The organism is Paenibacillus sp. SYP-B3998 (genome assembly GCF_010820665.1).
GTDB lineage: Bacteria > Bacillota > Bacilli > Paenibacillales > NBRC-103111 > Paenibacillus_E.
Genome location: NZ_JAAIKC010000012.1, coordinates 115,344 through 161,135 on the forward strand (window position 1 = coordinate 115,344; position 45,792 = coordinate 161,135).

The following is a 45,792-nucleotide window of genomic DNA, read 5'->3' on the forward strand; positions in this document are numbered from 1 at the left end:
TTAAATTTAATATTCGGATTAAGTTGCTCCGGTAATTTGGTCGGACACAGCATCTTATGTTTGAATTGTAGTAATGCCTTTATAAACTGAGCCATCCCCGATACCGATTCACCATGTCCTAATACGGATTTAACAGAACCCATCGTATAGAATTGGCTTTCTTGATCTCGAAACTTCTGAAACACCTTAGATATGGCTGACATTTCAATCGCATCGACCATCTCTGATCCGCTTGCTGCGGCTTCAAAATGTCTTATCGATCGCGGATCCACATTAGCCGTGTTCAAAGCCTGCTGTATGACAGCGGCTTGCTTGGCTGGATCAGGTACATTATAGCCATTCGTCTTCCCACTATGAGAAACAGCGCTTCCTTTGATTAAAGCCCAAATATGATCGTTGTCTTTTTCCGCGTCGGATAATCGTTTAAGAACTACTGCTCCCACGCCTTCAGACGGAATAAATCCGATTCCTCCTTTATCAAATACACTACTACTTGAAGAATCAGAAATTAATCCAGCTTGAGAGAGACTTATATAATTGCTAGGGTGCAGATATAAATTTACCGCTCCGACAATGGCCATTTTAATTTCCCGGTTCCTGATACTTTCACAGGCCTGATGAAGAGCTGCAAGCGAAGATGAGCACATCGTATCAACCGGAACACTAGGACCATGAAAATCCATAAAGTATGACAATCGATTGACTAAAGATGAAAATGATGTATTGAAAAACTTATTGGAGGTATTATTCCATAAATTAAATCCTGTTTTCGTAACTCCGCCAAAAACCCCAATATGTTTTCGTAAGCTTTCATCTATTTTCGATGGTACATATCCCGCGTCTTCAACCGCTTTCCAGCACTCTTCTAAAAATAGGCGTTCCTGCGGATCCATTCTTTCCGCTTCAGCAGGTGATATATTAAAAAATAACGGATCAAAATCAGCAAATCCTTCTAAAAAACCACCCCATTTGCTGAAGCTTTTTCTTTGGGCTACAGCTTCCTCTCTATCCGGATTAAAAAATCCTTCCAAAGACCAGCGTTCTTCAGGTAACTCTGTAATGCAACTTTTTCCACTTTTTAAGTTTTCCCAAAACTCGTCAACATTTTTTGCCTTTGGGAAACGACCGCTCACGCCTATGACAGCTATTGGCTCATTTTCATGATGGTCATATCCAACACTTCCCCAACTCCTCTTAATTGAATCAGGCTTGCTCCTTTTCAATGTAAGCTTTGGAAATAGGGTACTATTTTTTGTAACTGAACTTTTTGTAGCTGAGCTTCTATCACTTGAATTTTCTACTTCGACTTCAATTTCATTCCCGGTCCATTTCATACATTCATCCGGATATTCAGAAGCTAAATATTCTCCTAAGGTTGATAAGTTCCGGTATTCAAAAAATAAGGTATTTGATAAATTATTAAAATAATCAGCAATTTTCTGATTCAGCAAGGTTAGCTTGATTGAATCAATTCCGTAAGTGTCGAATGGTTCTTCCGTGTCTATTTGATTTATATTTAGCTTTATACTTTCTCCGAGTAGTACCGTCAGTTTGTGTATGACTTTTTCTTTTAGTATGTCTATATTTACTTCTTTCATGTTTAACTTCGGTTGGTGTGTATCTTCTTTCAATTGTGTTAAACGTATTTTTTTTCTGATTTTTGCCGTATCACCCTCCAAAATCATAACCTGATCGTTTTCTTGAACCAAAGCTTTATAGAACGCTTTTATACCTGTCTCTGTCTTCATCGGGATCATGCCTATCTTCTCAAACATGATTTTCTCAATCTCTTTGTCGACGTGCATTCCGCCTTTTTCCCATAACGGCCAGTTTATCGAGAGGGTTTTTCCCCAGCGTTCTCCCTTTTCTACTAATTTATTTCTATAGCTTGCATACACATCCATAAACGCGTTCGCTGCCGCATAATCTGCCTGACCTGGGTTCCCGGATTCTCCGGCTCCTGATGAGAATAGAAGGATAAAGTCCAGATGGATGTCTCTTGTGAACTCGTCTACATGTAATAATCCGGTTACTTTGGGTTTTAGCACTTCCACGAATTCTTCTTCTGTTTTATTGATAATATAGTTATCCCGTATTACCCCGGCGCTATGGAAGATTCCATTTAACGTGCCATAGGTTTCTGTTATTTCGGCTATCAATTCCTTGACTTGTTCTTTTGTTGTTATATCCGTTCGCTTGTATTCTACTATAGCTCCCATTTCTTTTAAGACGTTCAATTGGGCTTGTTTAGTCTCATTTAGCTCTGATCTTCCAGTCAGGATCAATTTTACATCTTTCACTTTTTCCGCTATCTCTTCGGCGAATAGGAAGCCTAAGCCCCCAGCCCCTCCTGTTATTAGATATACGCCGCCTTCTTTCCAAGGGAACTCTTCTTCATTGCTTCGATCGAGTAATGCTGTTTCCTCAAGGCTTTTGAGATATCTCACGCCTTCATCGTCGTATCTTATCTCTCTATCTTGCAGGCTTCGACTGTTCGCTTCCAGCTTTTCAACTATTGCTGCAATCTCTCTTTCAGCAGATAGTTGAATGATCTGATACAAAAGTTTTGAATTCTCTAATTGAGCTGTCTTTAACAGACCCCCTAACCCTCTAAATATTTCTTTATCCTCATCAGTAAAGACGACGATCTGAACGAGAACACTTCCTTTCGGCTTACTCTTAAGGATACTTTTTATCTCAGCAAACAACTGTTTGGCGTACTTTTCATATCGGATGCCCAAATTCTTCTCTTCGCTTCGTAATATTCGACATCTCGCCCCTGTTATCCGAGTCTCAAGGCTTTCAGCGGTTATTCTTTTATCCGCTTCGCACAGTATGATTTCTCGTTGTACACGATTAGGCATTGTTTCTACTTGTATTGTGCCCGATTGTTTCCATACGGGGTGCAGCATGATAGAGCCAATGTCTGTTTTGTCCTCGCTTTCTGCTTCCAGCGCTCTGAAGGCAAATTTTTTCATCCGTACATGGATCTTACCGTTTTCATCGCATATGTCGATATTAAGCGTCTGCATTTTATCATCGGAAGTAACACCTTCAGTCTTTCTTACAAATGCCCACATATTCTCACTGCATTTGTCTATAACTTCCAATTGTTCTAGGGTGGAGGGCAGACTTGGGTTATTCATTGATAAGCCTATAGCTGCCTGTATGGCGGAATCTAGTAGGCTTGGATGCAGGAGATAGTCTTCCGCCTTTGCTCTTACTGATTCCGGCATAGTAAGCTTTGCCAACACCTTACCTTCTCCGACGTATATACAATCGATCCCCTGATGTCCACTTCCGTAATCGATCCCTAAGGCTCTAAATTTCTCGTAACATTCGTTTCCGGTTATGATTTTATCGTTACATTCGGTTTGTAATTTCCGGATATCTATACGTTCTAAATGCGGTGACTCACTTGTCGAAACGAAGACCGCTCGACCCTGACAGTGCACAATTGCCTCTTCTTCCCTATTCGATCCTTCGCTATATATCTCATAGCTAATCTCACTGTTTTCTTCCGGATATACACTGATGTGTACATCCTGGCTTTTACCGTTTACGTCGATGGGTCTTGACCACACGATATTCTTTAGTTTTATTACACTTTCTTCTGCCCTGGGTACTGATTCATGAATCGCTGCTCTGATCATCTCCAGGTATGCCGCTCCAGGCAATATTTTTTCTCCCATTACGACATGATCCCTTAAGAAAAACTCATTCCCGGTCAGTGTACTGCTAAATCTCTGTCCTTCCAAATTAGATGTGTTCCTATGGAGCAACGGGTGTAAATAGCCATTTGCCTTTAGACCCGCTACACTGTTTTCCTCTGCTTCAGCTTCTATTTCTGGAAGCCAGTATCGTTCCCGTGCGAAAGGATATGTCGGCAAGCTTATTCTTTTGGGCTTACTATAGGTATATAGCCTTTCCCAATCAACGTCTAAGCCTGTTACCCATAAGTCTAATAGCGTCGAATACTTCTTCCGCTCTATCCATTTACCGATAACTTCCTGCAATTCTTCATTCGATTTTAATAGTGAAACAATATTGTGCTGTTTCTTCCCCTGGCTTTTGTATAGGTCGACTATGTCAATTTTCCCTTTTAGAAATCCATCCAGTTTCTCTTTTAAATCATCAATTGATATAACTATTACTCCCAGTCGCTCCTCCATTGTTTCCCGACCAACTTGCAGTGTATAGGCTATGTCTACTAAATCTTTATCTTCAAATCGCTGATTTTTTATCGCTTCCAACAGCCGCTTCACCTGATCTTTCAGGCTGTCTTCCTTTTTCGCTGATAATACAATTAGCGCCGGGTTTTGTACTGTTATTGTCATTTGATTTTGCTCTTGAATCTTCGGTATATACTCCTCTATTATTATGTGTCCACTCGATCCTCCTGCGCCAAATGATGAAATACCCGCTATTCTCGGATATTCCTTCATCTCACCTTCTATCTCGACCACCGGAGGTATCCATTCCTCCAGCTCTTGCTGTACTCTAAAGGGTGTAGTTTTGAAATCAATATTAGAATTTAGCACCTCTGAATGGAGGCTCGGTACTAATTGCTTGTGTTTGATCTGTAATAATACCTTTGAAACTCCCGCTATCGCGGCTGCTGCTTCCAAATGTCCAATGTTGCTTTTGGCTGACCCTATTGCGCAGAATCCTCGTTCATTCGTGTATTCATTAAAAGCCTTTGTTATTCCCGCTATTTCTATCGGATCTCCTAAAGAGGTTCCTGTTCCGTGAGCTTCTATATAACTAATACTTCTCGGGTTCACTTTTGCTTCAATTAATGCCTTGTTAATAACATTGGCCTGTGCACTTAAATTTGGAACGGAATACCCATTAGTCTTTCCTCCGTGGTTGATGGCCGTTGATTTAATAATTCCATATATTTGATCTCCATCAGCCTCAGCTTGCGATAACGGCTTTAAAAGTATAGTTCCGACTCCTTCGCCAGGCACATAGCCATCTCCACCACTGCCAAAACTTTCACATCTACCTTTACTTGACAAGAAGTTATACCGGCTCAAAAATAAATACTTATTTGGATGTAATGAAAGATTTACTCCCCCTACTACCGCAAGTTTACATCCCCCTTGCTTGATACTTTCGCATGCCACGTGTAGTGCCGTTAAAGAAGAAGAACACATGCTATCAATAGACATACTTGGTCCATTAAAATTGCAAAAATAAGATACCCTATTCGCGATTGATGATGATATTCCGGATAAAGCTAAGGGTTTACCTTTCATTTGACTCTGTATACCATATAGATGGTATTCTGCAAAAGTAACTCCTACAAAAACACCTACATTTCCTTCTAAACCAACATTTTTGTATTTGCTTAATGCCTCTCTTGTATATCCTGCATCCTCTATTGTCTCATAGACGCACTCCAAGAATAACCTTTCCTGTGGGTCCATGAATTCGGCATCCTCAGGCGAAATATTAAAAAATAACGGATCAAATTTATCCACATCAGCGATAAATCCTCCCCATTTGCTATTCATCTTTCCAGGCTTGAACTTATCTTCATCGTAATAGAGAGTGTAATCCCATCGATCTTTTGGTATTTCATCTACACAGTCTTTTCCTGCTTTCAGGTTTTCCCAGAATTCATTTATGTCCTTTGCCTGCGGATAACGTCCGGAGAGGCCTATTACTGCAATGTCAATATTTTTGCTGTCATGAATAGGGAGGGCATCCAATTCTAACTTTGAAATACTTAGAGGGTTTGGTTTATTTGCAAAAGTTTGTATCACATCAGTCTTAAGTTCTGTAGACTTCTTATTCCCTTCAATCTCATCGTTTTCTTTGCCATCTAGTTCGAATAATTCCATTAGTTTGTTTTTATATGTTTTTAAGAAATATTCAGCTAGAGATTGAAGAGTCTGATATTCAAAAAATAGTGTCATCGATATTGATCCGAATGATTTCTCTAATTGTCCCGATAGCTGTTTTATCATTACCGAATCTATTCCATATGTCTCCAGTGAAACATCGGATTCTATCCGGTCTACCGGTATATTACTTACTGACGAGAGCACTTTTTTGAAATAATTTACTGTTTTCTCTTTCAGTATATTCTGAGTAAGCTGCGCCTTGTCTTCTTGTATTGCACTTAGTTCTTTCAGTTCTCCTTCTTTTTCTTCCAGTACTCTCGATGTTACATTTGTTCCTATTATACTGTCAGTGTTAGTTTCTATCTTCGGAATCCAGTATCTCTCTCGTGCAAAGGGATATGTGGGCAAGCTTATCCTTTTGGGCTTCGCTTCTTTATACAACCTTTCCCAATTAAAGTCCAAACCTTTCACCCAGAAATCCAATAGTTTCCCGTATTTTCTCTTGTTTATCCATGAGTCTAATGCCTTTTGTAAGTCTTCATCCGCTTTGAAGATTGCCAGTGTATCCTTTTCCCTCTTCACACGGCCTACGTACATGTCTTCTATGTCTTCCTTATCCGCCAGAAATCCTCTCAGTTTTTCTTCCAGTTCTCTAATTGAGGTCACCGTCATTCCCAAACGAGCCCCCATAGCTTCTCGACCTATCTGTAAGGTGTATGCTATATCCGAAAGATCTTTATCTTCAAATCTTCCTTTCTCTATCTCTCTCAATAACTGCTTCACTCGTTCTTTTAGCTTCTCTTCTTCCTTCCCTGATAATATGATTACCGCGGGATTCTCAACTGTTATGGTTATCGCAGAATGTTCTTCATTCTCCGGGATGTATTCTTCTATCACAAGATGGGCGTTCGATCCTCCGGCGCCGAATGAGGATATCCCCGCTATTCTTGGATATTCCTTCTTTTCTCCATCCTTCTCGATTACCGGGCGTTTCCATTCTTCTAACTCTTGTTGTACTTTGAATGGGGTCTTCTCAAAATCTATGTTGGGATTTAATATTTTTGAATGCAAACTCGGTACCAGCTTTCCATACTTCATCTGCAACAACATCTTCGTTACACCCACGATCCCCGCAGCACTCTCTAAATGTCCGATATTGCTCTTGACTGAGCCTATCGCGCAAAACTGCTTTTCTTCCGTGTGGTCTTCAAAGGCCTTTGTAAGTGCTGTTATTTCTATGGGATCGCCTAACGCTGTTCCTGTACCATGGGCCTCTATGTAACTGATATTTCTTGCATCTACTCTTGCTTCTTTTATCGCTTCCCTTATCATGCTCGCTTGCGCGTTCGGATTCGGCACTGTGTAGCCGTTTGTCTTTCCTCCATGGTTTATTGCCGAGCCTTTGATAACTCCATAGATTTGGTCTCCATCTTCAATAGCTTTAGACAAGGGTTTTAGCAGTATCGCTCCGACTCCTTCTCCTGGCACATAACCGTCTCCACCTTTTCCAAAGCTTTCACATTTTCCTTTACTTGATACAAAATTACCCTGACCTAACAGTAAGTATTTATTGGGATGTATGGATACATTTACACCGCCGGCAATCGCGAGCTCGCATCCTCCTTGTTGTATGCTTTGACAAGCCAAGTGTATGGCTACCAAAGATGAAGAGCACATCGTATTAAGGCCGATACTTGGACCATGAAAATTACAAAAATAAGATACACGATTAGCTACCGATGACATAATCCCGTTAAGAGCAAGCATTCGACCTTGAGCTTGTTCCTGAGCTCCATAAAGTTGGTACTCATCATACATAACACCTACATAGACTCCAACATTCCCTTCCAGTCCAAAGCGCTGATATTTGCTTAAGGTTTCCCTGGTATACCCTGCGTCCTCCAGTGTTTCAAGGACGCACTCCAAAAACAACCTCTCCTGCGGGTCCATGAATTCTGCTTCATGAGGAGTGATATTAAAAAATAACGGATCAAATTTATCTACATCATCCAGAAATCCTCCCCACTTGGTGTAAGTCTTCCCTATCTTATTCTTGTCTTCATCATAGTATAGATTGTAATCCCAACGCTCTTTCGGTATCTCGGTTATACAATCCTTACCTCCACACAGATTCTCCCACAACTCATCCAGATTCTTTGCTTGTGGATATCGACCGGATACTCCGATGACGGCTATGTCTTCCTTCCCAGGCTTTTCTATAGTAGGAATGACTGGAAAGGCAAATCGCGAACGTTGTGGTTTTTTGATCACTTGTTTTACAGGTTCTTTATTGGCTGTGGATTTTTCAGGTTCTGCGATAGATTGTACTTTTTTCTTCTCAATCCCCAGCAGCTCTATCAGTCTATCTCTGTGGGATTCAATAAAGTACCCTGTTATGGAGTGGATGTTCTGATATTCAAAAAACAATGTCTTTGATAGTGAGCCAAAGGTTTTCTCCAACTCATCAGTCATTTGCATGATCACTAAGGAATCTATCCCGTATTTTTCCATAGGGGCGTCTGATTCTATGCGGTTTACCGGTAACTTGATTACGGATGACAGCAACTTCTTGAAATAGGTTTCCGCCTTCTCTTGCAGTGTTTCTTGAGCCACTGTTATCTTATTACGTCTTTCTTCTGTTGCTTCATTTTTTCCTGATGATGCTATACGGCTTTCTTTTTCAATAAACACTTCACGAAGTTTCTTAATATCTCCTTCCATAATCATCACCTGATCATTTTCTTGAACCAAAGCTTTATAGAAGGCTTTTATACCTGTCTCTGTCTTCATGGGGATCATGCCTATATTCTTAAACATGATTTTCTCGATCTCTTTGTCGATATGCATTCCGCCTTTTTCCCATAACGGCCAGTTTATCGAGAGGGTTTTTCCCCGGCGTTCTCCCTTCTCTACTAATTTATTTCTATAGCTTGCATACACATCCATAAACGCATTCGCTACCGCATAATCTGCCTGACCCGGGTTCCCGGATTCTCCTGCTCCTGATGAGAATAGAATGATAAAGTCAAGATTTACATCTCTTGTGAACTCATCAATATGCCATAATCCGGTTACTTTGGGCTTAAGTACTTCCACGAATTCTTCTTCTGTTTTATTGATGATATAATTATCCCGTATTACCCCGGCACTATGAAAAATTCCATTTAGCGCGCCATAGGTTTCTATTATTCCGGCTATCAATTCCTTGACTTGTTCTTTTTCTGCGATATCCGTCCGCCTGTATTCGACTATAGCTCCCATTTCTTTTAAGACGTTCAATTGGGCTTGTTTAATCTCATTTAGCTCTGATCTTCCAGTCAGGATCAATTTTACATCTTTTGCTTTTTCCGCTACCTCTTCAGCGAATATAAAGCCTAAGCCCCCGACCCCTCCTGTTATTAGATATATACCTCCTTCTTTCCAAGGAATTTCTTCTTCATTGCTTCGATCGAGTAATCTCGTTTCCTCGATGCTTTTGATAGATCTCACACCTTCATTGTCGTATCTTATCTCTCTATCTTGCAGTCTTAGACTGTTCGCTTCCAGCTTTTCGACTATTGCTTCAATCTTTCTTTCAGCAGATAGTTGAATAATCTGATACAAAAGTTTTGGATTCTCTAATTGAGCTGTCTTTAATAGTCCCCCTAACCCTCTAAATATTTCTTTATCCTCATCAGTAAAGACGACGATTTGAACCAGAACACTTCCTTTCGGTTTACTCTTAAGAATGCTTTTTATCTCAATAAACACTTGTTTTGCATACTTTTCATATCTGATACCCAAACCCTTCTCTTCGCTTCGTAATATTCGACATCTCACCCCTGCTATCCGAGTTTCAAGGTTTTCAGAGGTTATTCCTTTATCCGCTTCACACAGTATGATTTCGCGCTGTACGCGATCAGGCATTGTTTCTACTTGTATGGTGTCTGATTCCTTCCATACGGGATGCAGCATTATAGTGCCAATATCTGCTCCTTCACTCTTTCTTTCAAACATCATCTTTGCCCTCCCTTTCTACTTCCAGCGCTCTGAATGCAAACTTTTTCATCCGTACATGGATCTTACCGTTTTCATCACATATGTCGATATCAAGCTTCTGCATTTTATCATCGGAAGTAACACCTTCACTCTTTCTTGCAAACACCCACATGTTTTCGCTGCATCTGTCTATAACTTCCAACTCTTCTAGGGCGAAGGGTAATTTTGGCTTTGTTCTTTCCTTATTCCCTGTAGTGCCGTTACCTATTGATAAACCGATAGTTGACTGTATGGCGGAGTCTAGGACGCTTGGATGCAGGATATATTCTTCCGCTTTTGCTCTTACTGATTCCGGCATAGTGAGCTTTGCCAATACCTTACCTTCTCCGACGTATATGCACTCGATACCCTGGTGTCCACTTCCATAATCGATCCCTAAGGTTCTAAATTTCTCGTAACATTCGCTTCCGGTTATCATTTTATCGTTACATTCGGTTTGTAATTTTCGAACATCTATACGTTCTGAATACCGTGACTCACTTGTCGGAACGAAAACCGCTCGACCCTGACAGTGGACGATTGCCTCTTCTTCCCTATTCGATCCTTCGCTATATATCTCATAGCTAATCTCACTGTTTTCTTCCGGATATACACTAATGTGTACCTCCTGACCTTTACCGTTTACGCCGAGCGGTCTTAACCACACGATATTCTTTAGTTTTATTGCGCTTTCTTCTGCCCTTGGTACTGATTCATGAATCGCTGCTCTGATCATCTCCAGGTATGCCGCTCCAGGCAGTATTTTGTCTCCCATTACGACATGATCCCTTAAGAAAAACTCATTCCCGGTCAGCGTACTGCTGAATCTTTGTTCTTCCAAATTAGATGTGTTCCTATGGAGCAAAGGGTGTAAATAGCCATTTGCCTTTAGACCCTCTACACGATTTCCCTCCGCTTCAGCTTCTATTTCCGAAAGCCAGTATCGTTCCCGTGCGAAAGGATATGTCGGCAAGCTTATCCTTTGGGGCTTACTGTAGGTATATAGCCTTTCCCAATCAACGTCTAAGCCTGTTACCCATAAGTCTAGCAGTTTTTCATATTTTCTCTTGTTTATCCATGATTCGATCGCTTTTTGAATGTCTTCATCAGCGCCCAAAACTGCCCCCATGGCTCTATCACTCTTAACACACCCGCGAAAAATATTTTCAGTTTCATCCTTATTTTCAAGATATGCACTAAGCTTTATCTCCAATTGCGCCAGAGACGTCACCGTCATGGCCATTCGCTCTTCCAGTGTCGCTCGTCCGACCTGGAGCGTATAAGCGATATCAATCAAATCTCCATTTGAAAGCCGCTGACTTTTTACTACTGCCAATAAATTGTCCGCCTGCTCTCGAAGTCTTTCTTCATTCATTGCTGATAATACGATGATGACTGAATTCTGCTGGGTAATATTGATCTCCACACTTCTTGCTTCAGCAGGCATATACTCCTCCACTATGACGTGCGCGTTTGCTCCTCCTGCTCCAAAAGATGATATACCCGCTCGCCGTGGAAATCTCTTAGTGTCAATTATTGGTCGATTCCATTCTGACAGTTCCTGCTGGACAACAAATGATGTCTTGCTAAAATCTATACGCGGGTTCAACGTACTGGAATGCAGTGAAGGCACTATCTGCCCATACTTCATCTGTAGCAACACTTTAGTCAAGCCGGCAATACCCGCCGCACTCTCTAAATGACCTATGTTCGACTTTACCGAACCTATCGCGCAAAACTGTTTATCATTTGTACTCTCTTCAAACGCGCCTGTAAGACCCGCAATCTCAATTGGATCTCCCAGCTCCGTACCTGTACCATGTGCTTCAAGATAACTTATTGTTCTCGCGTCAATATCGGCCCGTTGTAATGCTTCTTTAACCAACTGACGATGCATATTCGGATTGGGCACAGTATACCCATTAGTCTTTCCTCCAGCGTTTATCATGCTCCCTTTGATAATTCCGTAAATATGATCTCCGTCCTTTTCCGCGGCAGATAAGGGCTTTAACACGATAGCTCCTACTCCCTCTGCGTCTACGAAGCCATCTGCCCCTGCTCCAAATGACTTGCATTCATTACCCGAAGATAACATTGTTTTTCCTGATAATCTTTGGTAATGAAAAGGATTTACAATCAAATTGACTCCACCTGCAATGGCACATTCACTAGTCCCGTTATAAAGACTCTCCACTGCCAGGTGTATCGCTACCAAGGACGATGAGCACGCAGTATCTATTGACATACTCGGCCCTTGAAAATTCATGACATAGGAGACACGATTCGCTATCGACCAAAATGAGGCCCCCGTGATGTAATCCCCATTCATCGCTCCAGCAAAAACACCTACTTTTCTCGTGGCGCTTATATTGTCTGGAGTGTATCCGGCATCCTCAATACTTGCATATACCGTCTCCAGGAATAATCGCTCCTGGGGATCCATTTGCTCGGCTTCTCTTGGTGATATCCCGAAAAATAACGGATCAAACTTATCTATATCTTCAATAAAACCGCCCCACTTGGTGTATATCCCTCCATAAGCCTTTTTATCTTCGGTATAATACTTCTTCCAATCCCATCTGTCCTTTGGGATCTCTGTAATACAATTTTTTCCCTTCTTAAGATTGTCCCATAAGGCTTCGATATTTTTGGCTTGAGGATAACGTCCGGCTACTCCGATGATCGCAATATCCTGTACTCCAGGATAAACACGATTACTTCCCATAATGGCCCTATCATTTACAAAAGAGGTCTCATCTACTTTAGTAGCTGAGACCTCTTTCCTGGTTACCAGTGAAGCAGTTACTGATAAACTCTGATCAACATTTGAAACAAATTTTCCAGTTATTACTTCACTATGATTGTTGATAAAATAATCTACAAGCTCATCTAATGAATTGTACTCATAAAATAGGGTGCTAGATAAAGCCCCAAAAACCTGTTCTAATTGTCCATTCAGCTCCATAATCATTAATGAATTAAAACCAAATTGCTCAAAACTTTTTTTGCCGATAACTTGCTGAACTGACATTTTTGTAACAACAGCAATTTTTTCAGCAATTACTTCTTTTACTTTTTGTTTATCAGGTGCTTGCTGACTCGTTTCAATATATAAATTGGGGGAATCCGCATATTGATCATTGAAGTTATTATTTAACTTGAATTTATTCCCATATAGAACACCAATGTTCGCATAACGACTTGATAAAATAGCAAAAAGAGCTTCTAGAGCAATTTCGTCTGTTAGACCTTCCCATCCCTTGTCATCTTTCATTTTATTGAGAGCTAACTCTGATAATTGCATTCCACCTGATAACCACAGTGGCCAATTAATAGAAATACTTTTTCCAGATAAATGTCCCTTTTGACACTCACTATCTCTATAGCTAGCAAAATAATCTATAAATCCATTAGCATAAGCATAATCTGACTGCCCCTTATTCCCAAAAGAAGATGTAATAGATGAAAAAAGGACCATAAAATCTAATTTTTCAGTACTCGTATACTTATTCAAATAAACAGTTCCTGCAACTTTAGCTTTTATGACTTCTTCAAAGTCACTCCAGTCTTTATTAAAAAACAGCCCATCATTAATGACACCAGCACAATGAAAAACACCTCTTATAGGTCCCAACTCGGTAGTTATAACGGTCAGTACATCTTTAACGCTGCTCTCTACGGCAAGGTCGCAGCTTTGATAAACCACATTATCACTTTGAATAGAAGCTAGTAATCGATCCGTTTTTGCATCATGAGTGGACCTGCCGAGTAACACAATTTTTGTTAATGGGTGCCGGCTGAGATAACGAGCTATAACTAAACCAATGCCACCTAATCCACCTGTAATGATATAGACACCATTGAAATGATCATTTTTTGATAATTCAATAGCCGTTTCTTTCAGCTCTTTTTCCATTCTGACTGTATGGTTATACTTAATTTCTGCTGAAGAAGAAAGATGAAAAAGCTCCTCTATCGTCCTTCTACTATCTACTTCCATCCAGTTATGGGTCAATGTCCTGAATCGAAAAGCAGGATTTTCTAAGCATATTGTTTGCATAAAAGGACCAAGACCAGCATAAAAAGGATAATTTTCATTATCCTTAGTGTCTATTAAACATAACAAATTATAATTTCGCTTTTCTCTTAATTTCATCAATGCTTTACAAAGTAAATATAAAGGATGTACCACTTCTTTGGCTCTGGACAATGGTGCTTCACTGTTATTTTTTATAACAGGAAAATAAATCAAGTTAGAAAAATCAATGGAATGTGCATTAAAACTATCTAATAACTTATGATAGTCATGCGCATCATGAAAATTTATTTGATAGAGATTATTATCATTAATAAATTGTGTTCCTGCTTTAACCAGAATTACTCTTTTCACTAAATTTTCCTGCAAAATTGCCTGATAATTAGTATCATCATGATCGAAAAGGACCACTGTTTCCTGCTTGAAAATTTTATTACTATTCATATATTTTTCATTCCAATGTGGAGTATAAAACAATAGTTGTGAAGCTTTTTCTGACAGCGCTTTTAACATAAAATCTTCTACTTCAACCAGAGTTTCACCTGATTTATCATATATATTAATATTACATTTTACATATAAATCTGTTTCATTGTGTTGCATGATTTTGATTAATGAATAACAGGGAGCCGTAAGTGTCTTATAAACACGAACTTTTCCAATTGAAAACGGAAGATACATATTTCCAGAAGAAAAAATATTCTTAAAGCCAACAACAGCATGCAATGCACCATCAAGTAAGATGGGATGAAGAATACCATTTTCATAGCTAATCCGATCTATTCCAAAATCAACTTGTGCTAGTAATTCATTGTTATTCATAAAAACATTTTGTACGACTTGATAAGCTGCGCCATACTGACACTTTGACTTAAGATGCTGATTATAAATAGCTTGTTTATTATATCTTAAATGAGAATTAGCAATAAAACTTTCAATATCAAATGGTTTTAGAGAGCTATTCTGAGATTCTTTATATGCTCCAGTAACAATGATGTCATCCCCACTACTGAGAACAAAAGTCATAGCTGAGGTATCAATTGATAAAGTTATGCTTGTATCCTGCTCTCCTAAATGGACTGATTTAATTAAGTTGACGTTTTCTATTACGATTTCATCTTTAAGGACATTATGCATTTCCAAAGCCTTATAGATCATTTCCACAAAAAAGGTTCCAGGAATAATAATTGTTTCATTGATCCTATGATCCTTAACTAGCTCATTTTGATTGTTTAATAAAACAGTAAAATGAATTTTATGCCTTTCCCTCACTATATTTTCAAATAAAGCGTGCTTTAAAGACTTTGTTGAATTGATTTGTTGCTTGTCTGATCTTTCAATCCAAAATCGCTTCTTTTCAAAAGGATATGTAGGTAATGAAATCTTTTTATAACGAGTGTTTCGATACAATTTTTCCCAGTTTATTTTACTTCCATTAAGATAAGTGTTTTTCAAGCTTTCCATATGTTCTTTATATGCCATATTATTTATTTCTGGCTTATTTAATAGATCAATTATTTTATCCCATTCAGCATTATCATTATTTCCAACTACTTCAACATTTATATTCTCATAAGTCTTTTCAAGTATAGCTAGCAATTGTTCCTTACTCTCTACAACAAATGCTAATCTTTCATCAAAATGATTTCTACCTATACTCAACGTGTATGCAATATCCCCAATGGATTGTTCATGAGATCTTTTTAACCACTCACCAAGCTTTTTTACTTTCTGCATAAGACTCTCATTTGATTTAGCTGATATCGGTATCAAATAACATGGTTGTTTAATCGTGTATCTATTACTATCATTTTTAAATTCTTCAATGACAACATGACTATTAGTACCACTAAATCCAAAAGAGCTGACAGCAGCTTTTCTCAGAGTTGATTTGGATCTCCACTCTTTTAAGGTTGTATTTACAAAGAACGGACTGTTTTCAAAGTCTATATGTTCATTAGCTTTTTCAAAGTGTAAAGCTGGAGGGATCAAATTATTTTCCAATGACAATAATATTTTAATTATCCCAGCAACTCCTGCAGCAGCTATTGTATGCCCGATATTGGTTTTTACAGAACCAATGGGGCAATATTGTTTTGCTTTGGAAGCCTTCCCAAATACATCTGAAAGAGCTTTTATTTCAATAGGATCGCCAAGTTTAGTCCCTGTTCCATGGGTCTCAATATAATCAATAGAAGCTGGGTCTATCTTATTTTCATTATAGATTGTTTTAAGTAAATTTAATTGACTTAAAGCACTAGGTGCTGTTATCCCATTGGTTTTACCATCCTGATTGATTCCAGAAGCAGATATAACTCCATAAATATGATCTTTATCCTCGATTGCTTTGTCTAGTTCTTTGAGTACAACAACTCCTACCCCTTCACCAGGAACAAAACCGTTGGCTCTGTTATCAAATGTTCTACACATCCCATCAGGTGATAACATGCCCAATTTGGAAGAAGTCAAATAAAGATCGGGAGTAGACATAATGCAAATACCACCTGCTAAAGCCATTTCACACTCACCATTAAGTATACTTGTTGCAGCAAGATGAATGGCTACCAGTGAAGAAGAGCAAGCTGTATCCAGACTTAAGCAAGGTCCTTTTAAATTGAGAAAATAGGCAATTCGCGCTGCTAAAATGGCAAAATCATTTCCCATCAAGCTATAGGGATTGGGAGGATTTCTGTCCTCCTTAATAATATCAATATAATCGCCTGGCCTAGCGCCTATAAAAACCCCAACATTTTTATTACTTAGTTCATGCTCTGAGTACCCTGCATCTTCTAGAGCATGGTAACATTCTTCAAGACAAATTCGTTGTTGCGGATCCATGTTCTCACTTTCAATCGGTGTTATAGAAAAAAAGTCTGCATCAAAACGATCAATATCAGAAACGAATCCTCCCCATTTACTGATTGTTTTATAGTCCTTTTTGATATCAGGATCATAATATTTTTCTATCGACCATCTATGTGCAGGAACGGTCTGAATTGAATCAACGCCATTTTTGAGATTTTCCCAGTATTCATCAGTGGAATTTGCGCCTGCATATTTGCAAGACAATCCAATTATTGCTATTTTTTTGACTTTGTTCTTTGTTTCATTACTTTCTTTTTTGTCCACATATGATAAATCCTGAATGGGGCTGGCAAAAGATATACTATTACTAATAGAATGATTCTTCTTCTGACTTGATAAAAATACACCCAGCTCATCAATACTTGAGTAATCATACAAGTCACTCACTGCGAGGTCTGTCCCAAATTGTTTGTTAACTGTATTTAAAAAGTCTACTATAGTCAAAGAATCAAAGCCTAAAGCATAGTATTTCTTTTCACTTTCAATTAATGAAATATCTACTTGAAGGACTTTAGCTGCTAACGCAATTAATATATCTTTGGTAGCTGTGTTTGTTATAATAGGCTGAGGTTCGAAAGATGCTTGATTAACATTAGACTTTATTTCTAATTTATGTGCTAATTCTGGTTTTAAATTCTTATTTGAATTTAAATAAGTAGTTAACTCATCAATGCTTGAACAATCATATAAATCAGTAATTGCTAATGCTATACCAAACCTCTTATTTACTGCGTTTAAGAAGTCTACTATAGTAAGTGAATCAAAGCCTAAAGCATAGAACTTTTTTTTACTCTCGATTAAGGAAGATTCAACTGATAGAGCTTGTGCCGTGAGAGAAACAAGCTGTTCTTTTATCTCATTAGTTGAAATAAGACTCGTTTTTTGATTATTTATGGATTGGTCTGTTAACGTTAATAATTTTTGCCGATCTATTTTACCATTTGGGGTTCTTGGTAACTTTTTTACTCTAAAAAAAGAAGAAGGTATCATGTAATCAGCAATTTTTTCTTTTAAAAATGAGTACAATTCTTCGTCTGTGATTGATTTCTGATCACATAAAGCAATAGCAGAATAAAGACGACTTACTCCCTGTCTGATTTCTTTAACAAAAACTGCACATTCAGCAATAGCATCGTTTTGTGCAATCACTCGTTCAATGCCAGTTAATTCAATCTTAATCCCCCTAATTTTCACCTGATGATCACGCCGCCCTAAAAGTTCGATAGTACCATCAGGTAAATAACGGGCAAAATCGCCCATTTTATACAATCGGGGACCTGAGTTATCTTTGAAAGGGTTTTCAATAAATTTCGATTTATTACCTTCATGATCATTAAGATAACCTGTTGCTAAAGGCAAACCACCGATATGCAGTTCTCCTGCAACACCGATTCCAGTAAAGTTTAAATCTGAATCAAGAATGTATGCTTTGACATTTTTAATTGGTTTAAAGCCAGGTAATTTATCCTCTCTTTTTGTTTTAGTTTTTGAATCAAAATATAAAATGCCATTTACTTCTGTTGCACCAAAGTCATTTAATAAAGTAGCCTGAGGTACTATTTCTTTAAATTGCTTCAATAAATTTAGTGTTAACGGTTCTCCTGCTGTAATGCATAATTGCATCGTTGATAATAAACTTTTATCTTCTGGAGATTCCAGAATACGTTTTAAAAGTGAGGGAACGACAGTAAGATGTGATATCTTATGTCGAGCAATAGCATTAATAAGCTTATTGGGATCTTTTACAATAGTATCAGCTAAAACAACTGTTGGAACTCCTTTCAACACCCCTCCTAGAAACTCCCACATCGAAGGTAAAAAGTTCATACTAGTGCGTTGACACATACAAGACGTTTGTTTGAAAGGATACTGAGACCAGAGCCAGTTAAAACGATTAAATAATTGTAACTGTTTGTGAATAACACCTTTAGGTCTCCCTGTTGATCCAGAAGTATACATGATTAAACAGTCATTGTCTAAAGAACTCTTACTCGCTGAATGGCTTTGTTTGTACGAAGCAGCATTAATAATATTTTGCTCATTCATCACAATTGTCCTGTAGTTAGAAATTCCACTCACATTCTGATCTGTTGTGAATATTAATTCAACTCTAGCATCCTCAATGATATAATTGAGGTCTTCCTTAGAATAAGATGTGTCCAGAGGGACATAAATGTTTCCTGACTTAAAAACAGCAAGCATAGCAATTACGGTATAAATAGACCGTTCACCACAATAGCCAATTACATGATTTGTTAAGTTTAATTGCATGATTTCTAAAGCCAAATGATCAACTGAACAAAGTAAATCAATGTAAGAAATTGAAGAAATATTACTTTTATTATCTTCATAACTAATAGCAATTTCTTGTGGTGTTTTATGTACCTGTTGTTCAAATAAATCATAAAGCGTTTGATTTGATGGATACGAGGCAATCATACCTGTCCATCTGTTTATCTTATTTATTTCTTTTAAAGAAAGATAGGAATTAGAAGAAATTGTTGTATCTGGATTTTTTAAAAAACCTGATAAATATGTGAGATAATTATTAACTATTCGATCTATCATATTTACAGAAATTAAGTGCGAGTTATATTTTAATGTAAATATAACCTGTTCTTCCTTTAAAGAAAGGTTTATTGCCATAACATTACTTGATTCAGTGTCAGTTAATACAAGATTAAAGCTATCCAGATCATTTATATTTATTTGTTCTTTTTCTAATAATGAGGATATATTCTCCACTAAATCTGCAATTTTTGATTGTTTAGTACATATAGAAATATCAAGTTTAGCTTTTTTTCCTTTGCACTCAATTATCCAGGGGGTTATATCACCATCCGTATATCGATAAAATAAAGCGATAAATATGCTAGCTAAGTAAAGGTGATTCATGTTGTTAAGTGAATCATCAATTGCTATATTTTTTAATAACTTCTCACCAGTTAATAAAAATGTTCTATATAAAAACTGGGTATCTTTCTTGCTTCCAGATTCAACGAATAAAAAATCAAGCCCGGCCCAACTTTTTTCATGAGTGTTTTTATTAGAAATTGTCAAATCAATTAATTGACTATTTTTAAGGAAATCTTTTAATAACTCTTTATGAGTTATAATGTATTCTTGTATATCTTTAGCTAATTCATTTTCAAAATAAATATCATTTTTTTTAAATCCAAAATTAACTTTTGAACTACTTAAAGTCTTTAATAACTTGAGAATTTCCATAATTTATCACCCTTCAATTATTTCTTACGAAGCGCAAATGTTAAACCATCACCAATAGGCATTAAACTCATTGTAATTCGCTCATCAAGATGGACTCTTTTATTTACCTCACGGATTGCACAAACATCACGCCCTTGGTTAAGCTCATTAATGACGCTCCCTCCCCAAAGAACATTATCAATTAAAATCAAACCACCAACTCTTACAAGTTTCATAGCTAATTCATAATAATCGAGGTATCCTTCTTTATCAGCATCAATAAAAATAATATCGTAAAAATTGGCTTTATTGTCATTTAACAACTTGTGCATAGATTGGGAAGCAGGCGCGATGATTAAATCGATTTTATCTTCAACTCCTGCTTTTCTCCAGTACTTCTTTGCCATACTAGACCATTTCTCATCAATATCAAGACTGGTTATTTTTCCACCTTCAGGTAAAGACAACGCCATCCATAAAGCTCCATATCCGGTAAATGTCCCTACTTCCAAAATTTGCTTTGCATTCATTAACTCAACCATCATAGCAAGATACTGTCCTTGCTCAGGTGGGGTCTGCATAGCAGACATGAGCATACGATTGGTTTCTTCCCTAAGTTCTTTAGCAACTAGAGGTTCTCTCAATGAATTATCCAGTATGTAATCATATAATTCATCAGTTAAATTCAGTGTTCTCTTTCCCATTTTTTCCCCCTTAAATTATTTCTTCTAAGTTATGCAATTGGCTGTAAATCCGGTTGTTTTGTTTGATTTAAAAATTGAATTTCATCCATTGCAACACGAATAGGATTTCTATTCGTTTCAAAACATTCAACAGATACAAATCCCTGATAACCTCTTTTTTTTAATTCAGCAATTATTGCCCGATAATCAAGATCACCATCATTGAGATTCCGTATACCGAGTATCTTTCGATCTTTGTCCATAACATAATTAAATGGAGTAATCAAACCTAAATTACTTTCTGCATTTTTAGCGTGTACATGAATAGTGTGCTCATATAGCTCTTCAATAACAATTAAAGGATCAAGACCTTTTTCATTTTCATATAAATTATAAAAGTCAAGCACCAAACCTACATTAGGCCTGTTTACATCTATTAACAATTTTTTGATCGATTCAATTCTATCAGCGAGTGTATTAACATGAGTTTCTATAGCTATTTTAATGTTGTATGCTGCTGCTTTATCAGCTATTACCTGCACACCTTCAACACAATTGTTCCACTCTCTTTGAGTCGCAAATTCGCTTCCAACTTTTCCAGTAAAACAGCGAATGATACCACAGTTTATTTCATTAGCCAAATGAATGTATTTCTCAGCTTCTAAAATGCTATCTCTCCATTTTTTTTTTGTTGAAGTAAAATCAAAATAAGGTGTAATCATTGGTACTTTGAGATTACAATGAGCAAGTAGTTTCTTTAAGGCAGGCAATGCAGCTGTATATTCAAATAAATGTTTACTCCATATTTCTATACCATCATAACCAAGCAAACTAATTAGATAAAGCATATCATCAAGTTTCAAAGTTTTATGTCTCCAGGCTATTGTACAAAAACTAAATTCCATAAATATATCTCCTCTTATAAATTAATTAGTATATTAGTTATCCCATTAGTAAATTTCACCTGAATCCGTAAACTATTAAATGCAAACATCGCAATCTATCCAATTAAGGAATTTACCGCAAACTTGCCTGACGGAAAACGCTCCACATCCATATCTGTTTTCAATTCACTATGGAACTGTTCGCTTGTGTCATGATCATGATATAAATCAATAGGGATTTCAGAATTTTCATAGAAATCAGTCCAGTAAGTCTCAACTTCAATCTCCGGGAAAAGCAACTTATTTCCATGTTTATCAATCGTTCTTTCAGTTACCTGGAATATGATGTCTGCTGCAGGCAAGGAGTCATCATTGCAGGATATTTCCCGATTAATACTCCTGTATATACTTTTCCACGGCCTGATTCTCTTCATGCCCCCGAGTGTTTTCGCTTGATCCAGCCAATAATCAAGTGATTCTTTTCTTAGATTCCTTTTAACCAGATAAAATTAGTAAGAACCTTTATTGTATCAACAACCTGCACTTCAAGGCCCACAACGGCTGCCATGCCACCGTTTGATGCCTGTCCCATTAACTCCCCCCTCTCTTTATTAAAGCTTCAACCCTGTTGCAAAAATTAAAAACATCTGCCGCAAGAAGCGCATTATATTCTCCAAGGCTGTGGTCGGCAACATATTGAGGTTTTTTACCTGTGTCCTGTATTCTTTTCAAATAGCTCATTGCATTTACAACATAAAGTGCAGGCTGCGTGAACTGTGTTAGCCCCAGTTGGCTTTACGGATCCTTAAGGCAAAGTCTTTTTATGGAGTAACCCCTTATGTGATCAGCTTCATTAACAAATCCCTTGAACCCATCAAAATATCCCGCTCCCCTGCCAATTTGCTGAGGGCCCTGTCCTGGAAATAAATAAGCCAACATAATATTCTCCTTATAAATCTCATTTAACAAATCTTAGCATTCTGTATGTCTTTAGTTTTTTTCTTGATCATTTCAATATTCTTTGTCTCTGAATGAAATTGACTGATGATACCAAATACCAAATATTTCGATCCCGTTTTCCTGTCTCAAAACTCCTTTTGCAATGTTGGCTAGGCTTCCCGAAGGCCCAACATCGATAAACATCTTGAACTGATTTAGATCACAACTTCGTAATATATTCGAAAACTTAATGTCTCCCCTGACTGTATTCCACAAAAAATCAGGATCTATGTTTTCTAAAATCGTAAAGTCTTTGTCTGCATAAATGGTCAACTTAGGAAGAACAACATGCATTTTTAGAGCTAACCCCCAAGCTGGGTATCTCTTCATCGTGGAGAGGGGTTACGCTATATTGAGAATCTATCAATAGCACGCCTAACAAAACCGCATCAAGCCGTTGCAAATCCTATTCAATTCCCATGCCGGATCCATAATGACAACCTGTCGGCATACCGTTTTTCAACTTATTCAGATCCATAAAGATTTCCACATGACGTGGATATACAATTGAAAACACATAATCTCCTATTCTTTCTGACAAAGCTTGATACTGAGAAAAGTTTTTAAAGGTGCAGACAATATGCCTTTCATCCAAGCTAACCTTATCAATTTCAAATATTTCCAATGGCGTCAGTAAACCGGTCTTCAACACTTTGGATAACGACTCCTTGGCTGTCCAAAAAGCAACCATTGTATATTCAAGACCGGGGGACATTCTCTCTATCAAATGAATTTCAGATGCGGTAAACTGTTTTTCCATCATCCGAATATTCGTTTCACTGATTTTTTCCACATCTATTCCTAGGGGATAATCCTCTAAAAATGCTACTGCCATGCCAATTTGGTCACAATGGGTTATGCTGACTTGAATATTATTTCCCTGATCGCAATGAACAACTGGCTGATTGAACAGGCCGCTTCTTATAAGAATGGAATCCAGCCTTGATTGACCACATAAAGCGGATATAGCTAATTTTGCAGAATATCTTCCTACGGTATAGTCTCTGATTCTTTTTTCATACTTTAAACTTCTGTAATATTCCATCTCAAGCGGATGGAGGCAATCAATAGCTCTCTCATAATAATCTGGCGAGCTTTTGAAATTGCATAAAGATATTCGTGCTTGATGCGACTTTTCTTCCGATCTTAAAATTACTTCCTCAATTATGCCAATACTAGAATACACCTTCATGGTAGCCCCCTGTACTGTTTAGACGGATTGTATCTTACGGGTATCCAAGGCATTATTAACGTATAAAACTTCATTCATTTCTAACTACGTTGTAGTGTGACTGTGACCACGTATGTGAATATTTGGGTTATGATTTCCAAACGCAAAAAAAAGCCTTATAAAACCAATTAACCGTGGTTTTAAAGCTTCTTCAATCAGTCTTATGTATCAGAGATATCCCCTGTAATATTAATATCTTAAGTCTTCTAAACAATTTCTAAAGCAACATTAACTAACCTTATGTCACCCATTAATTCCAACTCAATCACTGCTTGCCTTTTATGTCTATTTATTTTCTTAACTCTACTCTCCCATCCTTTTAGAGGCCCACCTGTGATTTGTATTCTGTCTCCTTCTATAATCCCACATGATGATTCAATACAATAGTCGTCATTGCATAAACTTGCCAAGACTTGCCTCTCTGAATCTCTCAATGAAGCCTCTGATTTCGAGTATCTCAATAAGCGAATTATATCTCGTGAGTTGGATATTACTACGTTTGTATGTGTTATGAATTCTAAAATGGATAATTTAGATTCTATAAACACATAGCCTGGAAACAAAGGCTTCAGTTCCTTTTTTACTGTTCCCGCAACCTTGAAGAGTCTCTCTTGGAGGGGTACAAATGGTTTACAAACATCAGTATCCAACCATTCATAAAAGAGTTCTTTGACCTTCTGTTCCTTACCCGTTCGTACAAACAATACATACCAATTCACCACATCACCTCACATATTTACTTTACTTTCACATAGCTTCGCCCTTTCACTTATCCTATTTGATAAGCTACAATGACTTTCACACTATATTCCTTATCAGTGGTTAACGTGACCCGCCAGCGATTAACAACCAATAAGTGACTGAAGTAAATCTATAAACATGCATAAAATAATATGTATTATTTGTACATTAAAATTAATTATTTTTCCTATAAATACACATATAATAATTAATGGAAATAAATGCTTTATCGATATTTATTTTAGACAAGCACTCAAAATATGTCAATATGATTTACGATTTATTCCTTCGATGGTATATTGTAAGATTTATAATAATTTTACACGTATATCAATTATTATCTAATATCGGTTTACATGATAATTAATTTTCTAAAACGGACTCGAACTTAATGGACTTAAGATGTCTCTTAATCCAGAAAAATGATAATGGCAATGACAGTACGTTTCCGATTGCCACGGAAATGAAAATACCATTTAATCCCATTTTTTGTACATATATAAAATATACGCCTAATGCAATAATGATGATTACCCTAATATAAAGAATAATAACTGCGGGCATTGGTTTACCTGTAGCTTGAAAGAATGATCCGATCACCCAGGTTATTGCCATACACCCGAATGTAAACGATATTATAAGAACCTGTTTTGTAGCGAGTTCAACAACTTCAGGAATTAAAGTAAACTTTGAGAATAACCATGGTGCCACGAATACGTAAATCACGGCTATAACAGTACTCATTATCATCACGAACCCTAAATTAACATTTAAAGCCTTTTTGATCCTTTCAAGCTGATTACGTCCATAATTCTGAGCAACAAAGACCGTTGTCGCACCTGCGACCGCTATAATTGGAATAATGAGGATCTGATCAAATCTTCCTGTCAATGTCCAAGCGCTCATCGCGTTTTCACTGAAGGTGGTAGTAATAATTTTATTATATACAACTGCAATAACGTAAATTGAAACTGTCATTAAAAACTGCGGCAAACCGATGCGAATAATTTCCTTAACAATCGTTCCGTTAAATCGAGAAAGACTAAACGTTAAAGGTATTCTTGCCTTTCCTTTTTGGATAAATCGTATTACATATAAAAGAGCAACACATAAAGATATTGTTGTTGACAAACCGGCACCGGCAACCCCCATTTTCAGAACAAAGATCAAGATAGGATCAAGTATAATATTGAGAACCGTCATAAGCATAAATGCTATTGCTAAAACGTATGTTAGTCCTTCTCCGAGAAGTATGCCTCCATAAACTTGCAATAAAATCATAAAAATAAGACCTGGAGCTAGTGAATACAAGAATTGAAGACCATATGTCGCAGCCTCAGGACTTAATTCGCTTCCTGCCAATAGTTGAATAAGATCAGGTCCGAAAGTATAACATATTATGATGAATGGAATCCCCAGCAACAAGGCCATCAGTACACCGCTTATCCCAAGACTTTTACATTCTTCAAACTTTCTTTCACCAATCAATCTTCCTGTCACAGCACTGAGGCCAACTGCTAAACTTGAAGCTATTGCCTCAAAAACAAAAATCAGAGGGAATAACAAACCTGTTCCTGACAAAAGAGCGGGCGAAGAGGGATCCAGCATTGCAATGTAATACGTATCGACAATCAAGTAAACATAATTTAATAGGTTACCGATTAGGATGGGTAGACCAATTTTCACTATAGTAGGTATTATAGATCCTTCGAACATTCCTATCTGCATTCTTTCTTGAAGTTTCATCATATTTCCCCCAAATTCTATTTACTCAACTTTCGCAGGAGCCGTGGGATCACGTAATCGGCATGGTGAAAAACGATAACAAGCGGCACCTCGTAGACGGAAAGCGCCTTAGTCTATAATAACTGTATACAGTTGCGCCGAAGATTGAAGGGAAGAATCACAACATCCTGCGCTCATCAGGACTCAACTCGCTGCGGGTATTCCTGTAATGACTGTGTTTATTCGTCATCGTTCCAAGAAGAATGAGTGGCTTGCGATTCTTTCAACAGATCTTACAGTAACCCCTCAGGAAGTGATAAGCATTTACAGGATGCGCTGGGACATTGAGGTTTTCTTCAAATGCGCCAAGTCGCTATTACGTCTACAAAAGGAGTGTCAAGGTCGTTCTTATGATTTGCTGGTCAGTCATACGACAATCGTGTTTTCTCGTTACACTTTGCTGGTTGGTAGCACAGATAGAATAATGATAAGCGAACGCTTGGTGGGGTGTTTTATTTGCTTTGCGATGAAGTGAGTAGTCTTGATGGGGATGTTGCCCTGCCACAACTGGTTGATTTGCTAAACGAGATTGCTTCCAAGGCAGGAAAGGAAATCATAAAATTAATACAAAATCAACTTCAACAATGGTTTGCGGGTTTGCCCAATTATATCAAGGCTTATCTGCCTAAATTAAGCTGCAAATGTTGAGTTATTTTCACTTGATGCATCAGATATTTTCACCGGTAGGTCAACATTAGGACGGCCATTAGCGATATTCTGAACACGTTTTTGGAGTTCAGCCATCTGACTTTTCAGAGCGTTAATCTCTATTCGCAATTCTTCACCAATGATTCCCCTCTCCTTCCATATACTTTTTAAGAAATAGCATATTACGTAATTAGATAATATTCTTTTTCCTATAAATTGTAAAGTGTTCCAAGCATTCTAGTAATTAAATAAATTGAGGATGTCCCGTGAGTTGATCAGCCTCTCTTTAATCGTTTAGGGTTAACACGGGGGAAGTATTTCCTTCCGGTTGTTGCCCCCACCCCACAAAGTGAAGAAAAGCTTCGAAGTTAATTCCGAATACTTTACGGGGACCCCAGCTAAAATTGTGAAATTAGATGAATAGCCCGTAACAAGGTAATTTCACAATTTTAAAGCATTCCTGCAGGGGGTTAAATTTGGCATTTAAAAAAAGAAGAACACCTTCGTATGATGAATTTGCGGGGCCAGATAACCCTTATCATTCATTAGGAAGGTGTTCATATTACGAAGTTTAAGCAAGCCACAAACAAAATCAACGTATTGAGAGAATTTCCAGCGACTATCTTATCATTGGGATTGAGCGAGGCTTATATTTCGCCTTCTCAAATGACCGTGACAACTCTCCAACTAAAAACGATGTGAAAGATGCACTTGCCATAGCTGATATGGTTAAGAACGGTTACTACTCTGAAGTACAGAGTCTACCGGGTCATTATCGTGGCATTCGACAGATCGTCACAACAAGGGAAAGCAATACTCCGGCGTACTTAACCAAATTCATCGATGAATTGATAGGTATTTTCCAGAACTTATGTTGGTATTTAAGGACGTAACCTGTAAGACGGCACTTGCGACCCTTACGATGTTTCCATTTTCATCAGACCTATGTAGGTTGTCTCCACAGGAGATTATAATCGGGTGGAAACGACAACTAAAGCAAGTTGCAAGCCGCACAACCGCTGTCGCCTTGATTCAGGCTGCCTCTCAATCTTCAGGTCTATTGGGTTGCTAATACCGCCTGCCCATGTATCTGACCATATTTTATCAATCTTATTACGAACCTCTCCTGTTAGCATGGTATTGCTCTATCTATCTCTTAATAGTTCTATAGACTTATTCCACAAACTAATAGAAATCCCCTTCATTCGACAGGGAACTTCCATAATTATATACCACTTAACTATTGCTAGCCTGTCAGCAAGCGCATGTATGTTCGTATGGAGAAACTCCAATATCTGCTATCAATAAAGGTGGAATGCATAAAACAGTACTAAGATACTTCTTGCATCTGATGATACTTAGTAACAAGAATCTTCAATTTTATAAATTCAACAATTTCATCCTTATCGTTTTTAGAAAGTTCTCTTAACAAGGAAATAAGATTAAGCTCTTGACCCATCAATAGCTAGGCTGCATTCCCAAAAATCAACCACTCAATATCGGTATTAACACTATCTTTTATAGCTATGATCGTATCAATGATGGCTTGTACTTATCTTGTTCTGACTCACTTAAAGTCCCTTAGGAAACACCAATAATACCGGAAAATTTGACTTGGTTAAAATTGTTAAATTATCTGATTATTCGAATACGCTCACCTAATGTTGAAAATATTAAAACCCTCCTAAACGTAAAAAGGTCCCGAGATAAAATATCATCGGGACCTTTCTGGGTGCATGTTCTTTTGAAGGTCTTAAACCACTTTCTTATTTTCTTAACTACTCCGACCTTGTTGTTTACGTCGTACTTGTTCGGAAATAATAATGTTTTAGACTAAAGTTGTCGACTTGGCACGGTTTTTGAGTTGAAAAATCGTCAACTTTTGAAAAATAAGTTTTAGACTAAGTATCAAAGTAACTTTACATCCTTTAAATTGAAAAAAATAAAGTGTTAGACTGAGAAAAGAAATTATCCTTACTGATACTCCTATTGTAGCAGTGTATTGACGATAGTTTAAGTGATAAGAATGTAGAGGATAGGCCTATCCCGACCAGCAAGGTCTGGGGCTTTTTGGATTTTCCTAAGCAAACCTTCCCTTCTAGGTTCACCTGAGCGATCTAATGTCTTGAAGCATCAGTTGCATCAGCAAATCCTCTGACAACACCCACACTACTGACACCATTTTCAGTCGGATTCTTCTCCCCTCACCTAAAATTTGGGTTGTGGTAACTGCGACTAGATAGCATCCTTTGAACGAAAAAGAAATTAGTTCTAGGAGAGAGTAGAGATAGGTTAGTGAAAAAAATCCTTTCTTTTACCAGAATTCCGCACATGTAAAAAAACTTGCCCTTACTTATGATACTGTTCACCGCGATTAATCTTAACCGGCTTTTAACTCAGTTGATCTCTTGTTGAATTGACACGCAGGTACTCAAGATTTTGCCTACAATATAAAGAAACAAGACCAGCACCCCTCAGTCGAGGAACACTGGCCTTCTGCTGTAACACTTTGAATGCATCACCGGTGGATTTACAATCTTCTAGATAGTGTATTCAAATTGCGAACATTAATATACGTCATTTACTTTCTACTCTTCTCCCGCCACAACCGGATTCCCCTCATAACTAATCCAGTCACTCCAACTGGTGGATTCCTTTCAGTTTAAAGCTTGAAGTATTAGTCAAATTTTCAAACAGATATTGAAAAATCGCGAGAAAAAGTGGTGATAGCACCACTTTTAAGATAATTTATATTGAAGTAGCGGAAGAACTAATCTTATATATTCTCGTACGAATCACTGCTTCGATAACAATCAGGTTAGGAATCCAGCAAAGCCAAGCTACAACACGATACCCCGCCTCGAAATCACCAAAAATCAATACAAGCGGACCCAACCAAATTCGGAGCATAACCGCTGCGAAAGTAAGCGCATAGCTGCGAAGCATCCATGCTTTATGAGCCTGAACATTTTTGACAATAATTTTGCGTAAGGCAATCCAAGTGGCTGCTACCCAAAGTACATCTAATCCGAAGAATCCAAGTCCTGCGATCCAACCGCCTGTCGCAAAAAACGATAAATATAGGCTGACAATCCCACTCACAGAAACAGAAATAATATAAACATAACCTAGCAGTCTGTGCTTACGTCTCCTAGCATGTGATTGCTTCAAAAAAATCTGAAATGGCCCAATGGCAAGGGCCAACATTGCAGTTACTATATGAACATACAGCACATACACCCAAGGTGTTAGATGAAAGTCCGGCTTTTGCAATTTAAAAGAAACGAGTCCAGCATTACGAGCACTCAATACTCCATACTGAACAATGGCATAACCTACTATTGCAAATGCAAAAATGAAAACGAGTGCCCGAATGATTTTGTTCCCCATGGTAATCCCACTCTCCTTTCTTACTTCTGTGCATCCAACGTTTTGGCCAAAGCGCTCTCTAAGGAAGTAGCCACCAAACCGAATCGCTTGGAGAAAGGACTGCTATCTACGATAAAATCTTGCTCGAACTGATACAGCATTTCTATGCTTTCTCGCGCTGCCGGTATGAACAATCCTCCTAATCTAAGCATGCCCTTTCCCATGGTGCGAATAACTGCGGGGAATCCAGCAAGCCGATAGGCGATTTCAACAAATTCCCTTGTTGTAACTGTGGCTGCATTCGGCACATGCCAAGCACGACCAAATGCGTCATCATTTTGACTTAAGACGACAAGTGCCTTTCCGAAATCATCGATAAATGTATACGTATGTTTCTTGTCTGGGTTACCCATGACCGTGCAAGCTTTACCCTTCATGATTGGCTTGAAGAGCCGCGAACCTACAGATGAATTATGAACATCCGGTCCAAAAAAATCCGCGCCTCGTCCCATCGTCACCTGCAGCTTGCCCTCTTGGTGCAATTGTAGCAGCCTACGCGACATCTCTGCCCGAATTTCCCCCTTCTTAGTAGTGGCGGTGTAAGGTAAACTTTCATGTATGTTCCCTTTGACCTGCCCATACATATATAAGTTTTCAGCAACGACCAGCTTTGCTCCGGCAGTCATGGCCCCTGACACAATACTATCCTGAAAAGATAAAAACAATTCATCCCACTTTTGATACGGTGGCTGCGCACATTGAAAGACAACCTTTGCTTGCTTCATAATGGCCTTCGACTGATCCTTGTCCATAAGGTCTGCTTTCTCTACCCTTACCCCTGATGGGACTGTCGCTTTCCCGCTCATACTCACCAGTCTAACCGACTCTCCTCGACTGAGTAACTCCCTCATCACCGCCATTCCTAACGGTCCCGTTCCCAGAATCACATTCATTTTATTTTATCCTCCTAATCGATTTTGTGGATAAAAATAAATATAAACCCTATAGCAACTATAGGGTCAATACTCTTTGAACGGAAACTTGGAGTTCCACAATAAATTCTTCAGGCTTCATCATTTGGGCCATATCCACAAGGTATTGCTCAATCGAAGGGCCAATTTCCATATAGTGATTTCTCTCTATCCACTCTAGCAATTTACTATAGATTCTTTTACAGGATTCAGCGTTTGGAATTCCACAATAGAGGGCAGTAATATAATCCCCTCCTGGTATGATTCGGGTAAAATCCGTTGAAGCTTGATCTCCCAAGGAGTCTATTGTAATACAAAATTCCAGATCGGAATCATTACGGTCGAATGTCATGATGTTCTCATGGTAGACGGTCATTAATCGTTTCGGAATCAACCCATTGGCATCCGCCTTTTGAAATAGTTCCGTAAACTGCATGATTGACGCATCCATTCCACAGGCTGATCTCCTACGATTGTAAAGGACATACCGCTTAGGAAACTGTTTTAATTCCACTAAAACATCGAGGTCTTTAAGTTCGTTTCCCAATTCCTGCAGATAGCCAATTTGGTTCGTTCTATGGCCAATGGATTCTACAATCCGCTCTAATTGTGTAATCTCAGCAATTGTACTCTTGCGCTTGGCTTCAAGCTTTTCAATCAAGCAGTCTAAGCTGCCATTATTCATAGTTGCCTTTATTTCTTCGAGTGAGAAATTCAACGCCTTCATATCCTGAACAATTTTAATATTAAGTAGATCGAAATTGGAGTAATAGCGATAACCAGAGGAATTGTCCGTGTGGCTGGGAATCACCAAACCGATCTTGTCATAAAAGCGCAGCGATTGCACGGAGAGATTGCAGATCTTCCCTGCTTGACCTATGGAAAAGTAATGATCGTTACTCATGTAACTCATTCCCTTTTAACAAGCTTGCGATAGCTTGTGAATTATTTTCTATCGAGAGACCTAACTTATCAAAGACACTATATTTTTCACAAAAAAAACATTAGCAAGCAAATAAAAATTGTTGACTTTCTGTTGATTAATATTTATACAACAGCATGTTGTTGACTTGATGGAGATAACGAGTAAGAAATAAAATCCATACTTTTTGAACAGGCGCTCTCTAAGTCAGATGTTTCAGTCTAAAACATTATTCTCTCTGAACAACTATATTGGTCTTAAATTCATTTTCAATTGTATAAATTCAATTATTTCATTCTTGTCATAATCATCAAGATTTCTAAAAACTTCAATCAACCTTTTCTCGAATTCATCTTCATATGTCGTCCCATCTTCTGCAGCGGCACCGGTTAATAGCCAATTTAAGTTTACTTTATATTGTGTTCGAATAGATATTAATGTTTCCGCAGATGGATTACTATTTCCCAATTCAATTTCACTCAGATTCCCTTGAGAAATTCCTATACTTTTTGCAAATTGAACTTGGTTTAAATTGTTTTCTTTACGGATACATTTTATTTTATGGCCAATGTCATTCAACATTTTCACCACTAATCATGAAGTATGTATATTGTTTTTTAGCATTTTAAAAGGGAGCCACGAATCTATCCCTCGGGCTCCCTTCTAGATGTTGAAAATCATTCATTTTGCATATCGGTTCAGGACATCTTTTACTGGTTCACAACATCTTTTACTGGTTCACGACATCTTTTACTGGTTCACGACTTTTTTATCACCAGACAAAAAATGAATCAGTTTTTCCTACTCCACCGTTACACTCTTCGCCAAATTCCGCGGCTTGTCAACATCATTACCACGCGCAAGTGACGCGTAATAAGACAATAGCTGCAACGGAACTACCGCCAGCGCTGGAGCCAGTATATCCAGCGTCTTAGGAATAACGAAGGTGCTATCTACAGCCTTTTGAAGCTCCAGCTCGCCTTCAACGGCGATGCCGAGCACCTGAGCGCCACGTGCCTTCACTTCTTTGATGTTACTCACGGTTTTCTCGAGCAGCTCGTGCTGGGTAGCAAGTGCAATGACAGGAATTCCTTCCTCGATCAATGCTAATGTTCCATGCTTCAACTCACCCGCTGCATACGCTTCAGAGTGAATATATGAAATTTCTTTCAGCTTTAGTGATCCTTCCAATGCGACTGCATAATCTAGGCCTCTACCAATAAAGAAGAGATTATCATGCTTTGCCATTTCTTCGGCTACAACTTTAATCACTTCTGCTTGCTCCAGAATCGCTTCCACTTGCGCAGGAAGCTCCTTCATAGCCGTAATCGTCTTCTGAATCTCTGCAGCCGATTGAGTACCTAAGGTTTGTGCCAAATGCAGCCCAAACAAGTAAAAAGCAATCAGTTGCGACGTATAAGCCTTCGTCGATGCAACTGCAATTTCAGGGCCTGCCCATGTCGTAATAATATCATTCGCTTCGCGTGCTACTGAGCTTCCCACAACATTTGTAATTGCCAGAACGTGTGCTCCACAACGTTTCGCTTCACGAAGCGCAGCCAAGGTGTCTGCCGTTTCACCAGACTGGCTGACAACGATGACAAGCGTATCCTTTGTAATAATCGGTGACCGATATCGATATTCAGACGCAACATCCGTTTCTACCGGGATGCGTGCTAATTTCTCAATAACATATTTCCCAACCATACCTGCATGATAAGCTGTCCCACAAGCAATAATATGAACACGACTAATTTTTCGAATAGCCTCAGCTGAAATCGAAAGCTCGTTTAAGGTCACTTTTGTTCCATCAGTTGAAATCCGACTGCCCATCGTATCGCGATACGCTTTGGGCTGTTCGTGAATCTCTTTCAACATAAAATGATCAAATCCAGCTTTTTCAGCCGTTATAATGTCCCAATCCACATGGAACATTTCCCGGGAAATAAAATTACCTTCCAGGGTCATTAATTCGACACCTTCTCGCGTCAAAAGAGCCATTTCGCCATCGTTCAAAATAAACACGTTACGTGTATATTCCAAAATAGCTGGGATATCCGAACCAATAAAGTTTTCTCCCTCACCGATACCAATGATTAAAGGACTAGCTTGACGAACTGCAACTAATCGGTCTGGCTCGAATTCTGTCAGAACACCAAGTGCGAATGCTCCTGTCATTCGCTTCACTGCTTTCTGAACAGCTTTCAGAATATCACCTTCGTACAAATGAGCGATTAAGTGAGAGATAACCTCTGTATCTGTCTCCGATACAAATACATGTCCTTTTTGACTCAGTTCCTCTTTCAAAGACATATAGTTCTCAATAATCCCGTTGTGTACCACAGAAAACTTCAAAGAGTTGTCTGTATGCGGATGAGAGTTCAAATCCGAGGGTTTACCGTGTGTCGCCCAACGCGTATGCCCGATTCCAACACTTCCGTCTAGTGGTGATTCCTCCAACTTGGATTCAAGATTCGCAATGCGACCTTTTGCCTTTTGAATTTGAAGACCATTCGCTGTATACACAGCGACGCCTGCCGAATCATAACCACGATATTCGAGCTTTTTAAGTCCTTCTAGTAAAATCTCCTGAGAATTACGCTTACCAATGTATCCAACGATTCCGCACATAGTGTAGTACCTCCGTAGTTTTATAAGCCTCTTAATCAAGGGCTTTTTGTCAAAGATCCATCTTTTTTTGAAAACCAAATAAACCGTCTAAAATCATCTATAATAACGTTCAATAAGTTCATTATGAAAATGATGTTGGATTCTTGTCCGCTTAGTCGCCCAAGCGTTTTTGCATTCCAACTTAACGGCACTCATCGTACCGGAAGGTCCCCGCCGAATGTTTCGAACACCTTCACCTCGTCAACTCACCGCGTAGTAGTATCGCTACTTTTCCGTCCCGCTTGCGAGTTCTGGCGCTATTTGTTGCGTATTAAGCTACCCTGCCTTTCCTTCTTGAGTAATGAAAATTTATGAAAACACATTTACATCATATTCATTTTAACGCATACGCGCAACTATTTTTTTCTTGACAGACAGCCTGTTCTTTACAAATGATGAATCCCCTCCATCTGATGCTCCAGAAGGGGATCCGCCATTCTCGCTATTTATACGAGCTGCTCTTGTATTATTTTTGCAATTGTATGGACATAAGCCTCTACTTGCTCCTTATCGGGCCCTTCAGCCATAACTCGGATCAAAGATTCCGTTCCCGAAGGACGAACCAGTACGCGGCCGTTATCCCCAAGCTCATCTTCAACCTTACGAATGGCTTCCTCAATAATCGTATTATCCTTGAGCTTACTTTTATCTACTACACGGACATTGACTAACAACTGCGGATATTTACGCATAATACTTTTCAATTCACTTAGTTTTTTACCCGACTGTACAATCGTATTAACTAGCTGTAAAGCCGTAAGAATGCCATCACCTGTAGAGATATAGTCTAAGAAAATTACATGCCCCGACTGCTCTCCACCCAAGTTATACCCGCCCTTACGCATCTCTTCCATAACATAGCGGTCGCCTACTGCTGTTTGGAGCCCTTTAAGGCCTGCCTTTTCAATACCTTTGAAAAAGCCGATGTTCGCCATTACTGTCGTAACAATCGTGCTATGATTTAATTTTCCTGCGCGGTTGAGTGCATCCCCGATAATACTAAGAATGAAGTCACCATCTACTTCAGCTCCTGTTTCATCAACAGCAATTAGACGGTCGGCATCTCCGTCAAAAGCAAGCCCAATGACCGCTCCATGCTTTACCACTTCTTCTCTAAGCTTTTCCGGATGAGTGGAACCACATTTGTCATTGATGTTAAGGCCAGTCGGCTCAGCGCCGATGGTGATCACTTCCGCTCCTAGATCGCGGAATACTTTCGGTGCCAGCTCGAATGCACTACCATTCGCACAATCCAATACGACCTTGCAGCCTTGGAAATCTCCGGATACCGTCGTCTTCAAGAATTCCAGATAAGCAAACTTCGCGTCTGTGTCATCCGAAACGGTGCCAATCTCGCCGCTAACAGGTCGTGGCAGCTCATCAACAGGTGCATCCAGTAATTGTTCGATCTCTAACTCCGTCTCGTCTAACAGCTTAAATCCATCGCCGCCAAAAAACTTAATCCCATTATCCTGAACTGGATTATGTGAAGCCGAAATCATAACACCCGCATGGGCCCCTAGCTTCTTCGTTAAATAAGCTACAGCTGGTGTGCTAACGACACCGATGCGGATAACGTTAACACCGATAGACAAGAGTCCTGCGACAAGCGCAGCCTCTAGCATAGGACCTGAAATACGAGTATCTCTCCCAATAACAACCTTTGGATGCTGCGCTTGTCTAGTTAATACATAACCGCCACAGCGACCTACCTTATAAGCTAACTCTGGGGTCAGCTCATCGTTCGCAACTCCCCTAACACCATCTGTACCAAAATATTTCCCCATGATTTCTCTTCTCCTCTTTCTCTTTCTCTTCTCTATCTCACACTACGGACGCGCGATGACTTTTTCACTAATCTCAACTGTAGCTTTCACCTCTTGCGGTGCGCTGCGCTTTACGTAAGTAGGTAAATTTAATGTAACATTCAACTCATGTTTACCTGGCGGTAAATTACTAACATCCAGTATGGCTTGAATATCTTCCAACTTAATTTGATCAATAAGGGCTGGTGCCCCTTCTACCGTAATATTTAACTTAGCTGTATCCGGTGATATTACTTTTGTATTGTAACTTTCGTTTTGGCCGATAATCGTAATCGGAATATTCTCAATCGCTTTCGTAACCGAAGGTACAATTTCAACCTTAACGTTTACTTTAGCGGGGTCCAGCTGAGTTACTTTATTCCTAAGCGGAATATCAAGTGCATATTCCTTAGTTTCGTTCAAATCCTGCACGTTTACTTGCGGCCCTTGATAGAACTCTAGTCGATCGACTACATCCTGTGTTCCATAAACAGTAATCTTATCAGGGTTTTGCGTTACCGAAGCAATTGCGAAACCTTTTGCCGGTTCCCCAACCAACTTTAACTGGAGTGGAATGGTCTGGAACGGGCTCGTAATTGGAATTTCAACATCCACAACTGAAGGATTTATATTAACCTGAACCTCTTTGCCATCTTTATCAAAAGCTTGCAGCCTTACCTGCTTCGTTACAGCGGACTGCGATTTATCTACGGATACTTCGCCACGAACGTTTTCAATCTGCTCAAGCTTGCTTGTAGCCGCTGTTATATATACCTTATTTGGTTTCACAATCGGTTGTCCAGCTTTCAATCCAGCAGCTGGCGTACCTTTGAGATTAATAACGACAGGGACTTCTTTCATCTGCAGTTCTTCAATAACGACATGTACCATCCGCGGAATGACTTGAACCTCCACATCCGATGGAAAGCCTACAGGCGTAAGCGTAAGCTGATGATCGCCTTTGCCTACTTGAGTTAAATCAAGCTGGATCTGATACGTATTACTTGTAGTCACTTTCTTTACAGCAGCCTCTTTCCCATTCAGAATAACCTGCACATTTGAAGGGGACATCGAGGATATAAAGTAATGACTTTCATCATATTTCGTTGTTATAGCCACATTGTTAATCGTTTCCACGCGCTCTCTTAACGGTGAATTTCCCGTTAAATTCCGTTCTTCCATGTGTACAACAACCCACAAGAAAATACCAATAAGAAGAGCAACAATCCTAACCATATTCGTATTACGCAACCATTTATCCATTTGAACGCCCCTTCCACTTCAAGAAAGGGTTCTTCTCTTTTGTTTTTGCTTTGGGCTTAAGCTCTTCGAACAGCTTAGCAATTAGCGACTCCTCTTTAATGTCTCGAACGATATGACCGTTCATGGTTAAAGAAATTTGCCCTGTCTCTTCGGAAACGATAATGCACATCGCATCCGAGACCTCACTCATACCAATAGCCGCGCGGTGCCGTGTGCCAAGCTCTTTGCTAATGAAAGGATTTTCTGACAGTGGTAAATAGCATCCCGCCGCCATTAACTGGCTTTGGCGAACAATAACAGCCCCATCGTGCAGCGGCGTATTCGGGATAAAAATATTAATTAACAGTTCGGCACTAATTTTGCTTTCTATTGCAATACCTGATTCTACGTAATCGGTTAATCCTGTTTCCTTCTCAAAGACGATTAATGCGCCAATCTTCCGTTTGGCTAAATAATGCGCAGCTCGAATGACTTCACCAATACGTTTATTAACGTCTTGGTCTTCCTCTGTAGACAATCGGCTGAAAAGCTTTCCTCGTCCCAATTGTTCCAAGGCTCTGCGCAGCTCAGGCTGAAAAATAATTACGATACCCACAACCCCGAATGTAAGAGTCTGGTTCATCAACCACTGCAGTGTACTCAATTTAAACCATATACTGAAAGCCCATGTGATAACGACAACAAGAATCCCTTTCATCAATTGAATGGCTCTTGTCCCACGAACTAACAGAATGAGTTTATAAATCACATAGCTGACGATCAGGATATCGACAATATCCTTAGGCGAGATGCTAGTGAGTAAGTCCATTTCTTTTTCTCCCCCAACGGCTACACACAATAATCTCTCTGTATAAGAATAATACCATATTCCTAACTATACTTCTATTATCTCTCCTACCTGACGTATCCAATATTCGATCGGTTCAATTCCATGAAAAAAAAGCCCCATCCAGTGAACTGCTAGATAGAGGCTCATTGCTATACCAATTAATTCGAAAGCATACCCACGAACTCGCCAATTTTGTACCAAATCCAGCTCAATGCCTCATCTACTTGCGTGACTTGTCCCGAGATGTGTGCAGTTGACGCCAGATTGAGAGTACCATCAATAACGATCAAATTTCCAGTTACATCACCTTCGACCTTTAATTTCCCGCGTTGTACAACAAGATCACCGTTGACGGTATGGCCTTTTGGCACTGTGACCGTATCACCTTGAATGACAACATCTTGCAAGTCACTACCTTTGACCATAAGATTCTTATCATCGTTCCACATCGACGTGAAACTTCCGAACATGACAGCTGCGAAAACTACTGCCACGGATACAGCCGGATGCTTACGAATCCAATCCATCCACGAATTTCTTTTCTTCACAGGTGGAAGTCCGCTCATAATCTGCGCAGTCAAAGTGTCAGGTACACTGACAGGAGGCAGCGATCTTACAATCGCGTCCGTTCTCTCCAATTCTCTGAACAAGGCATGGCACGCCGTACAAGATATCAAATGCTCCTTTAGTTGAAGGGCTTCAGATCCTTGCAAATCACCATCTAGATATTCGTGCATGAGCGGGAGGGCTTCCTTACAATTCATCATTCACCCACCCCTTTCTTTAACTTTTGCGTTTGTGGTATACCATACGTTTGAAGTTCAAATATGTTTCACAATGGAACATGTTTTTAAATGGTAATATGTTCCTCCTGCTCTAATCTCTTACGCAAGTATTCACGCCCACGATGCACACGGGTTTTCACCGTTGTAACTGGCATATCTAGCACATCCCCAATCTCTTGCAAAGACATATCGTGGAGGTAACGTAAGATCACAACCGACTTGTACTTCTCAGGCAATGTATCTATCGCTTTACGAATCTGCGCTTGCGTTTCCGATACAATCACTTGTTTCTCTGGTGTGTCTTCATAGCTTGGGAGCAAAGAATAATAATCGTTTCCTTCTCCGTCAGGCATTTCTGCATCTAAGGAATAAGTGTTTTTTCTTCTCCTCAGTTTGTCGATACATAAGTTTGTTCCGATACGGAAAATCCAGGTCGAAAACTTCTGATTCTCATCATAGCGATGCAAATTCGTATAGACCCGCAAGAACGTCTCCTGCACCGCATCCTCGGCCTCTTGCTTATTATTCAGCATTCGATAAGCCAAGTGAAAGATCTTATCTTTATAGAGCTCTACCAGCTCTCCAAAAGCGTTTCGATCTCCAGTCCTGGCTAACTTCGCCAAACGTGCTTCTACAAAATTCACTTCGTTTTCCTCCGGCTTCTTGACAATGAAATCTTCTACCCATTCTTACGTAGTCGTACCCGTTTTGTATTCAGAAATAATAATACCTGCAAGAATCAAACCCATCCCTAACCATTGTACGCCATTTACAGCCTCTCCGATAAGTAAGAACGCGGCAACGACAGCAACAGGAAGCTCTACAGAACCCAACATAGCAGCAAGCGTGCTTCCAATGCGTGGAATACCAATATTGAAAGAGATTGTAGGTACTACCTGACCTAAGAACCCTAACAAAAGCCCCCATAACAGCAGGATACCGCCATTCGAATCAAAGAACACAGTAGGTGGGTACAATACATAGATAACAGGAATAGACGCGGTCAGCATAACAGCCGAGTTCATTAGCGGTGGCAGTGAGCTTTTTACTTGACCCGTTAAAAACAAAAATAGACTGTACGTTAAAGCTGACAAAAGACCATATAGAAGCCCACGCATATTGAATTGATGCCAATTAGTCTCAAATATATTTACAGCAAATAAAGTTCCCAACATGATGATAACAATCGCATAACCCTCGGCTTTCCGAGGAAGTCTTCGTTTCACAATACAATCCATACTAATGGTCATCCATGTAAATTGAAATAACAAAATAATAGATAAAGATGCATTCAATTCTGACAATGCATTATTATAAAAGACTGTGGTTAAAGCTAAACCGAATATACCCACTAACCCAAGCTTAATCCACGGCCCTTTGAAAGGATTAGCCCAAGACTTTTTATGAAAAAGAATAAGCAGCCAAACAAATAACGTACCCATCGTCATTTGTGCTGGTGAAATTTGGCCGCCTTCAAACCCATGATCATAGGCGATTTTTATAAAAGAGGAAAGCAGCCCGTAACTAGATGCCCCAATAATGACAAGAACTATAGCCAACCATCGTCCCATGTTGTTTATCATCTCCCGTCCTTATTGGACCCGCAGAAATGACAGGAAGAGTCGAAAGCCCTACGTACCAGGCCCCCCACTCTTACATCCTGCTTCAAGCATCTCCGCTGATACTTTATAATCAGCCCGTATTTCTCAGCCCTGCGGCAATTCCGTTAATCGTAAGCAATACTTCACGAAGAAGATCAGCGTCGTCTTCATTGATTTCACGTAAAGCGCGAAGCTCAGTGAGCAGCTCTACCTGCATGTAACTAAGGGGATCTACGTATGGATTACGAAGACGAATTGATTCTTGAATAACTGGTACATTATCCAGAATTTCTTGCTGTCCAGTAATTTGCAAAATGATGGACGAAGTCAATTCATATTCTTCCCTAATCAGACCGAAGATACGCTCAGCGATTTCCGACTCTTTCACCATACTGCCGTATTCCTTAGCGATCAGAAGATCGGACTTAGCGAGTGCCATTTGCAAATTATCAATCATCGAACGGAAGAATGACCACTCTTCATACATTTCCTTCAATGTATCCAGATTTCCTTCTTCCCCTTGATAAAAACTTTGAATACCCGTTCCAGCCGCATACCACGCAGGCAATAAATATCTGCTTTGTGTCCATGCGAATACCCAAGGAATAGCACGCAAGTCTTCAAATCGATCACTATTTTTACGTTTGGATGGTCTTGATCCGATATTTAATTCGCCAATTTCCGGAAGTGGTGTAGATTCTTTAAAGAACGTCAAGAAGTCTTCATCACGGAAAATCAAATCTTGGTATTTCGTCTGTGCCTGCTCAGAAATACTTCTCATAATACTTTCCCACTTTTCTTCCAGTGGGTGCTTTTGTGGAGCACGTGATAATTGAGAGGCTGTTATTAAGGCAAATGTTGCCTGCTCTAAGCTCCTATAAGCAATCCCTTGCAAAGAGTAACGAGAGGATAATACTTCACCTTGCTCGGTAATTTTAATACCACCACCAAGCGTTTCAACAGGCTGTGCCAAAATACTACGATTCAGAGGCATTCCACCACGACCAAGCGCACCACCACGACCATGGAAAAACTTCAGCTTCACTCCGAATTGTTTACCTGCTTCCGTAATATCTTGCAGAGCCATGCGCAGCTCCCAGTTCGCTGTAATTACGCCGCCGTCTTTATTGCTATCAGAGTAACCAAGCATGATTTCGTGAAGTGGAACCACAGGGTCTAAGCTGGCCTTATACGCTGGGATAGCAAGCAATGTTCTCATAATACCTGGCGCTGCATGCAGATCATCAATCGTCTCAAATAGTGGAACTGATTGAAGCGTGCAGGAAACGCTACCATCACTCTCTTGGCGATATAAACCTGCTTCTTTAGCAAATACGAGTACCTCTAGCAGGTCACTAGCGCCTTGTGTCATGCTGATCAAATAACTGTTAATACAGTTACGTCCGAATTCTTTCTGAGCAAGACCTACAGTACGGTAAACATCCAGACACTCTTCTGTATTTTCTGAATATTCCAGATACATTGAAGTGATAGGCCTAGGATCATTCAAAACATCTGTTAATAGACTAATTTTTTCTTCTTCCGTCAGCTTGCTGTAATCAGCAATAAGACCCATTTTCGCTAAAATTTCAGTCATTGCTTGCTCGTGCTCTTTACTATGCTGTCTAATATCCAGCGCAGCCAAATGGAAGCCAAACAACTCAACCTGACGAATCAGCTTTTTAATATATTTGTCAGCTACATAATCTGCATAATGAATTCTCAAACTCTTATCAATAACCTTAAGATCAGAAATGAACTCTTCAGGACTATTATACTTATGAGTAGATGGCACATTCGGATTCCCCGTATGATGAATCTTCTCAATCATATACGTTGTCTTAATACGATATGGCTCTTTTTCATTGCGCCATACATCCTGAACATTACCAAGCACTTCCCGATCAATCTGAATTGAAACCAATAAATCATCACTAACTTCAACGATATTTTTACTAAAGCTCATATTCTCTAATGTATCTTTAAGAATTTCCTCATACTTTTGAATAGCAAGTTGACGGTGCAATCCAAGCGTTTCCCAAGTTACATTCGCTTTAACGGAAGGGTTTCCGTCACGGTCTCCACCAATCCATGAACCAAATTTTAAAAAGGATGGTACATGCCATGTTACTTGTGGATAGTATTTAGTCAAGCAGCGCTCAAGCTCCTGATAAACCTCAGGTAACACATCGAATAACGTTTCGTCAAAATAATAAAGGCCGTTCTTCACTTCATCGATAACCGTTGGTTTACGATCGCGAAGCTCGTCCGTTTGCCACAGATTAAGAACCTCACCAAGCAGTTTCTCACGAAGTTGCTCACGTTCACGAGGCGTTAGCATAGGATTATCTAGCTTCATCATATCATCTGAGATACGAAGGTTTACATCAAGGACAGCTCTACGCATAGCCTCTGTAGGATGCGCCGTCATAACGAGCTCCAGAGAGATAGCTTGTAATATTTCCTGTACCTCATGGTAGGGAACATGATTGCTTTTCAGCTCTTGAACGATACTCTCAATAGAACCTGGTTGAACATTTTCGCCTGAAGAGCGCTCATAGTCCCTTTTACGGCGAATGCGATGATTCTGTTCAGCAATATTAACCAATTGAAAGTAAATCGCAAACGCTCGAATAACATGATGGCGAATATCCGGATCTAATGAACTAATAGTCTTCTTAAATTCACCATATATTTCAGGTACATAATGGGCTCTTAAAGATTTACTCATTTCCCGAATCTTCTCTACAACATCAAGTAATTCATTACCTCCTTGATGGACTAGAACCTCACCTAAAATATGGCCCAAGAAGCGCACATCCCTGCGAAGCAAGTTATTCGTTGATTGCTTCTCCAAGCTAATTTCGTTCTCTGTCATACTCTCCACCTCATCTATTCACTATGGTACATTAAAGCTTCTCTCTATAAAAGTTTTTCTTTAGAAAAACCCATTTCAGAATATTTTACCACAATCCGCTCTAAGCATATAGAGTAAAAACAAAAAAAACAAGTTTTTAACCTTGGTAATTAATGAGAGGGACTGTGCCGTCTAAGCTCAATTTTCAAATCCAAAAGAATCGACCTCGGGTTGGTTCTTGTTTGTCCGATAAATAAGTTTTTCAGTTATTCTTATTGGTTCACTAATAAAAACTTTCTTGGTTGGTGCTTATAATGAACTGATATCTCCTAAGAAAAGCATTGTCTTTATTCGTATTTTTAAATAAAAAGAAAAAAAGACCACCCTAAAGGTGATCTCTTTTCTGTAAGCGGGTGATGGGAATCGAACCCACGCTACCAGCTTGGAAGGCTGAAGTTCTACCATTGAACTACACCCGCGTGTATATCGGGACGACACGATTTGAACATGCGACCCCCTGCTCCCAAAGCAGGTGCTCTACCAAGCTGAGCTACGTCCCGATAATAATTCGTTTTAAAAAATGGCGCGCCCTGAGAGATTCGAACTCCCGACCTTTTGATTCGTAGTCAAATACTCTATCCAGCTGAGCTAAGGGCGCATAAAATTTGGAGCGGAAGACGGGGTTCGAACCCGCGACCCTCGCCTTGGCAAGGCGATGCTCTACCACTGAGCCACTTCCGCATGGTTCCCATAAAGTAATGCACATAAATGATTACTCTATGGAGTTTTGATGCGCGTAGAGGGACTTGAACCCCCACGGTCACCCGCTAGATCCTAAGTCTAGTGCGTCTGCCAATTCCGCCATACGCGCACACTGTTAATAAGGCAAATGGTGAGTCATGTAGGATTCGAACCTACGACACCCTGATTAAAAGTCAGGTGCTCTACCAACTGAGCTAATGACTCATGAAAGTACTGGGGATCAAGGATTTGAACCTTGGCATGACGGAGTCAAAGTCCGTTGCCTTACCGCTTGGCTAATCCCCAATAGAAGCATGCCGTCGAGAGGACTTGAACCCCCAACCTACTGATTACAAGTCAGTTGCTCTACCAGTTGAGCTACAACGGCGTATTGATTTAAATGGTGGAGGCTGACGGGATCGAACCGCCGACCCTCTGCTTGTAAGGCAGATGCTCTCCCAGCTGAGCTAAGCCTCCATAGGAGTATAAATGGTGACCCGTAGGGGACTCGAACCCCTGTTACCTCCGTGAAAGGGAGGTGTCTTAACCACTTGACCAACGGGCCTTACGTTCTGGAGCTTCCAACCGGAATCGAACCGGTGACCTCATCCTTACCATGGATGCACTCTACCGACTGAGCTATGGAAGCAAAATGGCTCCCCGAACAGGACTCGAACCTGTGACAACTCGATTAACAGTCGAGTGCTCTACCAACTGAGCTATCAGGGAAAACTGCTTGGCAACGTTCTACTCTCCCAGAACCCTGCGGTTCAAGTACCATCGACGCTGGAGGGCTTAACGGTCGTGTTCGAGATGGGAACGCGTGGGTCCCCTCCGCCATCATCACCAAACAGTCAAAGTGTGTTTGCACCCTGAAAACTAGATACGAAACTTGCGTAAAGGGTGAATCGCTTGCTGCTTGTTACCACAGCCGCTCTGCTTCTTAGGAAAGCATTCTTGGTTAAGCCCTCGACCGATTAGTATTCGTCAGCTGCACACGTTGCCGCGCTTCCACCTCGAACCTATCAACC

21 protein-coding genes, 12 tRNA genes, 1 rRNA gene and 2 pseudogenes (1 of these 36 cut by a window edge) are annotated in these 45,792 nt (G+C 39.4%); 1 reads left to right on the forward strand and 35 read right to left on the reverse strand.

What is annotated here, in order from left to right; translation table 11 throughout:
• The 9 genes and pseudogenes from GK047_RS23765 to GK047_RS23805 form a co-directional block, all read right to left on the reverse strand.
• Positions 1 to 9,851: pseudogene (locus GK047_RS23765) on the reverse strand (SDR family NAD(P)-dependent oxidoreductase); its annotated part reaches 1,015 nt to the left of the window's first position; the annotation flags it as partial.
• Positions 9,841 to 19,998, reverse strand: coding sequence for an SDR family NAD(P)-dependent oxidoreductase (locus GK047_RS23770; RefSeq protein ID WP_163952462.1), 10,158 nt, complete (start codon positions 19,996 to 19,998; stop codon positions 9,841 to 9,843). The gene GK047_RS23770 and the pseudogene GK047_RS23765, both read right to left, overlap by 11 nt.
• A gap of 17 nt (positions 19,999 to 20,015) precedes the next feature.
• Entirely contained in the window at positions 20,016 to 20,681 is a 666-nt protein-coding gene (locus GK047_RS23775) for an O-methyltransferase (protein ID WP_163952464.1), read from the reverse strand.
• A 29-nt stretch (positions 20,682 to 20,710) separates the two neighbouring features.
• Positions 20,711 to 21,565, reverse strand: a complete 855-nt coding sequence (locus tag GK047_RS23780; RefSeq protein WP_163952466.1) for a sugar phosphate isomerase/epimerase family protein — start codon at positions 21,563 to 21,565, stop codon at positions 20,711 to 20,713.
• Positions 21,566 to 21,660: 95 nt separating this feature from the next.
• Entirely contained in the window at positions 21,661 to 21,978 is a 318-nt protein-coding gene (locus GK047_RS23785) for a hypothetical protein (protein ID WP_163952468.1), read from the reverse strand.
• Positions 21,979 to 22,555: 577 nt separating this feature from the next.
• Entirely contained in the window at positions 22,556 to 22,837 is a 282-nt protein-coding gene (locus tag GK047_RS23790; RefSeq protein WP_205516947.1) for a hypothetical protein, read from the reverse strand.
• Between the two features lie 112 nt (positions 22,838 to 22,949).
• On the reverse strand, positions 22,950 to 23,735 hold the full coding sequence (locus GK047_RS23795) for a 4'-phosphopantetheinyl transferase family protein (RefSeq protein WP_163952472.1): 786 nt from the start codon (positions 23,733 to 23,735) through the stop codon (positions 22,950 to 22,952).
• A gap of 245 nt (positions 23,736 to 23,980) precedes the next feature.
• Positions 23,981 to 24,493, reverse strand: coding sequence for an antiterminator LoaP (loaP, locus tag GK047_RS23800; RefSeq protein ID WP_163952474.1), 513 nt, complete (start codon positions 24,491 to 24,493; stop codon positions 23,981 to 23,983).
• 385 nt (positions 24,494 to 24,878) lie between these two features.
• Positions 24,879 to 26,264 (reverse strand): MATE family efflux transporter, encoded by a 1,386-nt coding sequence (locus GK047_RS23805; protein ID WP_205516948.1) that lies wholly within the window; start codon positions 26,262 to 26,264, stop codon positions 24,879 to 24,881.
• 47 nt (positions 26,265 to 26,311) lie between these two features.
• Between GK047_RS23805 and GK047_RS23810 the strand changes: the two are divergent.
• Positions 26,312 to 26,948, forward strand: a pseudogene (locus tag GK047_RS23810) (IS4 family transposase); the annotation flags it as partial.
• 968 nt (positions 26,949 to 27,916) lie between these two features.
• Here the strand turns inward: GK047_RS23810 and GK047_RS23815 are convergent.
• The 26 genes from GK047_RS23815 to rrf all read right to left on the reverse strand — a co-directional run bounded on the left by GK047_RS23815 (position 27,917) and on the right by rrf (position 45,612).
• Positions 27,917 to 28,084: a hypothetical protein gene (locus tag GK047_RS23815; protein WP_163952303.1), complete on the reverse strand. Its 168-nt coding sequence runs from the start codon at positions 28,082 to 28,084 to the stop codon at positions 27,917 to 27,919.
• A 1,612-nt stretch (positions 28,085 to 29,696) separates the two neighbouring features.
• Positions 29,697 to 30,338: a DUF2306 domain-containing protein gene (locus GK047_RS23820; RefSeq protein ID WP_163952476.1), complete on the reverse strand. Its 642-nt coding sequence runs from the start codon at positions 30,336 to 30,338 to the stop codon at positions 29,697 to 29,699.
• Between the two features lie 20 nt (positions 30,339 to 30,358).
• Entirely contained in the window at positions 30,359 to 31,270 is a 912-nt protein-coding gene (locus GK047_RS23825) for an NAD-dependent epimerase/dehydratase family protein (protein WP_163952478.1), read from the reverse strand.
• 58 nt (positions 31,271 to 31,328) lie between these two features.
• Positions 31,329 to 32,201, reverse strand: a complete 873-nt coding sequence (locus tag GK047_RS23830; RefSeq protein WP_205516949.1) for a MerR family transcriptional regulator — start codon at positions 32,199 to 32,201, stop codon at positions 31,329 to 31,331.
• A gap of 255 nt (positions 32,202 to 32,456) precedes the next feature.
• On the reverse strand, positions 32,457 to 32,792 hold the full coding sequence (locus GK047_RS23835; RefSeq protein WP_240344159.1) for a helix-turn-helix domain-containing protein: 336 nt from the start codon (positions 32,790 to 32,792) through the stop codon (positions 32,457 to 32,459).
• Between the two features lie 219 nt (positions 32,793 to 33,011).
• Positions 33,012 to 34,841: a glutamine--fructose-6-phosphate transaminase (isomerizing) gene (gene glmS / locus GK047_RS23840; protein WP_163952484.1), complete on the reverse strand. Its 1,830-nt coding sequence runs from the start codon at positions 34,839 to 34,841 to the stop codon at positions 33,012 to 33,014.
• A 485-nt stretch (positions 34,842 to 35,326) separates the two neighbouring features.
• The gene (glmM, locus tag GK047_RS23845; protein WP_163952486.1) at positions 35,327 to 36,667 is read right to left on the reverse strand and encodes a phosphoglucosamine mutase; all 1,341 of its coding nucleotides are present in this window, start codon (positions 36,665 to 36,667) and stop codon (positions 35,327 to 35,329) included.
• Between the two features lie 42 nt (positions 36,668 to 36,709).
• Positions 36,710 to 37,948 (reverse strand): CdaR family protein, encoded by a 1,239-nt coding sequence (locus tag GK047_RS23850; RefSeq protein WP_163952488.1) that lies wholly within the window; start codon positions 37,946 to 37,948, stop codon positions 36,710 to 36,712.
• Positions 37,941 to 38,756 (reverse strand): diadenylate cyclase CdaA, encoded by an 816-nt coding sequence (gene cdaA, locus GK047_RS23855; protein ID WP_163952489.1) that lies wholly within the window; start codon positions 38,754 to 38,756, stop codon positions 37,941 to 37,943. The genes GK047_RS23850 and cdaA overlap by 8 nt, the downstream gene beginning before the upstream one ends.
• A 179-nt stretch (positions 38,757 to 38,935) precedes the next feature.
• Positions 38,936 to 39,544, reverse strand: a complete 609-nt coding sequence (locus GK047_RS23860) for a zf-HC2 domain-containing protein (RefSeq protein ID WP_346010380.1) — start codon at positions 39,542 to 39,544, stop codon at positions 38,936 to 38,938.
• A gap of 83 nt (positions 39,545 to 39,627) precedes the next feature.
• Positions 39,628 to 40,206 carry an RNA polymerase sigma factor SigW gene (gene sigW, locus GK047_RS23865; RefSeq protein WP_163952491.1) on the reverse strand — a complete coding sequence of 193 codons (579 nt, stop codon included), beginning with the start codon at positions 40,204 to 40,206 and terminating at the stop codon, positions 39,628 to 39,630.
• Between the two features lie 45 nt (positions 40,207 to 40,251).
• On the reverse strand, positions 40,252 to 41,133 hold the full coding sequence (locus tag GK047_RS23870) for a DMT family transporter (RefSeq protein ID WP_163952494.1): 882 nt from the start codon (positions 41,131 to 41,133) through the stop codon (positions 40,252 to 40,254).
• Positions 41,134 to 41,254: 121 nt separating this feature from the next.
• Positions 41,255 to 44,041 (reverse strand): phosphoenolpyruvate carboxylase, encoded by a 2,787-nt coding sequence (gene ppc, locus GK047_RS23875; protein WP_163952496.1) that lies wholly within the window; start codon positions 44,039 to 44,041, stop codon positions 41,255 to 41,257.
• 387 nt (positions 44,042 to 44,428) lie between these two features.
• Positions 44,429 to 44,499 (reverse strand) — tRNA-Gly (locus tag GK047_RS23880).
• Between the two features lie 7 nt (positions 44,500 to 44,506).
• Positions 44,507 to 44,580, reverse strand: a tRNA-Pro gene (locus GK047_RS23885).
• 21 nt (positions 44,581 to 44,601) lie between these two features.
• Positions 44,602 to 44,678, reverse strand: a tRNA-Arg gene (locus tag GK047_RS23890).
• An 8-nt stretch (positions 44,679 to 44,686) separates the two neighbouring features.
• A tRNA-Gly gene (locus GK047_RS23895) sits at positions 44,687 to 44,761 on the reverse strand.
• A 50-nt stretch (positions 44,762 to 44,811) separates the two neighbouring features.
• Positions 44,812 to 44,891 (reverse strand) — tRNA-Leu (locus GK047_RS23900).
• Between the two features lie 19 nt (positions 44,892 to 44,910).
• A tRNA-Lys gene (locus tag GK047_RS23905) sits at positions 44,911 to 44,986 on the reverse strand.
• Positions 44,987 to 44,995: 9 nt separating this feature from the next.
• Positions 44,996 to 45,067: transfer RNA gene (locus tag GK047_RS23910), tRNA-Gln, on the reverse strand.
• A 9-nt stretch (positions 45,068 to 45,076) separates the two neighbouring features.
• Positions 45,077 to 45,149, reverse strand: a tRNA-Thr gene (locus GK047_RS23915).
• 13 nt (positions 45,150 to 45,162) lie between these two features.
• Positions 45,163 to 45,238: transfer RNA gene (locus GK047_RS23920), tRNA-Val, on the reverse strand.
• 13 nt (positions 45,239 to 45,251) lie between these two features.
• Positions 45,252 to 45,326: transfer RNA gene (locus GK047_RS23925), tRNA-Glu, on the reverse strand.
• Between the two features lie 8 nt (positions 45,327 to 45,334).
• Positions 45,335 to 45,410, reverse strand: a tRNA-Thr gene (locus GK047_RS23930).
• A 4-nt stretch (positions 45,411 to 45,414) separates the two neighbouring features.
• Positions 45,415 to 45,490, reverse strand: a tRNA-Asn gene (locus GK047_RS23935).
• 5 nt (positions 45,491 to 45,495) lie between these two features.
• A 5S ribosomal RNA gene (gene rrf / locus GK047_RS23940) occupies positions 45,496 to 45,612 on the reverse strand.
• Positions 45,613 to 45,792: the final 180 nt, after the last annotated feature.

What these genes read in the sequence shown, in the direction of transcription:
- GK047_RS23770 (WP_163952462.1), bottom strand. Translation starts at nt 19,998, where the DNA reads ATGGAAATTCTCAAGTTATTAAAGACTTTAAGTAGTTCAAAAGTTAAT.
- GK047_RS23775 (WP_163952464.1), bottom strand. Translation starts at nt 20,681, where the DNA reads ATGGGAAAGAGAACACTGAATTTAACTGATGAATTATATGATTACATA.
- GK047_RS23780 (WP_163952466.1), bottom strand. Translation starts at nt 21,565, where the DNA reads ATGGAATTTAGTTTTTGTACAATAGCCTGGAGACATAAAACTTTGAAA.
- GK047_RS23785 (WP_163952468.1), bottom strand. Translation starts at nt 21,978, where the DNA reads ATGAAGAGAATCAGGCCGTGGAAAAGTATATACAGGAGTATTAATCGG.
- GK047_RS23790 (WP_205516947.1), bottom strand. Translation starts at nt 22,837, where the DNA reads ATGCATGTTGTTCTTCCTAAGTTGACCATTTATGCAGACAAAGACTTT.
- GK047_RS23795 (WP_163952472.1), bottom strand. Translation starts at nt 23,735, where the DNA reads ATGAAGGTGTATTCTAGTATTGGCATAATTGAGGAAGTAATTTTAAGA.
- GK047_RS23805 (WP_205516948.1), bottom strand. Translation starts at nt 26,264, where the DNA reads ATGATGAAACTTCAAGAAAGAATGCAGATAGGAATGTTCGAAGGATCT.
- GK047_RS23815 (WP_163952303.1), bottom strand. Translation starts at nt 28,084, where the DNA reads ATGCTAACAGGAGAGGTTCGTAATAAGATTGATAAAATATGGTCAGAT.
- GK047_RS23820 (WP_163952476.1), bottom strand. Translation starts at nt 30,338, where the DNA reads ATGGGGAACAAAATCATTCGGGCACTCGTTTTCATTTTTGCATTTGCA.
- GK047_RS23825 (WP_163952478.1), bottom strand. Translation starts at nt 31,270, where the DNA reads ATGAATGTGATTCTGGGAACGGGACCGTTAGGAATGGCGGTGATGAGG.
- GK047_RS23830 (WP_205516949.1), bottom strand. Translation starts at nt 32,201, where the DNA reads ATGAGTTACATGAGTAACGATCATTACTTTTCCATAGGTCAAGCAGGG.
- GK047_RS23835 (WP_240344159.1), bottom strand. Translation starts at nt 32,792, where the DNA reads ATGTTGAATGACATTGGCCATAAAATAAAATGTATCCGTAAAGAAAAC.
- glmS (WP_163952484.1), bottom strand. Translation starts at nt 34,841, where the DNA reads ATGTGCGGAATCGTTGGATACATTGGTAAGCGTAATTCTCAGGAGATT.
- glmM (WP_163952486.1), bottom strand. Translation starts at nt 36,667, where the DNA reads ATGGGGAAATATTTTGGTACAGATGGTGTTAGGGGAGTTGCGAACGAT.
- GK047_RS23850 (WP_163952488.1), bottom strand. Translation starts at nt 37,948, where the DNA reads ATGGATAAATGGTTGCGTAATACGAATATGGTTAGGATTGTTGCTCTT.
- cdaA (WP_163952489.1), bottom strand. Translation starts at nt 38,756, where the DNA reads ATGGACTTACTCACTAGCATCTCGCCTAAGGATATTGTCGATATCCTG.
- GK047_RS23860 (WP_346010380.1), bottom strand. Translation starts at nt 39,544, where the DNA reads ATGATGAATTGTAAGGAAGCCCTCCCGCTCATGCACGAATATCTAGAT.
- GK047_RS23870 (WP_163952494.1), bottom strand. Translation starts at nt 41,133, where the DNA reads ATGGGACGATGGTTGGCTATAGTTCTTGTCATTATTGGGGCATCTAGT.
- ppc (WP_163952496.1), bottom strand. Translation starts at nt 44,041, where the DNA reads ATGACAGAGAACGAAATTAGCTTGGAGAAGCAATCAACGAATAACTTG.